Source organism: Hydrogenophaga sp. (assembly GCF_019264445.1).
In the GTDB taxonomy this organism is placed as follows: Bacteria; Pseudomonadota; Gammaproteobacteria; order Burkholderiales; family Burkholderiaceae_C; genus Hydrogenophaga.
Genome location: NZ_JAHVAB010000044.1, coordinates 1 through 56877 on the forward strand (window position 1 = coordinate 1; position 56877 = coordinate 56877).

51 protein-coding genes and 1 other RNA gene (1 of these 52 only partly in view) are annotated in these 56877 nt (G+C 65.1%); 16 read left to right on the forward strand and 36 right to left on the reverse strand.

The annotated features are described in order from the left end of the window. The 4 genes from KXJ60_RS07655 to kdpA form a co-directional block, all read right to left on the reverse strand. A partial coding sequence (locus KXJ60_RS07655; RefSeq protein WP_291125973.1) for a DUF4118 domain-containing protein occupies positions 1–1491 on the reverse strand: 1491 nt, incomplete at its 3' end. Between the two features lie 15 nt (positions 1492–1506). Continuing rightward, on the reverse strand, positions 1507–2130 hold the full coding sequence (kdpC, locus tag KXJ60_RS07660) for a potassium-transporting ATPase subunit KdpC (RefSeq protein ID WP_291125975.1): 624 nt from the start codon (positions 2128–2130) through the stop codon (positions 1507–1509). Positions 2131–2146: 16 nt separating this feature from the next. After that, on the reverse strand, positions 2147–4249 hold the full coding sequence (kdpB, locus tag KXJ60_RS07665) for a potassium-transporting ATPase subunit KdpB (protein ID WP_291125977.1): 2103 nt from the start codon (positions 4247–4249) through the stop codon (positions 2147–2149). A 9-nt stretch (positions 4250–4258) separates the two neighbouring features. Further along, the gene (kdpA, locus tag KXJ60_RS07670) at positions 4259–5980 is read right to left on the reverse strand and encodes a potassium-transporting ATPase subunit KdpA (protein WP_291125979.1); all 1722 of its coding nucleotides are present in this window, start codon (positions 5978–5980) and stop codon (positions 4259–4261) included. A 292-nt stretch (positions 5981–6272) separates the two neighbouring features. Here kdpA and KXJ60_RS07675 point away from each other — a divergent pair, with 292 nt between their 5' ends. Beyond that, complete coding sequence (locus KXJ60_RS07675; protein WP_291125982.1) at positions 6273–6677, forward strand: DUF3597 domain-containing protein; 405 nt, start codon at positions 6273–6275, stop codon at positions 6675–6677. A 12-nt stretch (positions 6678–6689) separates the two neighbouring features. Here the strand turns inward: KXJ60_RS07675 and KXJ60_RS07680 are convergent, their stop codons facing one another. The 4 genes from KXJ60_RS07680 to modA are packed head-to-tail and all read right to left on the reverse strand — an operon-like array spanning position 6690 to position 9474. After that, positions 6690–6878 (reverse strand): hypothetical protein, encoded by a 189-nt coding sequence (locus KXJ60_RS07680; protein WP_291125985.1) that lies wholly within the window; start codon positions 6876–6878, stop codon positions 6690–6692. Between the two features lie 44 nt (positions 6879–6922). Next, positions 6923–8026, reverse strand: coding sequence for a molybdenum ABC transporter ATP-binding protein (gene modC / locus KXJ60_RS07685; RefSeq protein ID WP_291125988.1), 1104 nt, complete (start codon positions 8024–8026; stop codon positions 6923–6925). Beyond that, the gene (gene modB / locus KXJ60_RS07690) at positions 8023–8706 is read right to left on the reverse strand and encodes a molybdate ABC transporter permease subunit (RefSeq protein ID WP_291125991.1); all 684 of its coding nucleotides are present in this window, start codon (positions 8704–8706) and stop codon (positions 8023–8025) included. Before modB ends, modC begins: the two co-directional genes overlap by 4 nt. A 12-nt stretch (positions 8707–8718) precedes the next feature. Next, positions 8719–9474: a molybdate ABC transporter substrate-binding protein gene (modA, locus tag KXJ60_RS07695; RefSeq protein ID WP_291125993.1), complete on the reverse strand. Its 756-nt coding sequence runs from the start codon at positions 9472–9474 to the stop codon at positions 8719–8721. Positions 9475–9550: 76 nt separating this feature from the next. Between modA and KXJ60_RS07700 the strand changes: the two genes are divergently transcribed. Further along, on the forward strand, positions 9551–10324 hold the full coding sequence (locus KXJ60_RS07700) for a TOBE domain-containing protein (RefSeq protein WP_291125995.1): 774 nt from the start codon (positions 9551–9553) through the stop codon (positions 10322–10324). Positions 10325–10335: 11 nt separating this feature from the next. Here the strand turns inward: KXJ60_RS07700 and KXJ60_RS07705 are convergent, their stop codons facing one another. From KXJ60_RS07705 to KXJ60_RS07780, 16 genes are all read right to left on the reverse strand, one after another. Further along, the gene (locus KXJ60_RS07705; protein WP_291125997.1) at positions 10336–12081 is read right to left on the reverse strand and encodes a methyl-accepting chemotaxis protein; all 1746 of its coding nucleotides are present in this window, start codon (positions 12079–12081) and stop codon (positions 10336–10338) included. 239 nt (positions 12082–12320) lie between these two features. Continuing rightward, entirely contained in the window at positions 12321–13439 is a 1119-nt protein-coding gene (locus KXJ60_RS07710; protein WP_291126000.1) for a helix-turn-helix domain-containing protein, read from the reverse strand. 104 nt (positions 13440–13543) lie between these two features. Next, the gene (locus KXJ60_RS07715) at positions 13544–14185 is read right to left on the reverse strand and encodes a nucleotidyltransferase family protein (RefSeq protein WP_291126002.1); all 642 of its coding nucleotides are present in this window, start codon (positions 14183–14185) and stop codon (positions 13544–13546) included. Beyond that, complete coding sequence (locus KXJ60_RS07720) at positions 14182–15258, reverse strand: XdhC family protein (RefSeq protein ID WP_291126005.1); 1077 nt, start codon at positions 15256–15258, stop codon at positions 14182–14184. Before KXJ60_RS07720 ends, KXJ60_RS07715 begins: the two co-directional genes overlap by 4 nt. Positions 15259–15260: 2 nt before the next feature. After that, entirely contained in the window at positions 15261–15842 is a 582-nt protein-coding gene (locus KXJ60_RS07725) for a carbon monoxide dehydrogenase subunit G (protein WP_291126007.1), read from the reverse strand. 45 nt (positions 15843–15887) lie between these two features. Next, the gene (locus KXJ60_RS07730) at positions 15888–17063 is read right to left on the reverse strand and encodes a VWA domain-containing protein (RefSeq protein WP_291126009.1); all 1176 of its coding nucleotides are present in this window, start codon (positions 17061–17063) and stop codon (positions 15888–15890) included. A gap of 113 nt (positions 17064–17176) precedes the next feature. Next, complete coding sequence (locus KXJ60_RS07735; RefSeq protein ID WP_291126011.1) at positions 17177–18163, reverse strand: MoxR family ATPase; 987 nt, start codon at positions 18161–18163, stop codon at positions 17177–17179. Further along, complete coding sequence (locus KXJ60_RS07740; protein WP_291126012.1) at positions 18160–18951, reverse strand: xanthine dehydrogenase family protein subunit M; 792 nt, start codon at positions 18949–18951, stop codon at positions 18160–18162. Before KXJ60_RS07740 ends, KXJ60_RS07735 begins: the two co-directional genes overlap by 4 nt. A gap of 10 nt (positions 18952–18961) precedes the next feature. Next, entirely contained in the window at positions 18962–21343 is a 2382-nt protein-coding gene (locus KXJ60_RS07745; protein ID WP_291126014.1) for a xanthine dehydrogenase family protein molybdopterin-binding subunit, read from the reverse strand. A 135-nt stretch (positions 21344–21478) separates the two neighbouring features. Continuing rightward, positions 21479–21943: a (2Fe-2S)-binding protein gene (locus tag KXJ60_RS07750; protein WP_291126016.1), complete on the reverse strand. Its 465-nt coding sequence runs from the start codon at positions 21941–21943 to the stop codon at positions 21479–21481. 138 nt (positions 21944–22081) lie between these two features. After that, the gene (locus tag KXJ60_RS07755) at positions 22082–22576 is read right to left on the reverse strand and encodes a hypothetical protein (protein ID WP_291126018.1); all 495 of its coding nucleotides are present in this window, start codon (positions 22574–22576) and stop codon (positions 22082–22084) included. A gap of 68 nt (positions 22577–22644) precedes the next feature. Continuing rightward, on the reverse strand, positions 22645–23028 hold the full coding sequence (gene crcB, locus KXJ60_RS07760; protein WP_291126021.1) for a fluoride efflux transporter CrcB: 384 nt from the start codon (positions 23026–23028) through the stop codon (positions 22645–22647). Positions 23029–23053: 25 nt separating this feature from the next. Continuing rightward, positions 23054–24043 carry a recombination-associated protein RdgC gene (locus KXJ60_RS07765; RefSeq protein ID WP_291126023.1) on the reverse strand — a complete coding sequence of 330 codons (990 nt, stop codon included), beginning with the start codon at positions 24041–24043 and terminating at the stop codon, positions 23054–23056. A gap of 86 nt (positions 24044–24129) precedes the next feature. Then, the gene (locus tag KXJ60_RS07770; protein ID WP_291126025.1) at positions 24130–25425 is read right to left on the reverse strand and encodes a TRAP transporter large permease subunit; all 1296 of its coding nucleotides are present in this window, start codon (positions 25423–25425) and stop codon (positions 24130–24132) included. Then, complete coding sequence (locus tag KXJ60_RS07775; protein ID WP_291126026.1) at positions 25418–25921, reverse strand: TRAP transporter small permease; 504 nt, start codon at positions 25919–25921, stop codon at positions 25418–25420. Before KXJ60_RS07775 ends, KXJ60_RS07770 begins: the two co-directional genes overlap by 8 nt. After that, positions 25922–26887 (reverse strand): TRAP transporter substrate-binding protein, encoded by a 966-nt coding sequence (locus tag KXJ60_RS07780; protein WP_291126028.1) that lies wholly within the window; start codon positions 26885–26887, stop codon positions 25922–25924. It abuts the gene before it with no gap. A 94-nt stretch (positions 26888–26981) separates the two neighbouring features. Between KXJ60_RS07780 and KXJ60_RS07785 the strand changes: the two genes are divergently transcribed. The 6 genes from KXJ60_RS07785 to KXJ60_RS07810 all read left to right on the forward strand — a co-directional run bounded on the left by KXJ60_RS07785 (position 26982) and on the right by KXJ60_RS07810 (position 35479). After that, a complete protein-coding gene (locus tag KXJ60_RS07785) occupies positions 26982–27917 on the forward strand; it encodes a LysR family transcriptional regulator (RefSeq protein WP_291126030.1) in 936 nt (311 codons plus the stop codon). Between the two features lie 92 nt (positions 27918–28009). After that, a complete protein-coding gene (locus KXJ60_RS07790) occupies positions 28010–28858 on the forward strand; it encodes a putative hydro-lyase (RefSeq protein ID WP_291126032.1) in 849 nt (282 codons plus the stop codon). 13 nt (positions 28859–28871) lie between these two features. Further along, a complete protein-coding gene (locus tag KXJ60_RS07795) occupies positions 28872–29837 on the forward strand; it encodes a TRAP transporter substrate-binding protein (protein ID WP_291126034.1) in 966 nt (321 codons plus the stop codon). A 74-nt stretch (positions 29838–29911) separates the two neighbouring features. Next, on the forward strand, positions 29912–30421 hold the full coding sequence (locus KXJ60_RS07800; RefSeq protein WP_291126036.1) for a TRAP transporter small permease: 510 nt from the start codon (positions 29912–29914) through the stop codon (positions 30419–30421). Between the two features lie 27 nt (positions 30422–30448). Next, positions 30449–31747 carry a TRAP transporter large permease subunit gene (locus KXJ60_RS07805; protein WP_291126038.1) on the forward strand — a complete coding sequence of 433 codons (1299 nt, stop codon included), beginning with the start codon at positions 30449–30451 and terminating at the stop codon, positions 31745–31747. Between the two features lie 138 nt (positions 31748–31885). Next, positions 31886–35479, forward strand: a complete 3594-nt coding sequence (locus tag KXJ60_RS07810) for a hydantoinase B/oxoprolinase family protein (protein ID WP_291126040.1) — start codon at positions 31886–31888, stop codon at positions 35477–35479. Between the two features lie 15 nt (positions 35480–35494). On the opposite strand, the gene lapB is transcribed toward KXJ60_RS07810, so the two are convergent. From lapB to gyrA, 9 genes are all read right to left on the reverse strand, one after another. Next, entirely contained in the window at positions 35495–36640 is a 1146-nt protein-coding gene (lapB, locus tag KXJ60_RS07815) for a lipopolysaccharide assembly protein LapB (RefSeq protein WP_291126042.1), read from the reverse strand. Beyond that, entirely contained in the window at positions 36630–36941 is a 312-nt protein-coding gene (locus KXJ60_RS07820) for a lipopolysaccharide assembly protein LapA domain-containing protein (RefSeq protein ID WP_291126044.1), read from the reverse strand. The genes lapB and KXJ60_RS07820 overlap by 11 nt, the downstream gene beginning before the upstream one ends. Before the next feature lie 47 nt (positions 36942–36988). Beyond that, complete coding sequence (locus tag KXJ60_RS07825; RefSeq protein ID WP_291126046.1) at positions 36989–37309, reverse strand: integration host factor subunit beta; 321 nt, start codon at positions 37307–37309, stop codon at positions 36989–36991. Between the two features lie 86 nt (positions 37310–37395). After that, complete coding sequence (gene rpsA / locus KXJ60_RS07830; RefSeq protein WP_291126048.1) at positions 37396–39081, reverse strand: 30S ribosomal protein S1; 1686 nt, start codon at positions 39079–39081, stop codon at positions 37396–37398. A gap of 184 nt (positions 39082–39265) precedes the next feature. Beyond that, a complete protein-coding gene (locus tag KXJ60_RS07835; protein WP_291126050.1) occupies positions 39266–41317 on the reverse strand; it encodes a bifunctional 3-phosphoshikimate 1-carboxyvinyltransferase/cytidylate kinase in 2052 nt (683 codons plus the stop codon). A 35-nt stretch (positions 41318–41352) separates the two neighbouring features. Next, positions 41353–42231 (reverse strand): prephenate dehydrogenase/arogenate dehydrogenase family protein, encoded by an 879-nt coding sequence (locus KXJ60_RS07840; protein ID WP_291126154.1) that lies wholly within the window; start codon positions 42229–42231, stop codon positions 41353–41355. Next, the gene (pheA, locus tag KXJ60_RS07845) at positions 42231–43328 is read right to left on the reverse strand and encodes a prephenate dehydratase (RefSeq protein ID WP_291126052.1); all 1098 of its coding nucleotides are present in this window, start codon (positions 43326–43328) and stop codon (positions 42231–42233) included. Before pheA ends, KXJ60_RS07840 begins: the two co-directional genes overlap by 1 nt. Positions 43329–43332: 4 nt before the next feature. After that, on the reverse strand, positions 43333–44439 hold the full coding sequence (serC, locus tag KXJ60_RS07850) for a 3-phosphoserine/phosphohydroxythreonine transaminase (RefSeq protein ID WP_291126054.1): 1107 nt from the start codon (positions 44437–44439) through the stop codon (positions 43333–43335). Further along, complete coding sequence (gyrA, locus tag KXJ60_RS07855; RefSeq protein ID WP_291126056.1) at positions 44439–47078, reverse strand: DNA gyrase subunit A; 2640 nt, start codon at positions 47076–47078, stop codon at positions 44439–44441. The genes serC and gyrA overlap by 1 nt, the downstream gene beginning before the upstream one ends. Positions 47079–47338: 260 nt before the next feature. On the opposite strand from gyrA, the gene ompA reads away from it, so the two are divergent. From ompA to ssrA, 4 genes are all read left to right on the forward strand, one after another. After that, on the forward strand, positions 47339–47992 hold the full coding sequence (ompA, locus tag KXJ60_RS07860) for an outer membrane protein OmpA (protein ID WP_291126058.1): 654 nt from the start codon (positions 47339–47341) through the stop codon (positions 47990–47992). A gap of 69 nt (positions 47993–48061) precedes the next feature. Continuing rightward, positions 48062–48769 carry a bifunctional 2-polyprenyl-6-hydroxyphenol methylase/3-demethylubiquinol 3-O-methyltransferase UbiG gene (gene ubiG, locus KXJ60_RS07865; RefSeq protein ID WP_291126060.1) on the forward strand — a complete coding sequence of 236 codons (708 nt, stop codon included), beginning with the start codon at positions 48062–48064 and terminating at the stop codon, positions 48767–48769. Then, positions 48766–49443 carry an HAD-IA family hydrolase gene (locus KXJ60_RS07870; RefSeq protein ID WP_291126061.1) on the forward strand — a complete coding sequence of 226 codons (678 nt, stop codon included), beginning with the start codon at positions 48766–48768 and terminating at the stop codon, positions 49441–49443. Before ubiG ends, KXJ60_RS07870 begins: the two co-directional genes overlap by 4 nt. A gap of 12 nt (positions 49444–49455) precedes the next feature. Continuing rightward, positions 49456–49832: a transfer-messenger RNA gene (ssrA, locus tag KXJ60_RS07875) on the forward strand. Between the two features lie 474 nt (positions 49833–50306). On the opposite strand, the gene KXJ60_RS07880 is transcribed toward ssrA, so the two are convergent. After that, positions 50307–50873 (reverse strand): DUF2062 domain-containing protein, encoded by a 567-nt coding sequence (locus KXJ60_RS07880; RefSeq protein WP_291126062.1) that lies wholly within the window; start codon positions 50871–50873, stop codon positions 50307–50309. A 90-nt stretch (positions 50874–50963) separates the two neighbouring features. On the opposite strand from KXJ60_RS07880, the gene KXJ60_RS07885 reads away from it, so the two are divergent. Beyond that, positions 50964–51707 carry a 16S rRNA pseudouridine(516) synthase gene (locus KXJ60_RS07885; RefSeq protein WP_291126156.1) on the forward strand — a complete coding sequence of 248 codons (744 nt, stop codon included), beginning with the start codon at positions 50964–50966 and terminating at the stop codon, positions 51705–51707. An 8-nt stretch (positions 51708–51715) separates the two neighbouring features. Here KXJ60_RS07885 and KXJ60_RS07890 read toward each other — a convergent pair whose 3' ends face one another. Together KXJ60_RS07890 and KXJ60_RS07895 are read right to left on the reverse strand one after the other, a co-directional pair. After that, the gene (locus tag KXJ60_RS07890; RefSeq protein WP_291126064.1) at positions 51716–52444 is read right to left on the reverse strand and encodes a hypothetical protein; all 729 of its coding nucleotides are present in this window, start codon (positions 52442–52444) and stop codon (positions 51716–51718) included. 207 nt (positions 52445–52651) lie between these two features. After that, entirely contained in the window at positions 52652–53464 is an 813-nt protein-coding gene (locus tag KXJ60_RS07895) for an alpha/beta hydrolase (RefSeq protein WP_291126066.1), read from the reverse strand. Between the two features lie 84 nt (positions 53465–53548). Between KXJ60_RS07895 and KXJ60_RS07900 the strand changes: the two genes are divergently transcribed. The 3 genes from KXJ60_RS07900 to glnA form a co-directional block, all read left to right on the forward strand. Continuing rightward, positions 53549–54463, forward strand: coding sequence for an EI24 domain-containing protein (locus KXJ60_RS07900; RefSeq protein ID WP_291126068.1), 915 nt, complete (start codon positions 53549–53551; stop codon positions 54461–54463). After that, on the forward strand, positions 54460–55275 hold the full coding sequence (locus KXJ60_RS07905) for a molybdopterin-binding protein (protein WP_291126070.1): 816 nt from the start codon (positions 54460–54462) through the stop codon (positions 55273–55275). The genes KXJ60_RS07900 and KXJ60_RS07905 overlap by 4 nt, the downstream gene beginning before the upstream one ends. Before the next feature lie 266 nt (positions 55276–55541). Then, positions 55542–56877, forward strand: partial view of a type I glutamate--ammonia ligase gene (gene glnA, locus KXJ60_RS07910; RefSeq protein ID WP_291126072.1) — the 5' portion only. It continues 80 nt past the right edge of the window; only the first 1336 of its 1416 coding nucleotides appear in the window; the start codon lies at positions 55542–55544; the stop codon falls past the right edge of the window.

Here is a 56877-nt window from a genome sequence, read left to right on the forward strand (position 1 = left end):
GGTGAGCTGGCCGACCACCAGCGCCACGACCAGCATGACGCCGAAGGTGATGAGGTACTCCACATCGCTCACGGCAAAGTTGAAGCGGGGCGAGACAAAGAAAAAGTCGAACAGCGCCACGCCGAGAAACGCGGCCAGCACCGCCGGCCCGCGCCCCAGCACCAGGGCCACACCCACCACCGTGAGCAGGAACAGCATGACGATGTTGCTGAGCTCGATGACGTTGACCAGCGGCGTGGCCAGCAGGGCCGTGAGGCCGCACGCGGCCACCGCCCAGGCGTAGCCGCTCCAGCGCGTCTCGGCGCCTGGCGACTGCGCGTAGTCGCCATCGGGGGGCGCAGCAGGGGTGAGCGGCTGTCCCACCTGCACCAGGTCCAGGTCGTGGGCGCGCTGGGCAATGCGCTCGGCCAGGCTGCGCGGCCAGGGCCAGCGGCGGGTGCGCCGCCCCAGCACCAGGCGCGAGAGGTTGTGTTCGCGCGCGTGGCGCACGAGCGCTGCGGCGGCGTCGGGGGCGGACAGCGTGGCGGTGGTGGCGCCCAGCGATTCGGCCAGCCGCAGGGCGCGCTGGGCGGCCTCGCCCATGGGGCGGCCCGGCATCTCCACATGCACGGCATGCCAGGGCACATCGAGCTGCGTGGCCATGCGCGCGGTGCTGCGCACCACCTTTTCGGCCGTGGCGCTCGTGCCCACAGCGGCCAGCAGCGCTTCGCGGTTGGGCCACACGGGTTTGTCGGCACCGCCGCGCCGGTAGGCGCGCATCTCGTCGTCCACGCGGTCGGCGGTGCGGCGAAGGGCCAGCTCGCGCAGCGCGAGCAGGTTGCCTTTGCGAAAGAAGTTGGCCGCGGCGCGCTCGGCGCGCTGGTCGTCGCCTTGTGGCAGGTACACCTTGCCCGCCTTCAGGCGTTGCAACAGCTCGTCGGGCGGCAGGTCGACCACGACCACCTCGTCGGCATCGTCAAAGAAACGGTCGGGCACGGTTTCCCACACGCGGATGCCCGTGATGCCGCTGACGATGTCGTTCAGGCTCTCCAGGTGCTGCACGTTCATGGTGGACCACACGTCCACACCGGCGGCCAGCAGCTCTTCGGCGTCCTGCCAGCGCTTGGGGTGGCGCGAGCCCGCCAGGTTGCTGTGGGCCAGCTCGTCGAGCAGCACCAGCGCGTGCCCGTGCTGCTGGCCAAAGGCGAGTGCCGCATCGAGATCGAAGGCCTGCAGCTGGTGGCCCTTGTAGGGCACCGCCTTCAGGGGCAGGCGGGGCAGGCCGCGCGCGAGCGCCTCGGTGTCAGGTCGGCCGTGGGTTTCCACCACCCCGATGGTGACCGGCGTGCCCTGAGCCAGGGCCGCATGGGCCGCCGAGAGCATGGCGTAGGTCTTGCCCACGCCGGCCGAGGCGCCAAAGAAGATCTTCAGGCTGCCACGGCGCGCCTGGGCGGCCTCCTGCTGCAGCTGCGCGAGCAGGGCGTCGGGGTCGGGGCGTTCGGGTTCTGACATGCGGCGCCTGCATTGTCACCCGCCCTGCGCGGGCGTGGGTGGCGTGGCGTCGAGCGCGAGGTTGAGCGCCAGCACGTTCACACGCGGCTCGCCCAGAAAGCCCAGCCACACGCCTTCGCTGTGCTGTGCCACCAGCGCGCTCACGGCGTCTGCCGGCAGGCCGCGCGCGCGGGCCACGCGGGCCACCTGGTATTGCGCGGCGGCCAGGCTGATGTGCGGGTCCAGGCCGCTGGCGGACGCCGTGACGAGGTCCACCGGCACCGGCGCCGTGTTGCCGGGGTCTGCTGCGCGCAGCGCCGCGATGCGCGCCTGCACCGCCTCGGCCAGCGCCGGGCTGGTGGGCCCGAGGTTGGAGCCGCCCGATGCCGCTGCGTTGTAGGGCGTCGGGCTGGTGGCCGACGGGCGGCCCCAGAAGTGGCCGGGCTGTGTGAACGCCTGCCCGATCAGCGCAGAGCCAACGACCTGGCCGTTGCGTTCGATCAAGCTGCCGTTGGCCTGCCGGGGAAACGCCACCTGGGCCGCGCCCGTGACGAGCCACGGATAGAGCAGGCCCGTGACGACACTGAGCAGCACAAACAGCACGAGGGCCGGGCGCAGCACCGGGAAGGTGCCCGACGGGGAAGAGGGGGTCTTGTTCATGGGAACTCCTTGAAGGTCAGGCCAGGCCAGCGGCCGAGATCAGCACGTCGATCAACTTGATGCCGATGAAAGGCGCCACGATGCCGCCCAGGCCGTAGAGGGCCAGGTTGCGGCGCAGCAGCACGGCGGCACCCACCGCGCGGTAGCGCACGCCCTTGAGCGCCAGCGGAATGAGGAAGACGATGATCAGCGCGTTGAAGATCACCGCCGAGAGGATGGCGGAGTCGGGGCTGGCCAGCCGCATCACGTTGAGCGCGCCGAGCTGCGGGTAGGTGCTCACAAAGGCCGCGGGCAGCACCGCGAAGTACTTCGCGATGTCGTTGGCAATGCTGAAGGTGGTGAGCGCGCCGCGCGTCATCAGCATCTGCTTGCCGGTCTCCACGATCTCGATCAGCTTGGTCGGGTTGCTGTCGAGGTCGACCATGTTGCCGGCCTCCTTGGCCGCCTGTGTGCCGGTGTTCATGGCCACGGCCACGTCGGCCTGTGCGAGCGCGGGGGCGTCGTTGGTGCCGTCACCGGTCATGGCCACCAGCTGGCCGCGCGCCTGGTGGTCGCGGATGAGCTGCAGCTTGGCCTCGGGCGTGGCTTCGGCCAGGAAGTCGTCCACGCCAGCCTCAGCCGCAATGGCGGCGGCCGTCAGGCGGTTGTCGCCGGTCACCATCACGGTCTTGATGCCCATGCGGCGCAGCTCGGCAAAGCGTTCCTTCATGCCGCCCTTGACCACGTCCTTGAGCTCCACCACGCCGAGCACGCGGTCGCGGTCGCTCACCACCAGCGGTGTGCTGCCGCGGCGGGAGACCTCTTCCACGCTCGCCTGCACGGCGGCGGGAAATGTACCGCCGAGCGCGTCGACATGGCGGCGGATGGCATCGGCCGCGCCCTTGCGCAGCGTGCGGCCCTGTGGCAGGTCGACACCGCTCATGCGCGTCTGCGCCGTGAAGTGCACGAACTGCACGCCGCCGGGCGCACCGTCCGCCGCACCCGCCGCTGTGCCCAGCGCGGCCAGGTCGCGCTCGCGCAGCTGGAACTTCTGCTTGGCCAGCACCACGATGCTGCGGCCCTCGGGCGTTTCGTCGGCCAGCGAGGCGAGCTGCGCGGCATCGGCCAGCTCGGCCGCCTTCACGCCGGGCGCGGGCAGAAACGCACTGGCCTGGCGGTTGCCCAGCGTGATGGTGCCGGTCTTGTCGAGCAGCAACACGTCCACGTCGCCCGCGGCCTCCACCGCGCGGCCTGATGTGGCGATCACGTTGGCCTGCATGAGCCGGCTCATGCCGGCCACGCCAATGGCGCTGAGCAGGCCGGCAATGGTGGTGGGAATAAGGCACACCAGCAGGGCCACCAGCACCACCAGGCTCACCGGCTCGCCCGCGCCGCTGGCCTGCACGCTGAACACCGAGAACGGCAGCAAGGTGACCACCACCCCGAGGAACACGATGGTGAGCGCCACCAGCAGGATGGTGAGCGCGATCTCGTTGGGCGTGCGCTGGCGCCGGGCGTTTTCCACCATGGCGATCATGCGGTCCACGAAGGTTTCGCCCGGGTTCACCACGACGCGCACCACGACCCAGTCGGAAAGCACGCGCGTGCCACCCGTGACGGCGCTGAAGTCACCGCCCGACTCGCGGATGACCGGGGCCGACTCACCGGTGATGGCGCTCTCGTCCACCGAGGCCACGCCGTCGATCACCTCGCCGTCGGCGGGCACGGTGTCGCCGGCCTCGACCAGCACCACATCGCCCTTGCGCAGCGCATCGGCCTCCAGCGGCAACCACTTCATGGCCGTGCGCGGCACCGCGCGTTCGTAGGTGCCATCGAGCTTCTTGGCCCAGGTCTGGCGCTTGAGGCCGCGCAGCGAAGCGGCCTGCGCCTTGCTGCGGCCTTCGGCCAGGGCCTCGGCGAAGTTGGCAAACAGCACGGTGAACCACAGCCACAGGGCCACGGCAACGGTGAAGGCATCGGGCCGCTGCCAGGCGAGCACGGTGGTGAAGGCGCTGCCCAGGTAGACGACACACATCACCGGGTTGCGCCATTGCATGCGCGGGTCGAGCTTGCGCAGCGTGTCGACCAGGGCAGGGCGCACCAGCGCCGGGTCAAAGAGGTTCAGGGTTGTGCGGGTCATGGTGGTCTTTCAGCGTGCCCACAGCATCAGGTGCTCGGCCACCGGGCCCAGCGCCAGCGCAGGCACATAGTTCAACAGGCCCACGAGCAGCACCGTGCCGATCAGCAGGGCGACGAACAGGGGGCCGTGGGTGGGCAGGGTGCCGTCGGTGGGCGCGGCGCGCTGCTTGGCCGCCAGCGAGCCGGCCATGGCCAGCACCGGCACGATCACGCCAAAGCGCCCGAACACCATGGCCAGGCCCAGCAGCACGTTGTAGAAAGGCGTGTTGGCCGACAGCCCGGCGAAGGCGCTGCCGTTGTTGTTGGCGGCCGAGGTGAGCGCGTACAGCACCTCGCTGAAGCCGTGCGCGCCGGGGTCCTGAATGCCCAGGCGGCCCGCCTCGGCCATCACCGCCACGGCCGTGCCCGAGAGCACCAGCAGCGGCGTGACGAGGATGGCGATGGCCACCATCTTCATTTCGTGCGCCTCGATCTTCTTGCCCAGGTAGGCCGGTGTGCGACCGATCATCAGGCCCGCAATGAACACGGCCATCATGGCGAACACCAGCATGCCGTAGAGGCCGGTGCCCACGCCGCCAAACACCACCTCCCCGAGCTGCATCAGAACGAGGGGCACCATGCCGCCCAGCGGGGTGAAGCTGTCGTGCATGGCGTTCACCGCACCGCAGCTGGCGGCGGTGGTGATCACGGCAAACAGGCTCGACGCGTCGATGCCGAAGCGCACTTCCTTGCCTTCCATGTTGCCGCCGGCCTGCAGCGCGCTGACCGTCTGGTCGGCACCGAGGGCGGCCAGTGCCGGGTTGCCCTGTTGCTCGAAGGTGGTGGCCGCCACCACGGCGGCGACAAACAGCACCCCCATGGCCGCGAGCACGGCCCAGCCCTGGCGTCGGTCGCCCACCATGCGGCCAAACACGTGGCACAGCGCGGCGGGAATGAGGAAGATCGCCAGCATCTGCACGAAGTTGGCCAGCGCGGTGGGGTTCTCGAAGGGGTGCGCGGAATTGGCGTTGAAAAAGCCGCCGCCGTTGGTGCCCAGCATCTTGATGGCCAGCTGCGAGGCCACCGGCCCCATGGCCAGGGTTTGCGTGGCCACGCCATCTGCGGCAGCTTCCAGCGTGTGCACGGTGGCGTAGGGCGCGACGTTCTGGATCACGCCCTGACCTGCGAAGAAGAGCGCGAGCACCAGCGACAGGGGCAGCAGCACCCACAGCGTCACACGGGTGAGGTCGACCCACACGTTGCCGATCGACTGCGCCGAATGCCGCGAGAAGCCGCGCACCAGCGCGATCACCACCACGATGCCGGTGGCGGCCGACAGAAAGTTCTGCACCGTGAGCCCCAGCATCTGCACCAGGTAGCCCATGGTGGATTCGCCGCCATAGCCCTGCCAGTTGGTGTTGGTCATGAAGCTGATGGCGGTGTTGAAGGCCGAGTCGGGCGTGACCGCTGCGAAGCCCTGGGGGTTCAGCGGCAGTGCGTGCTGCAGCCGCTGCAGCGCATACACCGCCAGCACGCCCAGGGCGTTGAACACCAGCAAGCCCAGCAGGTAGCGCAGCCAGCCGGACTCCTGCGCAGGGTCCACGCCCGCCAGGCGCCACAGCGGTGCCTCCAGCCGCTGCCCGAGGCCGAATCGGCCGGCCATCACCGCCTCGATGGCGCGCGCCAGTGGCCACGCGAGCGCCAGCAGCAGCGCCAGAAACGCCGCCAGCTGCAGCCAGGCGCCGCCGCTCACGAGCGCCTCCCGACGGTGGGTTGCAGGCGCTGGCACCAGCAGGCCAGGCCCCAGATGGCCAGGCCGCACGCAGCGGCCAGACCGAGGTAGATGAAGTCCATGGGGTTCTCCGTTCAAGACAGTGAACCGATGCTAGGAACGGCGGTGTCAAGACGTGCGCAAGACCCGGGGGGCGGGCATCAAGAAAGCATCAAGGCGGCCGGGCGGCCCGTCATGTTTATGGCCTATGCTTGTGCGGCGCGGCCCACTGCACACGCCGGTGGGCCTTCTTCAACGAAACCAGGAGAGAACCATGGGATTTTTCAGCAACATCCTCGAAAAGCTCGGCATGTCATCGGCCGCAGCCGCACCGGTGATCACCCCGCCCGCCGTGCCCACCGCCGCTGCCCCAGCAGCGCCTGCGCCAGCTGCCGCGCCTGCCGTGGCCTCCATCACCATGGTGGACGTGATGGCCCTCATGGAGAAGAAAGCCGCGGCCAACCCGCAGAAGCTCAACTGGAAAACGTCCATCGTCGACCTGCTCAAGCTGCTCGAGCTCGACAGCAGCCTGGCCGCACGCAAGGAACTCGCCAAGGAGCTCTACTGCCCCGACGAGCTGATGGCCGACTCGGCCCAGATGAACATGTGGCTGCACAAGAACGTGCTGGCCCACATTGCGGCCAACGGGGGCAACGTGCCCAAGGAACTGTTCAGCTGAATCGGTGTTGACTCAACCGGCCAGGTTCCTGAACAGGTACCTGGCCAGCGCGGCCCAGAAGTCGCCGCCGGCGTGCTGTTGCCACAGCAGCGAGATGTCGGCAAAGGCCTTGTGAAAGACCATCGACAGCAGCCCCACCAGACCGAGGATGCCCACCACCTGCAGGGCGGTCTTGAAGCGGGCGTCGGGGTCTTGGGGCATGGGGGGGATTGTGGGGGCGCTTACCGCAAAGTCGGGCATGGTGTTTACCGCACCATGGCCACGCCCTTGATCTGCGCGAACACCGGCACGCCCGGCGCCAGCGCCAGCCGGCGCGCCGAGAGCTGGCTGATGCGCGAGAGCAGGCGCACGCGCTGCTCGCCGTCTCCCAGCTGCAGCCCCACCAGCACCTGACCGGGTGTGTCGTCTGCGATGTCGACCACGGTGGCCGGCAGGATGTTGAGCACGCTCGTTTGCTCCGGCATCTGCAGCGACAGGCTCACATCGCGCGCCTGAATGCGGATGCGCACCGGCGCTTGTGCAGGCAGGGGTTGTGTGCGCGCCTGCGGCAGCAGCAGGCGCCCACCGTTGAACTCCAGCACGCTCAGGCTGTCGGCGGGTGAGAAGCCGACAGCCCGCGCGTCGATCAGCGACGCGGCGGCGTCTCCATGGGCCAGTGGCAGGTCCAGCCGCGTCATGAGCTCCACCACCGGGCCTTGGGCTTGCACGCGGCCAGTGTTCAGCAGCACCAGGTGCTCGCCCAGGCGCGCCATCTCGTCGGGCGAGTGCGTCACATAGACCACGGGGATGTCCAGCCGTTCGTGCAGCTGTTCGAGCCAGGGCAGGATCTCGGCCTTGCGCGTGGTGTCGAGCGAAGCGAGCGGCTCGTCCATGAGCAGCACGCGCGGGCTGGTGGCCAGCGCTCGCGCAATGGCCACGCGCTGGCGTTCGCCGCCCGAGAGCTCGTGGGGCATGCGCTGCAGCAGGTGCTCGATGCCCAGCAACGCCAGCCCGTGGTCCCAGCCGTGGCGGCGTTCGGCGGGCGGTGTGCGCTGGAAGCCGAACATCAGGTTGCCCTTCACGCTCAGGTGATCGAACAGGCTGGCCTCCTGGAACACGTAGCCCAGCGCCCGGCGGTGCACCGGGCGCATCACGCGCTGCGCGCTGTCTTGCCACACCTCGTCGCCCACGCGCACCACACCGCTGGCCTGGGGCTCCAGCCCGGCGAGCACCCGCAGGCAGGTGGTCTTGCCCGAGCCCGACGGGCCAAACAACACGCTCACGCCGCGCGCAGGCAGGTGCAGGTCCACGTCGAGCAGGAAGCCTGGGCGCTGCAGGCGCGCGCTGAGTTGAATGCCCGTGTGTGTCATGCGGCGCTGGCGCGTTGGCGGCGGTTGTAGAGCTGCAGCGTGAGCAGCACGACGAAGGAGAAGCCCAGCATGACCGCTGCCAGGCGGTGGGCATCGGCGTATTCGAGCGCCTCCACATGGTCGTAAATCTGTACCGAGATCACACGCGTGACGCCCGGGATGTTGCCGCCCACCATGAGCACCACGCCAAACTCGCCCACGGTGTGCGCAAAGCTCATGATCACGCCCGTGACCAGACCCGGCTTGCACAACGGCAGCACCACCCGAAGAAAGGTGTCCAGCGGCGAGGCGCGCAGGCTGGCTGCGGCTTCCAGCGGGCGCGAGCCCAGGGCCTGCATCGCGTTCTGCACCGGCTGCACCATGAACGGCAGCGAATAGAACACCGAGGCGATCACCAGCCCGGGAAAGCTGAAGGTGAGCACGCCCAGGCCCAGCGCCTCGGTCCATTGGCCCACCGGGCCGTTGGGCCCCATGAGCACGAGCAGATAGAAGCCGAGCACCGATGGCGGCAGCACCAGCGGCATGGACACCAGCGCACCCACGGGGCGCGTCCAGGGCGAGGGGCTGCGCGCCAGCCACCAGGCCAGCGGCACACCCACCACCAGCAGGATCAGCGTGGTGAGCGTGGCGACTTGCAGCGTGAGGCCAATGGCCTGCAGGTCCGACGGGGTGAGCGGCATCGGCGCAGTGTGTCAGATGTCGTAGCCGTAGGAGCGGATCAGATCCTTGATGTTCGGGCTCTGCAGCAGCTTCATGAGCGCCAGGGCCGCTTCGTTGCGGGCGGCGCGTTTGAGGAGCACGGCGTCTTGCTGGATCGGGGCGTACAGGTTCTGCGGCACCACCCACATCGAGCCGCCTTTGAGCCTGCCGCCTTCGAGCACTTGCGACATCGCCACGAAGGCGATCTCGGCGTTGCCGGTGTAGGCAAAGTTGTAGGTCTGGCCAATGCTTTCGCCCTGCACCAGCTTGGGCGTGAGCGCAGCGCTGAGCCCCAGCTTGTCCATCACCTCCACCGAGGCGGCGCCGTAGGGCGCGGTCTTGGGGTTGGCTATGGCGAGCTTGCGAAAGCCATCGGTCTTGAGCACCGCGCCCTGGGCGTCCACCCTGGTCGTGTCAGCCGACCACAGCACCAGCTTGCCGGTGGCATAGGTGAAGCGGCTGCCGGGTTGCGCCAGGCCGTCGGTTTCCAGCTGGGCCGGGGTGCGGGTGTCGGCCGAGAGCAGCACGTCAAACGGTGCGCCGTTCTTGATCTGCGCGTACAGCCGTCCCGTGGCACCCACCGTGATCTGCAGCGTGTGGCCGGTGGTCTTCTCCAGCACCGCCGCCACCGCCTTGATGGGTTCGGCAAAGTTGGCGGCCACGGCCACCTGGGCCTCAGCCGCGTGCAGCGTGCCGGCCACGGCGGCCAGGGCCAGCAAGGGCCAACGCATCAGAGAACGTGCGAACATCGGGGCGCTCCTTTTCATGTGGTTTCGCTATTCCTGTTTGGAATAGCGGTGAGTATAGACGGCGCACCTTCACACCATGGCTACGCGACAACATCCCCCTTCACAAGCCACCGGTCTGCCCCGGGCCCTGGCCGACGCCAGCGCCGACAAGCGCCTGGACGTGCTGCGCCACGTGGCCGCCGGCTGTTCGATTTCGCAGGCGGCGCGGCAGGTCGGCATCAGCTACAAGGCCGCGTGGCAGGCCCTCGATACCTTGAGCAACCTCAGCGGTGAGCCACTGGTGGAGCGCATCGTGGGTGGCGTGGGCGGCGGTGGCGCGCGCATCACCGCCGAAGGGTTGCGGCTGCTCGCGCTCGCGGCCGAACTGGCGCGCGCCCGCCAGCAGGTGCTGGCGCGCTTTGCGGGAGGCGCCATCGGCGACGGTGGCCTGGGCCTCCGCACCAGCATGCGCAACCAGTTGCGCTGCCGGGTGCTGCGCTGCGCACCGCTGGCGCCGGGCGATCCGATGGTGGCGGTGACGCTGGCCACGCCGGGCGGTGTGGAGCTGGTGTCCAGCATCACGCAGGAGAGTGCAGACCTGCTGGGTCTGGCACCGGGCCTCGCCGTGCTGGTGTTGTGCAAGGCCACGGCGGTGACGGTGGCGCTCGCAGGTTCTGGCGCTCCTGCGGGCCGTCTGTGGGGACGCATCGAGCGCCTGTCACCCGGTGCCGGGCAGGACGAGGTGGTGCTGGCGCTGGACGGTGGCGGCCACTGGGTGGGCTTTGCGCCGCACCCGTTTCACGGCGCGGTGGGAGACGCCGCCGTGGCGTCGGTGCTGCCGGCGGCGCTCGTGATCGGGCTGGCGGGCTGAGCGCCGCTTGCTCAGAAAGATTCCCAGTCGCCCGCTGCCTCGGCGCTGGCGCTGGCGTTGGCGGGTTCGCGGCGCGCGGCGGGCTGCGGCGTCGCGGGCAGGGCGGGGCGGCTCGCAGGCTTCTTCATCACCGGGGGCGGCAACGACTTTTTCGGCGTGACCACCGGTGTGTGTGCGCGCACCACCGGCGTCACGGCGCTGAAGCCCATCGGGTTGCCAGAGAGACGGAACACGGCCACCGCCTGTACGAGGTCGGTGGCCTGACCGCGCAGGCTGCTCGCGGCGGCGGCCATTTCTTCCACCAGCGCGGCGTTCTGCTGCGTGGCCTGGTCCATCTGGGTGACGGCTTCGCCGATCTGCGCCACGCCGTCGCTCTGCTCTTTGCTGGCCGAGCTGATCTCGCCCATGATGTCGGTGACGCGACGCACGCTGTCCACCACCTCGTTCATGGTGGCGCCGGCCTTGTCAACCAGCGCGGTGCCGCTTTCCACGCGCTCCACGCTGTCGTTGATGAGTTGCTTGATTTCCTTGGCCGCGGCGGCGCTGCGCTGCGCGAGGTTGCGCACCTCACCGGCCACCACAGCAAAGCCACGGCCCTGCTCGCCCGCGCGCGCGGCTTCCACGGCGGCATTGAGCGCGAGGATGTTGGTCTGGAAGGCGATGCCGTCGATCACGCTGATGATGTCGGCGATCTTCTTCGAGCTGTCGTTGATGTCCTTCATGGTGTCGACCACCTGGCTCACCACCTGGCCGCCTTCCATGGCCACGCGCGACGCGCTTTGCGCCAGCTGGTTGGCCTGAATGGCGTTGTCGGCGTTCTGGCGCACGGTGGAGCTCAGCTCTTCCATGGAGGCGGCGGTTTCTTCAAGCGCGCTGGCCTGTTGTTCGGTGCGCGAGCTCAGGTCCTGGTTGCCCTGCGCAATCTGTTCGCTCGCGGTTGACACCGATTCCGATCCATTGCGCACGCGGCCCACCACCTGCACCAGACCGGTCTGCATGTCGGCCAGGGCCTGCATCAGCACGCCGGTTTCGTCCTTCGACTTCACCTCCACCACCCGCGTGAGGTCGCCCGCGGCCACGGCGCGGGCCAGGTCGACGGCGCTGTTGATCGGGCCGGTGATGCTGCGAATGATCCAGGTGGCCACCACGGCGGCGATGGCAGCGGCCAGCAGCACGACCGCGACGATGGTGAAGATCAGGTTTTGCACCGTGTCCTGGGCCGCCTGGCTGGCGGCCTGTGCGCCTTCGGTCTGGAAGACCACAGCGTCGTCGATCACCTTGAAATAGGCCAGCTGCGCCGGCCGCACGGTGTCGAAGAGGTAGGCAATGGCGGGCTCACGCTCGCCCGCGGCGATCATGGCCATGAACTTGTCCACCGATTCGCGGAACGGCTTGCGCAGTTCGGCCAGCTTTTCCTGGAGCTCACGGCCTTTGGGCGAAACGAGCAGCGGGGTGAGCTTGGTGTTCAGCTCGTTGACCTTGCTGCGCGACGCGGCCACCGCCTGCTTTTCTTCCGCGATCTTCGCGGGGTCGGTGAACAGGGCGATGTTGCGGATCGCGCGGGCCTGGAAGTTGGCTTCGTCGCGGATCATCTCCATGTCGGCAATGATCGTCATGCGCCGGCTGGTGATGTCGACGAGGTCCTTTTCGACCGCCACCGTGCGCAGCACGCTGATGCCGCCGATGGCCAGCAGCATCGCCACCAGCAGTGTGAAGGCGCCCACCAGGCGTGTGGAAATCTTGAGGTTTTTGAACATGAGATTCCTGTAGAGGGCTATGAAGGAGGTCGCGCGTGCGAAGAATGCCGCGTGCGGCTGGACCTTGTGAGTCACTTCCTGAGGAAGCAGAGCGTGTGATCCTGCCGACCCCACGGTAAAAATGTACGGAGTTCGGCCGGGTGTGAAGGCCGAATAAGCGCTGGATTGCGCCTGCTTCTGGGGGATTTGGCCAGTGCGCGGGCCCGGGCGCCGGCGGAGGCGGCGGGTGGCCGCCGCTGTCAGTTGCGATCGCGGTGCGCGCCGAGCTTGCGGTACACGGTCGCGCGGCTGATACCGAGCGCGCGGGCGGCTTCTTTCACGTTGCCGCGCGCATCGTCCACCGCCTTGCGGATCATGGCGGTCTCCACGTCTTTCAGGGGCAGGCCGTGGCTGGCGCTGTGCACCGGGCCGCGCTCGCCGCCCTGGTTGAGCTGCGCCAGCACACTGAGCCGCAGGCCCGACCACAGCGGCACCTCCAGCGGGCCGCGCTGCAGGCGCGCGGCATCGAAGAGGCTTTCCACCGGCACCGCAAACACCTCGCCGCAGTGCCCCGGCGCCATGCCGGCCACGATGCCGAGCATGTCGGCGGCGGGGCGGTTCAGGGCGGTGATCTGCCCGTCGGCGTCCACGCACACGAGGCCGTCGCTGGCGTCGCCCGGCACGCGGCCGGGCCAGCTCAGGCACAGCAGCAGGCGGTGAGGCTGGCCCAGGGTGAGCGCGTTCTCGATGCTGCGCGCCGATTGCGTGACCAGGTGCTTGAGCGCGGGTTGTTCGATGACATTCACCCCCGTGAGGTCGAGCATGCCCACGCACTGTCCGTGCGGCCCCCAGATGGGCGCGCCGGCGCAGCTGTAGATGCTGGTGTCGTCAAAGAAATGTTCGCCCCGGTGCAGCCACACGGGCTGCAGGTCGGTCAGGGTGGTGCCGATGGCGGTGGTGCCCACGGCGCGTTCGGAGAGGTCGACCCCGATGCGCGCGATGCTGGCCGCGTGCGGGTCGTGCCGGTCGACCGGGCCATTGACGTCGATCACCAGGCCGCGCGCGTCGGTGAGGATGGCGAAGTAGCGGGTGTGCGCCATGGCGCGCGAGAGCGACTGGATCACCGGCGCAGCCGCCCGCAGCAGGGGCTGGTTGGCCTCCAGGGCGTGGTGCGCGGCGCTGGACGAGACGGCGTCAAACGCGATGTGCTGGCGGGGCTCCAGGCCCAGGTCCAGGCAGCGCCGCCAGGAGCGCTCGACCCAGGGCGCGAGCATGGGCTGGCCGGTGGGCGCACGAGATTCGAGCACCGCCTGGCGCGCCTGCTCGATCAGCGCAAGCCGCTGCTGCTGGGGAACCGTGGGATGGGACTGTGGGGTCACGATCGTCAGGGGGTGGGCTGGGCAGGAACCGGACGGGGCGTCGGCGGGCCCGGCTGCCATTAAAGCAGCGTTTGCGTGGCGGCGCACCCCCTGGCGGGGCGGGGTTAACCCGGCCAGCGCCAGCTCCAGCGGGTCTCGCGCACCAGCGCGTCGAGGTCGGCTGGCGTGTCGAGGTCGCGCGTGTAGTGCGGGTTGTCCGTCGTCCACAAGCGCACCGCCTCGGGGTGTGCCGCGCGCCACTGGCGCAGGCTCGGCTGCAGGGGCGTGCCGATGAGCGCGGCGTGCACCTGCGCATCAAAAATCACGGGGTGGCCGGGTTGGCCGTGCACCATGGGCACCTGCACACGAATGCCTTGGCCCCGCGCCTTGAAGGCGTCCAGTGCGGTCTGCACGTCGGGGCCGTCGATGAGCGGCTGGTCGGCCAGCAGCACCACCACCTGCTGCACGTCTTTGGACAGGGCGCGCAGCCCGGCGCGCAGCGAGGACGCGGTGTCGTCGTCCGGGCGGGGGTTGATCACGCATAAGGGTGCAATCGCGCTGGGCAGCTGCGACACGTGGGCCTGGATGTCTTCGGCGTGGTGGCCCAGCACCAGCACGAGGTCGTGCCGGGCCTTGCCGCGCAGGGGCTGCAGGTGGGATAGCAGCCGCTGCAGCAGGCTCTGGCCTTCGAGCTCCAGCAGGCACTTGGCCACGCCACCCATGCGCCGGCCCGCGCCTGCTGCAAGGATGACGAAGCCGGTTTTCATGGTGCGACGAAACAGACAGGCGCCGACGGCTCGGCAGCCGACAGCGTGTTCTTGGCGGTCGCCACTTCCATGTCGCGCGGCAGCGGCACACCGTTCTTCACGGCCAGCACCTCGGCCATCACGCTCACGGCGATCTCGGCGGGCGTCTTGCTGCCGATGTAGATGCCGATGGGCCCGCGCAGCCGCGCCAGGCTCTCGGGCGTCTGCCCGAAGTGCTCGATCATGCGGGCGTGGCGCGCCTCGTTGTTGCGGCGCGAGCCGATGGCGCCGACGTAGAACGCGTCGGTGTCCAGCGCTTCCAGCAGGGCCAGGTCGTCGAGCTTGGGGTCGTGGGTGAGCGCGATCACGCAGCTGCGCCGGTCCACCCGGAAGTCGCGCACCACGTCGTCGGGCATCTCGGTGACGAGGGTCACGCCGGGCACGGCCCAGGCGCTGCGGTATTCCTCGCGCGGGTCGCACACCGTGACGGCGAAACCGTTGAACAGCGCCATGGTGGCCAGGTACTCGGTGAGCTGGCCGGCGCCGATCAGCAGCATGCGGTATTCGGGGCCGAAGGTGTTGCTGAGCCACTGCCCGTCGTCGGCCAGGGCGGTGGGGGCGGCGGCGGCGCGCAGCTCCACCCGGCCAGTGGCCAGCTCGGTGCGGCGCTCCACCAGGTGGCCGCTGGAAAGCGTGCCCACCAGCTCGGCCAGCGAGGTGGCGTCGGGGTTGAATTCGAGCACCAGTTCCAGCGTGCCGCCGCAGGGCAGGCCGAAGCGGTGCGCTTCGTCGGCGCTCACGCCGTACTTCACGCGCTCGGGTGGGCCGGTGGGGATTTCGTGCGTGATGCCCGCCGGGGCACTGCTGCCTTGCACCGCGCCGTGGGCGCGGCTGTAGCGGTAGATGAGGTCGTCTTCGATGCAGCCACCCGACACCGAGCCGACCACGGCACCGTTTTCGCACAGCGCCATGACCGAGCCCACCGGGCGGGGCGACGAGCCCCAGGTGCGCACCACGGTGGCGAGCAACGCACGCCGGCCTTGCGCGCGCCAGCCTTGCAGCGTGCGCAGGACGGTCACATCCAGGTTTTCCACGTTTATCCCTTCGAGCCCAGGTACATCGCCACCGCCACCACGGCGGCAATGGCGGCCCACGCCCAGGTGGGCATGCCGCCACCGGCCTTGGGCATGGGCTGGTGTGCGGCCGAGTCTGTCACAACGGGTGCCGCGTTCGGGAAGCGCTGTTGCAGCGCTTCGTCGAAGCGGCGGAAGAAGTCTTCGGCGAGCGACTTGGCCGCGCCGTCGATCAGGCGCTGGCCGAGCTGCGCGATCTTGCCGCCCACGGTGGAGTGCACCGTGTAGCTGAGCTCGCAGCCGGTGCCGGCCGGCGTGAGCTTCACGGCCGCCTCGCCCTTGCCAAAGCCGGCCACGCCGCCCTGGGCATCAAAGCCGAGCTTGTAGGACTCGGGCGGCACGATGTCGGAGAGGGTGACGCGGCCGTTGAAGCGCGCGGCCACCGGGCCGATCTTGATGGCGGTGGTCACCGCGTAGACGTTGGGCTCGGTGAGCTCGAATTTTTCACAGCCCGGGATGCAGGACTTGAGCATCTCCGGGTCGTTGAGGGCCTCCCAGGCCTGTTGTTGTGTCACGGCCAGCGGCCGGCTTCCTTGCATGTCCACGTGGGTTCTCCTGTCGGGTCGAAATGGTGAATGAAATCGGGAAGATCAGCCGCGTTGCAGCAGCGATGCCATGGAGCGCGCGAGGTCTTCCAGGCGGCTGAGGTTGTGCACGGCGAGCATGCCGTGGGCGTGGCGGTGCAGGACGCTGGCGCCGGTGGCGAGCGGGGCGTAGCCATCAAAGCGCAGCAGCGGATTGAGCCAGAGCAGCTTGCGGCTGTGGCGGCCCAGCCAGGCGAGTTCGGCGTCCAGCTCTTCGGGGGTGCCGGTGTCCAGGCCGTCGGTGATGAGCAGCACCACGGTGCGCCGGCCCACGAGGCAGCGGCGGTGCTGGGTGCGCAGCTGCGCCAGCGAGGCGCCCAGGCGCGTACCGCCCGCGAAGTCGGCGATGGCGCCGTTGGCCAGCTCCAGCATGGTGTCGGTGTCGCGGTGGCGGAAGGCAATGCGCAGGTCGGTGAGCTCGGTGCCAAACGCAAAGGCCGTGCGGGGCGTGCCTTGCGTGGCCTGGTGCAGAAAGGCCAGCAGAAGGCGCGCGTAGCGCTCCATGGAGCCCGAAATGTCGACCAGGATCAGCAGCGGCAGGGGCTGCGGCCGGCGGGTCATCATGGGGATCTGCAGCAGCTCGCCTTCATGCCGGCGCGCCTGCTGCAGGGCGCGTGACCAGTTGGGCCGGTGCCCGCGCGTGCCGGCGCGTTCACGGCGCGAGCGCACGGGCGGCAAGGGCAGGGGAATCTCGCGCACCAGCTGCTCCACCAGACGGAACTCGCTGGCCGAGAGGCCGGCAAAGTCGGCGTGGCGCAGGCGCTGCTGGTCGCTGGCCGTCATGGCCGCGTCAAATTTCAGTTCGGTTTCGCCCTGGTTGGGCGTACGCGCCTTCAGGCCCGCCACGCTCAGCGCTTCCTGCACGCGCGCCTTGCGACGCACCGGGTGCGCCTTGGCGGCTTTGGGGAGCATTTGCGAGAGCAGTTGCTGCGCGAGTTCGGGGTTGCGAAAGAACGCGTCGAACATCTCGCCAAACACACCGATGTCCTGCTGGCGGCTGACCATGACCGCTTCGAGCGCGGCGCGCAGGTCTTCGCGCTGTTCCAAGCCCACGGCCTGCGCGGCGGTGATGGCGAGCACCACGCGGCTGCTGTCCACCGGCACGCCGGCGCGGCGCAGCGCGCGGCCAAAGGCGGTGATGTGGTCAGGCAATTTGCCGCTGCGCGCGTCGCCAAGGATCATGGGATGACCAAAGATTCCGTTCGCCCTGAGCTTGTCGAAGGGTTCTGGAAGTGGGGTTTCGGAGGGGCTTCGACAGGCTCAGCCCGAACGGGGTCTGACTCGGCACGAACAGGTCATTCCTGAGGCTCCAAAAGCTTGTCCAGCATCGGCAGCAGCGCTGCCACGTCTTCGCGCTGCTTGAACAGGATGCCGGCCGTGTCCTGGATGACCTCGGGGTCGAGGGTGAGGGTGTCCAGCGCCACGAGCGCCTTGGCCCATTCCACGCTTTCGGCAATGCCGGGGCTGCGCTGGAAAGCGTTGGCAAAGGGCTGGTTGCGCAGGCGCGAAACGAAGCGCGTGACCTGTTCGGTGAGCACGGCGCTGGCCTGCGGCACCTGGCTCCTCACGATGGCCAGCTCGCGCTCGCGCTCGGGGTAGTCCAGCCATTGGTAGAGGCAGCGCCGTTTCACTGCGTCGTTGAGGTCGCGCGTGCGGTTGCTGGTGAGGATGGTCAGGGGCGCGGCCACCGCGCGAATGGTGCCCAGCTCGGGAATGCTCACCTGGTATTCGCCGAGGTATTCCAGCAGGAAGGCCTCGAAGGGTTCGTCCGCGCGGTCCACTTCGTCAATGAGCAGCACGGCGCCGGGTTCGGGTGTCTGCAGCGCCTGCAGGAGCGGGCGGCGAATCAGGTAGCGCTCCTGGTACACCTCGCGCTCGATCTCGTCGGGCGTGGAAGTGTGCCCGCCACCGCCGGGCCGCCCCAAGGCGGCGGAGGCCCCCTCGGGGGGCAGTGAGGACACGCCAGTGCCGAACGTGGGGGCCATTTGAGCTGCGCGCATGTGCAGCAGCTGCGCGGTGTGGTTCCACTCGTACAGCGCTTCGCGCTGTTCCATGCCGTCGTAGCACTGCAGGCGCAGCAGCGGCCGGCCCAGCACCCGCGCCAGCGCTTTGGCCAGCTCGGTCTTGCCCACCCCTGGTTCGCCTTCGAGCAGCAGCGGGCGCTGCAGCCGCATGGCCAGGAACACGGCGGTGGCCAGCCGCCGCGGAGCGTGGTAACCCACGCCCTCCAGGGCGTGGGTGAGGCCGTCGATGGTGCTGGTGTCGGCCGGCACCCGGCTCATCCGTTCGCCTGGCGCACGGCGGCCTGCGTCTGCACCTTGATGAGGTGCGCACGGTAGGCGGCGCTGGCGTGCAGGTCGCTGCTGATGTCGCTCGCGTCAATGGCTACGTCCTTCACCGCGTCAGGCGTGAAGCTCTTGCCCAGCGCGGCTTCGAGCCCCGCATGGCGGAACACGCCGTTGCCGGTGCCCGTGACGGCCACGCGCACACCCCCTGCGGTCTGGGCCACGAACACGCCCACCAGCGCAAAGCGCGAGGCCGGCTGGCGGAACTTGGCATACGCCGCCTTGGTGGGAATGGGGAAGCGGATCGCGGTGATCAGCTCGCCCGGCTCGAGTGCCGTGGTGTACAGGCCTTGAAAGAAGTCGTCGGCCGCGATCTGGCGCCGGTCGGTCACCACGGTCGCGCCCAGGCCCAGCACGGCGCTGGGGTAGCAGGCCGCCGGGTCGTTGTTGGCGACCGAGCCCCCCATCGTGCCGCGTGCGCGCACCTGGCGGTCTCCAATGCCATTGGCCAGATCGGCCAGGCCGGGGATGAGCTTGCGCACGTCGGCGTGGTTGGCCACGTCCTGGTGGCAGGTCATGGCGCCGACGACGAGTGTCTGCCCGTCGACCTTGACGCCGCGCAGTTCGGCCACGCCGCCGAGGTCCACGAGGTTTTCGGGCCGCATGAGGCGTTGCTTCATCGAGGCGATGAGGGTCTGGCCGCCCGCCAGCGCTTGCGCGCCGGCCGAGGCCAGGGTCTTGGCGTCTGCCAGGGTCTTGGGCTGTTCGAGGGTGAATGCGTACATGGTGTGCTCCTTACTTCTGGGCTGCGCGGATGGCTTCCCAGACGCGGCTGGGGCTCGCGGGCATGTCGAGTTCTTTCACGCCCAGGGGCGCGAGTGCGTCGAGCACGGCGTTGATCACCGCGGGCGGTGAGCCGATGGCGCCGGCTTCACCGCAGCCCTTGGTGCCCAGCGGGTTGGTGGTGCAGGGAGTCACGACATGGCCCAGGCGGAAGTCGGGCACATCGTCGGCGCGCGGCATCGCGTAGTCCATGAACGAGCCGGTGACTAGCTGGCCGGTCTCGCGGTCGTACACGCAGTTTTCCAGTAGCGCCTGGCCAATGCCTTGCACCAGGCCGCCGTGCACCTGACCCTCGACGATCATCGGGTTGATGATGGTGCCGAAGTCGTCCACCGCGGTGAAGCGGTCGATGCGCACCACACCGGTGTTGGGGTCGATCTCGACCTCGCAGATGTGCGTGCCGGCCGGGAAGGTGAAGTTGGTCGGGTCGTAGAACGCGGTTTCGTTCAGGCCCGGCTCCAGCTTGTCCAGCGGGTAGTTGTGCGGCACGTAGGCGGTGAGCGCGACCTGCCCGAAGGTGACCTTCTTGTCGGTGCCCTTCACGGTGAATTCGCCGTTGGCGAAGTCCACGTCGGCATCGCCGGTCTCCATCAGGTGGGCCGCGATCTTCTTGGCCTTGGCTTCGATCTTGTCGAGCGCACGCATGATGGCCGCGCCGCCGACCGAGATGGAGCGCGAGCCGTACGTGCCCATGCCGAAGGGCACGCGACCGGTGTCGCCGTGCACGATGTCCACCTGCGACGGGTCCAGCCCCAGGCGAGACGCCACGACCTGCGCGAAGGTGGTTTCGTGGCCCTGGCCATGGCTGTGCGAGCCGGTGAACACCGTCACGCTGCCCGTGGGGTGCACGCGCACCTCACCGCATTCAAACAGGCCCGCGCGTGCACCGAGCGCACCCGCGATGTTCGACGGCGCCAGACCGCAGGCCTCGATGTAGCTGCTGTAGCCCACACCGCGCACCAGCCCTTTGGCCTTGGATTCGGCCTTGCGTGCCTCCAGCCCGGCGATGTCGTGCAGCTCGTTGGCTTTTTGCAGGCACTGCGGGAAATCGCCCGTGTCGTACTGCAAAGCCACCGGGGTCTGGTACGGGAACTCGGTGATGAAGTTGCGGCGACGGATCTCGTCCTGCGTCAGGCCCATGTCCCACGCCGCGCGGCTCACGATGCGCTCGAGCAGGTAGGTGGCTTCGGGCCGGCCGGCGCCCCGGTAGGCGTCCACCGGCGCGGTGTTGGTGAACCAGGCGTCCACCTCCACGTACACCTGCGGCGTCTTGTACTGGCCCGCCAGCAGCGTGGCGTACAGGATGGTCGGCACGGCGGTGGAGAAGGTGGAGAGGTAGGCACCCAGGTTGGCGTCGGTGTGCACCTTGAAGGCCAGGAACTTGCCGTCCTTGTCCATCGCCAGCTCGGCGTGCGTCACGTGATCGCGGCCGTGTGCGTCGCACAGGAAGGCCTCGGAGCGGTCGCAGTTCCACTTGATGGCGCAGTTGAGCTTCTTGGACGCCCAGGTCAGGCACACGTCTTCAGCGTAGAGGTAGATCTTGGCGCCGAAGCCACCGCCCACATCTGGCGCAATCACACGCACCTTGTGCTCGGGCAGGCCCATCACGAACGCCGTCATGAGCAGGCGCTCGACGTGCGGGTTCTGGTTGGAGACGTACAGCGTGTAGTCGTCGCCCGCGCGGTTGTACGACGCGATGGCCGCCCGCGGCTCCATCGGGTTGGGCGCCAGGCGGTTGTTGGTCAGGTCGATCTTGGTGACGTGGGCGGCGTTGGCAAACGCGGCGTCCACCTGGCCCTTGTCGCCAATCGCCCACTTGTAGCAGTGGTTGTCGGCAGCGGCCTCGTGCAGCGAGGGTGCGCCGGATTTCATGGCGTCCAGCACATTCACCACGGCCGACAGCGGCTCGTAGTCCACGTCGACCAGTTCGGCCGCGTTCTTGGCGTTCTCCAGCGTGTCGGCGATCACCATGGCCACGTGGTCGCCCACGTAGCGCACCTTGCCCAGCGCGAGGATGGGGTGCGGTGGCTCCTTCATGGGCTGGCCATTGACGTCGGTGATCAGCCAGCCGCAGGGCAGGCCACCGATCTTGTCGGCCGCCACATCGTTGCCGTCAAAGATGCCGATGACGCCTGGCGACTTGAGCGCCGCCGCCTTGTCGACCTTGCGGATGTGGGCGTGGGCGTGCGGCGAGCGCACAAACACCGCGTGGTGCATGTTGGGCAGCACGATGTCGTCGGTGTACTGGCCCGCGCCCGTGAGGAAACGGTAGTCTTCCTTGCGCAGCAGCGATTCACCGATGTGCGGAAGCTTGGAAAAGTCGGATGCACCCATGTCATTTGCTCCAGTGAGCGCCGAACCGTGTACGGCGCAGAAAAGGTTCGAATCCAGAGGCGCCGCGGAACTGGCTCTGCCAGGCCGCAGGCACCGCCCCCTTGAGGGGGTCGCGCGAAGCGCGGCGGGGGTGGGTCACTTCATGGCGGCAGCGCCTTGCTGCACGGCCTTGACGATGTTCTGGTAACCGGTGCAACGGCACAGGTTGCCTTCGAGCAGCTCGCGAATTTCCGTGCTGCTGGCGCCCGGGTTCGACTTGCACAGGCTCACCGAGCTCATCACCATGCCGGGCGTGCAGAAGCCGCACTGCAGGCCGTGGCATTCCTTGAAGGCCGCCTGCATCGGGTGCAGGGTGCCATCGGCCTGGGCGAGGCCTTCAATGGTGGTGACTTCCGTGCCTGCGGCCTGGGCCAGCAGCATGTTGCACGACTTCACCGCGCGGCCGTCGAGCATGACGGTGCAGGCGCCGCACTGGGCGGTGTCGCAACCCACGTGGGTGCCGGTGAGCTTGAGGTGTTCGCGGATGGCCTGGACCAGCAGCGTGTGGGGTGGCGCGTCGATGGTCACCGGTTTGCCGTTGACCTTGAGTTGAACCTGCATGGCTTGTCTCCTTGTTGTGATGGGGCACAACAAGTTGAGCACGCAGGCCGCGCGCCGATTTGCGGGTTAACCCTGAAATCGCCCGCCCGGCCCCAATCATTCTCAAATTGAGACGTGGCGCGGGCGCCGCCGGCGCGTTCAGAGCGGCTGGCTGGCCGAGCGCGGGATGTCGGGCCGGTAGCGCAAGCTCACCAGCGTGCCGTCGAGCACCTGCAGGTGCAGGCTGGTGCGGCGGTAAGACCACTTGCGGTCAATGCCCACCGTGAGCGGGTCCTGCCGGCTCTTGGTGCTGATCTCCAGCCCATAGCGCGAGCGCAGGGAGGCGGTGACGCGCTGGGCAATGGCCTGCGCCTCCTGGGGCGAGCCGGCTTGCGCCTGCAGCACGACGCTCTGCAACTGGTTGTTCTCGAAGCCGAACGCCACCTCGAATGGGGTGCCCACCAGCTCCTCGGCTGCAATGACCAGCAGCACGCGGCCATCGGTGGGGCTGCTGCGGTCGGTCGGCCGTGCCTCCGGCACCAGCGCGCTCACCTCGGCCGGCGTGGACCCGGCGGGCACCCCACGCCAAAGGGCCTGCGCCGAAGCGCTCAGCGAACACAACAACAGGGTGGCGCAGACAAGGAACGGTTTCATGTGAGGCGTTGGACGCAGAACGGGCCGCGGAGTTCGCGCAGCGGCAGGCAGGCTGCCCGCGGCGTGCGCTAGGTGGGCGTGAACCAGATGGCCGCCGTGCGCATGCCCAGCCATGTGAGCAAGAGCGAGCCGAACAGGTGCAGGCCGGCGGTGCCCATGGCCAGCGCCACGCGGCCGTGCTGCAGCATGGACATGACTTCCACCGAAAACGTGGAGAAGGTGGTGAGCGCCCCCAGGAAGCCGGTGATGATCGCCAGCCGCCAGGCCGGATCCAGCTGCGTCTGGCTCTGGAAGAACACGACCGCCAGGCCGATCACATAGGCGCCGATCCAGTTGGCCGCCAGCGTGCCCCAGGGCAGCACGGCGGCGCCATGGTTGAGCCACAGGCTCAGGCGCCAGCGGGCCAGCGCACCGAGCACGGCCCCGAGCGAGATGGCGATGGCGCTGTGCATGGCCTTGCGGTTGCGTCAGCTGCGCTCAGAACGGCGGGCCGTCGTCGTCCGCACCGGCGGTCACCGGCTCGCGCTGTGCCGGGGCGGGTGCGGGGTCGGCATCGGCCGCCGCGCCAAAGGCCATTTCGCCGCCCAGGGCCTCGATCAGCTCGGGAATGAGCTTCTGCAGTTCGCCGGTGGACAGCGCCACGTCCGCATCGAAGCCGTTCTCGCCTTCGTCAGGCCGGCCGTCGAACACGCCTTCGAGGAAGCTGATTTTCTTGACCTGCAGCGATTCGGTGAGCACGAAGCCGATGCGGCCTTCCCAGCTCATGGCCAGGCGCGTGGGCAGCTTGCCTTCGGTGATGTGCTTGCGCACCTCGTCGGTGGCCAGGTTGTGGCGGGTGAACTTCACGACCGACTTTTCTTCGTCGCCCGACTTGAGCTCGCACTCGCGCTCCACCGCGAAGCCGCCCGGCCATTCGTCGGGTGTGGTGGCCGAGAGCCATTGCGTCATGGCGGTTTGCGGCGTCACCGCCGTCTGCAGCAGCGTGATGGCCAGGCCGTCAAAGGCCCGCACGAGCGCGGTCACCACCTCGTCGAGCTTGCCCTGGCTGCTGGCGTCGGTGATGAGCCAGCCATTCTCCAGATCCATCCAGACCCAGACGTTCATCTGACGCGCGAACGCCTGCGGCAGCAGGGCCAGCAGCGCGTCTTCGCGCAGCGCCTTGGTTTCCTTCTTGCCGGGTTTGCGGCCGGTGGTGGCCTCGATGTGGTCGGCTTCTTCCTGGGCCTTCTTTCGCACCACCGAGCCTGGAACGCCCTTGGTTTCGATTTGCAGCTTGAGGATGCGCTGGCCAGCCACCGACTCCACCAGCGGGCCATGCGCCTCACCGCGGGGCTCGACCCAGCCGACCGACTTGTCCTGCGTGGCACCGCAGGGCACAAAACGGGCCGCGTCCAGCGCGGCCTCCATGTCTTCCAGCGTCGCGGCCCAGCCGGGCGCGATGCGGTAGATCGTCACATTCTTGAACACGGGAATCCTCGTTGAGCTGCAAAAAAACAGGCCCGTCACAGCGGCTGTGACGGGCCTAGCATCTTAGGTGATCGGGCCTGGGCGCTTCACATGCGGGAAGGCAGCCAGTTCACGATCTGCGGGAACCACCAGAGCAGCAGCACGGCCAGCACCATCAGGAAGAAATAGGGCATGCAGACCCGGGCAATCCAGGTGATCTCGCGCTTGGTCATGCCTTGCAGCACGAACAGGTTGAAACCCACAGGTGGCGTGATCTGCGCCATTTCCACCACGATGACGATGAAGATGCCGAACCAGATCAGGTCGATGCCCGCGGCCGTGACCGTGGGCAGGATCACGCCCATGGTGAGCACGATCATCGAAATGCCATCGAGGAAGCAGCCGAGCACGATGTAGAACAGCGCCAGCGCCAGCAGCAGCACGCCGGGCGACAGGTTCAGGCTGGTGACGAACTCGGCCAGGTGCCGCGGCAGACCGATGTAGCCCATGGCCAGCGTGAGGAAGGCTGCGCCCGCCAGGATGAGCGCGATCATGCAATAGAGGCGCGTGGCCCCCAGCAGCGAGTCGCGAAAGGTCGCCCAGTTGAGCGAGCCCTGCGCGGCCGACAGGATGAGCGCCCCCACCACGCCCACCGCCGCCGCTTCCGTGGCGGTGGCAATGCCGGTGTAAATGGTGCCGATCACACCCCCAATGAGCATGACCACGGGGATCAGGTGGCGCGACTCATTGAGCTTCTGCAGGAAGCTCAAGCTGGCATCGCTGCGCGGCACCTTGTCCGGGTTGAGCAGCGCCCACACCATGAGGTGGCCACTGAACAGGGCCGCCAGCATCAGGCCAGGCAGCACGCCCGCCACGAACAGCTTGGCAATCGACACCTCTGCCGCCACGCCGTAGACGATCATGATGATCGATGGCGGGATCAGCAAACCCAGTGTGCTGGCGCCGCCCAGCGAGCCCACGATCTTCTCGGGCGGGTAGCCGCGCCGTGTCAGCTCGGGGATGGTCATCTTGCCGATGGTGGCGCAGGTGGCCGCCGAAGAGCCCGAGACCGCCGCAAAGATGGTGCTGCCCAGGATGTTGGTGTGGAGCAGGCGGCCGGGCAGGGCGTTCACCCACGGCGCCAGTCCCTTGAACATGCTTTCGGACAGCTTCGTGCGGAAGAGAATTTCACCCATCCACACAAACAGCGGCAGCGCCGTGAGCGTCCAGCTGCTCGCCGATCCCCAGATGGTGATGGCCATCGCGTCACCCGCCGGGCGCGAAGAGAACAGCTCCATGCCGATCCAGGCCACGCCTGCCAGCGTGAGCCCGATCCAGACGCCACTGCCCAGCAGCACGAACAGCGAGACGATCAGCAGCGTGGTGATGACGACTTCATTCATGCCGCGTCTCCACACTGGCGTGCGACCGCTTGCGCTGGAATTCCAGCACCCACTCGTCCAGGAAGGCGATCAGCAAGACGCTGGTGCCCAGGCCCATCAGGATTTGCGGAATCCAGAGCGCCGTGCCGTCGGCAGACGTGGAGATGTCATGAAACTCGTGCGACTGCCAGGCCAGGCGCCACGCGTAGACGGCGAGCAAACCGGCCAGCAGCACCGCCACAGACAACGACCACAACTCCATGCCGCGCCGTGCGCCACCGGTGAGCTTGTCGATGATCAGGGTGACACGGATATGCTCCCCTGACTTGAGCGTGTGCGCCAGTGCCAGGAACCCGGCACCGGCCATCGCATAGCCCGCATACGCGTCGGTGCCCGGGATGTAGAACTGGAACATGCGACCCAGCATGGACAGCAGCACCATGACCAGCACGCCGATCATGAAGAGCGCCGCCAGCCAGATCGAGCCGGTGTAGAGGGCGTTGAGCAGTTTCCTCATTTACTTGCGGTACGCATCGAGCATGGCCTGGCCTTCCGGACCGGCCTTCTCCAGCCACTCCTTCACCATGGTGTCGCCCACCTTCTGCATGTCGGCCTTGAGCGCGGCGGACGGCGCTTCCACCGCCATGCCGTTGGTCTTGAGAATGGCCAGCGTGTCGGTGTTGACCTTTTGCGAAGCGGCCCAGCCGCGCGCTTCAGCCTCGGCACCCGCTTTGAGCAACGCATCCTGCGTGGGCTTGTCCAGCGCATCGAAGGCCTTCTTGTTCACGATCACGGCGTTCTTGGGCAGCCAGGCCTGCACGTCGTAGTAGTACTTCAGGTGCTCATACAGCTTGCTGTCGACGCCCGTTGCGCCCGATGTCATGTTGGATTCGACAACGCCGGTGGCGAGCGCCTGCGAAAGCTCGGCGGCCTGCACGGTCACCGGCTGCGCGCCAACGAGTTCTGCGATGCGCGAAGTGGCCGGGCTGTAGGCGCGCCATTTGCTGCCCTTGAGGTCGGCGGCGCTCGTCACAGGCTTCTTGCTGTAGATGCCCTGGGGTGGCCAGGCCACGGCGTACAGCAGCGTCATGCCTTGCTCGGCCAGCTTCTTCTGCAGGATGGGTTTCTGTGCGTTGTACAGCTTCATCGAGTCTGCGTAGCTGGTGGCGAGAAAGGGCAGGCCGTCGGCACCGAACATCTGCCACTCGTTCTGGTAGGCCGCGAGCAGGATCTCGCCAATCTGCGCCTGACCGCCTTGCACGGCGCGCTTGATCTCTGGCGCCTTGAAGAGCGAAGCACCCGGGTGCACCGTGATCTTCAGCTTGCCGGCCGTGGCCTTGTCCACGTCGGCGGCGAACGTCGCCAGGTTGACGGAATGGAAATTGGTCGCTGGGTACGCCGCAGGCAAATCCCACTTCGTTTGCGCCTGTGCGGCGGAACTCAAGACCAGGGCGGCTGCAATCAGTCCAAAGGTGTGCTTCATGGAATCTCCGGGACAATGGTGGAATGAAGAGGCTACGCAGCATAAATGCAAGTACCAGGCCAGGTGCCAGAGTGTTTTCCCCGGGGTCACTGCCATGAACCTTCGTTTTGTCGAAGCCTTCTACTGGGTCGCTTCACTCAAAAGCGTCACGCGTGCGGCCGACAAACTGTTCCTCACCCAGTCCGCCATGTCCAGTCGCATCGCGGCCCTGGAGGAAGAACTGGGCGTGCTGCTGCTTGACAGGCGGGACAAGCAGTTCCGCCTGACCATCGCCGGCGCGCGGTTCTTCACCTATGCACAGCGCCTTCTCGAATTGCAGCGCGAGGTGAAGGCCGAGATGGGTTCCGGTGCGGCATTGGCGGTCTCGCTGCGCATCGGCGCCATCGAGTCCGTGCTGCACTCATGGCTCATTCCCTGGATCGAAAAGCTGCGCGCAGATCACCCTTCCCTGGCGCTGGAACTCACTGTGGAAACCACACCGATCCTGGTGGAGCAAGTGCAGCGCGGCACACAAGACATCGTGTTTGCCGCTTTGCCGGCTGCCGCCGACGGTGTGCGCAGCCGCAGCCTGCCACCCATGGACATGGTGTTCATCGGCAACGATCGCCTGCATCGCAAGCGCCGGTACGCGCTGGAAGAACTCGGTGCTCTGGAGCTCCTCACCTTTCAAAAGGGCTCGCATCCGCACGTGGCGTTGCTGGATCTCTTTCGCAGCGAGGGTCTGGAGCCTGGCCGCGTGCACGCGATTTCCTCCATCTCCGCGATGGTGCAACTGGTTCAAGGTGGCTTTGGCGTGGCCACCCTGCCGCTCAAAGCGGTGCAGCGCATGCAGAACTACCCGCTTCTTCGCACGCTGACCTGCGCCAGCAAACTGCAGCCCTTGCCGATACACGCCAGCTACCGCACCGATCCGACCAACGATGCGGTCGAGACCGTGCTGAAGTCGGCGCTGGCCTTTGTGGATGCGAATGCTGGCTCCATGAAAAACACGGGGCGTGCACCAACACGGCGCGCAACGCCCCGTTCTTGATCATCGAGAAAATCGATGACGTAAGCGAAAAATTTTGAATTTGAAATCCTGCTGACCGGACTCCAGAATCCGTCCCACGTCGTCACGGCGACATGGTCAACGAACAAGGAGACGGGGTGAGAGCAGCTTCAGAGCAGGCATGGCAAGTGTTCGGACAGCAGGGCGCGCTCAGCGCTTCGCACGTTCGATCACGCATCCGCGAGGGCCAATGGACATCGCACACCAGCGGCCTTGCTGACCAACACGTTCAGGGCAACGTCGTCATCCTGCCCCAGGCGCAGGCGATGGATTTCCTTCTGTACTGCCAGCGAAATCCCAAGCCCTGCCCGTTGCTGGCTGTGTCCGAGCCAGGGAAGCCCCTTCTTTCCACGCTCGGCACGGACATCGACATCCGGTCCGACCTGCCTCGCTATCGCGTCTGGCGCGATGGCAAGTTGACCGATGAGCCCACCGACATCACGCACCTCTGGCGCGATGACCTGGTGACCTTTGTCATTGGTTGCTCGTTCTCGTTTGAGCAGGCGCTCATTGCCGCCGGCATGTCGCTGCGCCACGTGGACGAAGGCCGCAACGTCGCCATGTACCGCACCGACATCGCGACGGCGGCAGCAGGCCCTTTTCATGGGCCGATGGTGGTGTCCATGCGCCCGCTGAAGGCCGCCGACGTCGTTCGTGCGGTCCAGATCACCTCCCGTTTTCCAGACGTCCATGGCGCACCGGTGCACATCGGTGATCCCTCCCTGATCGGCATTCACGACCTCTCGCGTCCCGACTTCGGTGATGGGGTGGTGGTGATGCCCGATGAACTGCCGGTGTTCTGGGCCTGCGGCGTCACGCCGCAGGCCGCCATCCAGCAGGCCCGCCCCGCGTTCTGCATCACGCATGCCCCAGGCGCGATGCTGATCACCGACTTACTCAACCACCAGCTAGCCAGTTTCTGAACAGGAGTTTCCGATGAAAAAGATGTTGTTCTGCCTCTCCGCGCTCACCTTCGCCGCTCTGGCCTCTGCACAGACCAAATGGGACCTGCCCACCGGCTACTCGGCCAACAGCTTCCAGACGCAGAACGTGCAGCAGTTCGCCAACGAAGTTGAGCAGCTCACGGGCGGCAAGCTCAAGATCACGCTGCACCCGGGTGGCTCGCTCTACAAGGCCAACGAGATCAAGCGCGCGGTGCAGACCGGGCAAGTGCCCGCGGCGGAGTTCATTCTGTCGGGCTCGGCGAACGAGAACCCCCTGTTCGGTGTGGACTCCATCCCCTTCCTCGCCACCAGCTATCCGGCGGCACGGCGACTGTACGAGGCCGCCAGGCCCGCGCAGGACAAGCTGCTGGCATCGCAAGGCATGAAGGTGCTGTTTTCGGTGCCCTGGCCGGGTCAGTCGCTGTACTCCATCAAGCCGGTGAACAGCCCGGCCGACCTCGCCGGCACGAAGATGCGCGCCTACAACCCGGCCACGACCCGCATCGCCCAGTTGCTCAAGGCGCAGCCCGTGACCATTCAGCTGGCGGAACTGCCGCAGGCATTGGCCACCGGTGGTGTGCAGAACTTCCTGACCTCCAGCGCCAGCGGCGTGGAGAGCAAGCTGCATGAGCAGGTGAAGTATTTCTACCCGGTGAGCGCCTGGTTGCCCCGCAATGCGACGGTGGTGAACCAGAAGGCCTTTGATGCGCTGGACAAGGCCACGCAAGACGCCGTGATCAAGGCCGCCGCCGCTGCCGAGCAGCGGGGCTGGGTCACGAGCGAGCGCCTGGACGGTGAGTTCATCAAGGAGCTGGGTACCAAGGGCATGACCATCGGGGCACCTTCGGAGGCCCTCAGGAAAGAGTTGTCCGCGATCGGCGACGCCATGACCGCAGACTGGATCAAGGCAGCGGGGCCGGAGGGTCAGGCGGTGATCGAAGCCTACCGCGGCCGCTGACAGGCCCGCCGCAGCGGGCCAGACCTGCGCCCGCTGCGTTCATTCCCATGTTTTTTCCGAACCAGGAGGGTGCGGTGGCACAACTCGTCTTTCGCTTTTATCAGGCGCTCATGTTCCTGTCCTGCGTGTCCATGGTGGCCGCCTTCCTGGCCGTGCTCCTGGGCGTGGTGGCCCGCGAGGTGCATTGGGATGTGGTGGGCCTCGATGCCTATGCGGGCTACGCCATCGCTTGCGCGCTGTTCCTCGCCTTGCCCGCCACGCTCAGGAAGGGCGAGCACATCCGGGTCACGCTGTTGCTGGACCGTCTGCCGGCAGGTGTGCGCGGCGCGCTGGAGTGGGCTTGCCTGGGGCTGGGCTTTGCCATGGCGCTGACTCTGGCGTGGTACGCGACGCGCCTGGTCTGGGTGTCCTGGATCACGCACGACATCTCCCCCGGTGCCGACGCCTCTCCCTTGTGGATTCCGCAACTGGGCATGGCGCTGGGCTGTCTCGGCTTTGCCCTGTCGTTCGCCCATGCGCTGTGGCTGCGCTGGCAAGGCGAGCACTTCATCGCGGTGGGTGCGGAAGCCGCGCGCACCGAGTAAACGTCCTTCACCATCGAAAGAACTCCCATGGATATTCTGATTGCTGGCGCCTTGATGGTGTTTCTGCTCGTGCTGCTCGGCGCTGGCTTGTGGATTGGCCTCGCGCTGCTGGCGGTGGCGCTGGTGGGCATGGAGCTCTTTACCTCCCGACCCGTGGGCGACAGCATGATGCTGACGATCTGGGGGGCGAGTTCGAGCTGGACGTTGACCGCGTTGCCGCTGTTTCTGTGGATGGGCGAAATCCTCTTCAGGAGCAAGCTCTCGGACGACATGTTCAAAGGCTTGGCCCCATGGCTGGATCGCCTGCCAGGCCGTCTGCTGCACACGAACGTGGTGGGTTGCACGATCTTTGCGGCGATCTCCGGTTCATCGGCCGCGACCTGCGCGACCATTGGCAAGATCACCTTGCCCGAGCTCAAGAAGCGCGGTTATCCCGACGGCATCGCCGTGGGTACGCTGGCCGGCGCGGGCACCCTGGGCCTGTTGATCCCGCCCTCGATCATCATGATCGTCTACGGTGTGGCCGCCAACGTGTCGATTGCCAAGCTCTTCCTGGCCGGCGTGATCCCGGGCCTCATGCTGGCCGCATTTTTCATGGGTTACATCATGGTGTGGGCGCTGTTCAACAAGGACAAGGTGCCTGCGGCCGACGCCGCCACGACGTTCAGACAAAAGCTCCATGCCTCGCGGCACCTGATCCCGGTGGTGTCGTTGATCGGTCTGGTGCTTGGCGGCATTTACAGCGGCATCGCGACCGCGACCGAGGCGGCTGCGCTGGGCGTGGGTGGTGCGCTGATCCTGGCCAGGATCGAAGGCTCGTTGAACTGGGAGCGCTTCAAGGAGGGGCTGGTGGCCGCCTGCCGCGTGTACTGCATGATCGGCCTGATCCTGGCGGGGGCCGCGTTCCTGACACTCGCGATGGGTTTCATCGGTCTGCCCCGGCACCTGGCGGAGTTCATCGGCGGACTGCATCTCTCCCCGTTCAACCTGATGCTGCTGCTGGTGGTGTTCTTCATCGTTCTGGGTTGTTTCCTGGATGGCATTTCCATGGTGGTCCTGACGATTGCCGTCTTGTTGCCCACGGTGGAGGCGGCGGGTTTCGACTTGATCTGGTTCGGCATCTTCATCGTGCTGGTGGTCGAGATGGCCCAGATCACACCCCCCGTCGGATTCAATCTGTTTGTGATTCAAGGTCTCACCCGCCGCGAGGTGACCTGGATCGCCCGCACCGCGCTGCCCTTGTTTGTGCTGATGCTGGTGGCGGTGTTGCTGACCTACTTTGTGCCAGACGTGGTGCTCTGGTTGCCCACCCGGATGCAAGGTTGACAGCATGATCACGTCGGCGGCCACGGGCGCTGGCAAGCGCCATGGCCATCACTTTTCCCGAGAATGGGTGCAGACCGTTGGCATTGAGGCCAACGCGATACTTGTCCCGTATTCCTTCACACGCTAAGGTCAACAACCATGCAAGACAACCAAACCCCCTTGGCCAATCGCTGGCAATTCTGGATAGACCGTGGGGGCACCTTTACCGACATCGTCGCCAAGAAGCCCGATGGCTCGCTCACGACGCACAAGCTGCTGTCGGAAAACCCGGAGCAGTACCGCGACGCGGCGGTGGCAGGCATCCGGCACTTGCTGGGTTTGAAGGCTGGCGAGCCCGTCACCCCCGCGCTGGTGGAATGCGTGAAGATGGGCACCACGGTGGCCACGAATGCGCTGCTGGAGCGAAAAGGCGAGCCGACACTGCTCATCACCACGCGTGGTTTTCGCGATGCACTGCGCATCGCCTACCAAAACCGCCCGCGCCTGTTTGACCGGCGCATTGCACTGCCCGAGCTCCTGTACACCGAAGTGGTCGAAGCCGATGAGCGCCTGAGCGCGGTCGGTGAGGTGTTGCAGCCGCTGGACGAGGCGCGGCTGCGCAGGGACCTCCAGGCTGCGTTTGATCGCGGCATACGCAGTGCGGCTGTCGTTTTCATGCACGGTTACCGCTTCACTGCGCACGAGCAGGCCGCCAGTCGCATTGCCCGCGAGGTGGGTTTTTCGCAGGTCAGCACCTCGCACGAAACCAGCCCGATGATGAAGTTCGTGAGCCGCGGCGACACGACCGTGGTCGATGCCTACCTGTCACCCATCTTGCGGCGATATGTGGAGCAGGTGGCGGGTGAAATGCCCGGCGTCAAACTGTTTTTCATGCAGTCGTCCGGCGGTTTGACGGACGCGCGCGCGTTCCAGGGCAAGGACGCCATCCTCTCCGGCCCGGCGGGCGGCATCGTGGGCATGGCGCGCACCGCCGGCCTCGCAGGGCATGAGCGCGTGATCGGTTTCGACATGGGTGGAACGTCCACCGACGTGTCTCACTACGCGGGTGAGTTTGAGCGTGAGTTTGAAACCCAGGTGGCGGGTGTGCGCATGCGTGCGCCGATGATGAGCATCCACACGGTGGCGGCGGGCGGCGGCTCCATTCTGTCGTTTGATGGCTCACGCTTTCGTGTGGGCCCGCAGAGCGCTGGCGCCAATCCAGGCCCGACCAGCTACAGGCGTGGCGGCCCTCTTGCCGTCACCGACGCGAACGTGATGACCGGCAAGATTCAACCCCGTCATTTCCCCAAGGTGTTTGGCCCGCAGGCCGACGAGGCCTTGAGCCTCGATGCCGTGCAAGCCAGCTTCGCCGAGCTGGCGGATCGCACGGGCCGTTTGCCGGAAGAGGTGGCAGAGGGTTTCATCAACATCGCGGTCCAGCAGATGGCCAACGCCATCAAGAAGATCTCTGTGGCGCGGGGATACGACGTCACGCGGTACACCCTGCAGTGTTTCGGTGGCGCGGGCGGCCAGCATGCGTGTCTGGTGGCCGATGCGCTCGGCATGACCCGCGTGTTTGTGCATCCCCTGGCGGGGGTTCTCAGCGCGTATGGCATGGGCCTGGCTGACCAGAACGTGATCAGGGAGCAGGCCATCGAGCTGCCGTTGCTCGCCACGTCCTTGCCCCTCATCGCTGAAAAGCTGGACGCTTTGGGTCATGCGGCTCAGGCGGAGTTGCAACGCCAGCAGGTGAACGCGGGCGAGGCCACCGTGCACCACCGCGTCCATGTGCGGTACGAGGGCAGCGACGCGGCTCTGGTGGTTCCGTTTGGCGATCTTTCCACCATCAAGGCGGGCTTTGAGTCTGCGTACCGCCAGCGGTTTGCCTTTCTGATGGAGGGCAAGGGCCTCGTGGTGGAGGCGGTCTCCGTGGAAGCGGTGGTGCCTGGTGATGCCCCTCATGAGCCCCGCTTCCCGCTGAATGCGGCCCGTGAAGTCCCGCGCCGTGAAACCGTCCGCATGTACTCCGGTGGTGAGTGGCTGGATGCCGCCCTCGTGGTTCGAGAGGACTTGCGCCCGGGCGATGTGATTCCCGGCCCGGCGATCATTGCCGAGAAGAACGCGACCACGGTGGTGGAGCCCGGCTGGGAGGCGGTGCTCACGGCGCTTGATCACCTGGTGCTCGACCGTCGCGTGCCGCGCAGCGTCACCTACGCCGTCGGGACCAACGTGGACCCTGTGTTGCTGGAGGTGTTCAACAACCTGTTCATGAACATCGCAGAGCAGATGGGTTTGCAGCTGCAGAACACCGCTTACTCGGTCAACATCAAGGAACGTCTTGATTTTTCCTGCGCCCTGTTCGATGCCGAAGGCAACCTGATCGCCAATGCGCCGCACATGCCGGTGCACCTGGGTTCCATGGGCGAGAGCATCAAGACGGTCATCCGTGAGAACGCGGGGACGATGCAGCCGGGCGACGTGTATGCCCTCAACGACCCCTATCACGGCGGTACCCATCTGCCCGATGTGACCGTGATCACCCCCGTGTACCTCGGCAACCAGCCAACGTTCTACGTGGGCTCGAGGGGTCACCACGCCGATATTGGCGGAACAACGCCCGGTTCCATGCCGCCGTTTTCGACGCGCATTGCGGAGGAGGGCGTTCAGATCAACAACATCAAGCTGGTTGATCGCGGCATCTTGCGGGAAGCCGAGATGGTGGCGCTGTTGCAGAGTGGCGAATACCCTTCGCGCAATCCGCAACAGAACATGGCAGACCTCAAGGCGCAGATTGCCGCCAACGAAAAAGGCGTGCAAGAGCTGCGAAAGATGGTGGACCAGTTCGGCCTCGATGTGGTCGAAGCCTACATGCGCCACGTGCAGGACAACGCCGAGGAGTCGGTGAGGCGTGTGATCACGCGCCTCAAGGACGGTCACTACACGCTCCCGTTGGACAACGGTGCCCAGATCCAGGTGACGGTGCGTGTCAACGCAGAGCAGCGCAGCGCCGAGATCGATTTCACGGGCACGTCACCCCAGCAGATCAACAACTTCAACGCGCCCACCGCCGTGTGCATGGCGGCCGTTCTGTACGTGTTCCGCACCCTCGTGGACGACGACATTCCGCTGAATGCGGGCTGCCTGAAACCGCTGAAAGTGGTGATTCCCGCGGGCTCCATGCTCAACCCGAACGCTCCCGCCTCTGTGGTGGCGGGCAATGTGGAGACGTCGAGTTGCATCACCAATGCGCTGTACGGTGCACTTGGGGTGATGGCTGCGAGCCAGTGCACGATGAACAACTTCACGTTCGGAAACGAAGCCCATCAGTACTACGAGACTATTTCAGGCGGCAGTGGCGCCGGCAACGGGTTTGATGGAACCAGTGTGGTCCAGACCCACATGACCAACTCGCGACTGACGGACCCGGAGATTCTGGAGTTCCGATTCCCGGTTCGCCTGGAGAGCTACGAGATTCGGGAAGGCTCGGGTGGAAAAGGGCGCTGGCAGGGCGGGCACGGTGGTGTGAGGCGCGTGCGTTTCCTGGAGGACATGACAGCCAGCATTCTCTCCAATGGCCGTGTCCACGGCGCTTTCGGTATGGCCGGTGGTCAGCCTGGTCAGGTCGGGATCAACCGTGTGGTCCGTGCGGACGGAACGCGCGAGGACCTCGGGCACATTGGCCAGGCCGAGATGAAGCCGGGCGATGTCTTCGAAATCCACACACCTGGTGGTGGTGGGTACGGGGCGCCGTGAGCGCCCTCTAATTCCTCACAGCTCTTCCACGCGCCGCGCGGGGAAGCTGTCCCAGGTTTGGCAGCCTGGGCATTGCCAGAAGTGCACGCGCGCTTCGAACCCGCAGGCCGCACACCGATAGCGACGCAGCGGTGTGCTGGCTTGCTCCAGCGTTTGCCCAATCCTGGTCTGGGCCTCGGGATCTGACAGCGTTTCCCCGTCCAGCCACTGGGTGGCGATCACCAGCGACAGCTCTTTCTTCAGATGTGCGAGGTAGCAATCGCGAGCAGCCTCCGGGTTTTCGCTCAGGGCGGCCAGCGCTTCGGTGGTGTCGATAGAGGGTGCGCGCTGTCGACTCGCTTGCAGAAGCGCTCTGGCGTCTTCTTGTCGGCCGGTCTGTGCCGCGAGCGCCACCAACGCACTGGCCGCGAGCGGCAGGCTTTGCGGCGCGTGTTCGCTCAGGCGCTTCAGCGCTTCGTATGCGCCCGCCGTATCGCCGGTTTGTGCTTTGAGCGCAGACAACGCCATCCATCCGCGTGCGAGTTGTGGCGCTCGCTGCACCGCCCGTTCGAGCAGACCCAGCGCTTGCGCACTGTTGCCGCTGCGCTGTGCAAGTTCGGATTCTTCGCAGAGGTAGTGCGCCAGCCTCGTGGAAAAGCTCCCCTGATCGGCGTCTTCGAGGCGTTGCGCGATGTCCTTGGCCTGCGGCCAGTCGCGCGAGCGCTCGTAGATTCCCAGCAGCGCAAGCAGCGCTTCACCCTCAAACGCGGTGCCCTTCAACTTGTGCAGGGCGGACTCGGCGCGGTCGAGCAAGCCGGCCTTGAGGAAATCCAGTGCAAGCGCGTGTTGTGCACGATCACGGTCCTTGCGATCCATGTCGGCACGTGAGAGCAGGTGTTCGTGAACGCGAACCGCGCGGTCGTAGTCACCGCGGCGCCGAAACAGATTGCCCAGGGCGAAGTGAAGCTCCGCTGTGTCCGGATCGCCCTGTACCGCCTCGATGAACGCGTCGATGGCCTGGTCTTGCTGTTCGTTGAGCAGGTGGTTCAAGCCGCGGAAGTAGGCGCGCGGCGCCTGATGGCTCTCCATGCGCCACTGGCGCAGGTCAAACCGTGAAGCGCCCCAGCCGAGTGCAAAAGCCAGCGGAAGGCCCCACAGCAGCCATGTGAAGTCAAAGTCCATGTCGCGGGTCGATCGGATCTGGAGGAAGGAGGGTGGTGTCGCCCTCAAATGCGGTGCTGTGCAGGGCGGAGGAGGACGTTGCTGTCCTGCGCGAGCGCCGCGCCCTGAGCCACAGAGGCAGCATGACGGCGACGCCCAGGAAAACACCCACTACCAGGGCCACCAGGATCACCAACACCAGAGGTGCCTGCCAGCTGGCGCCGAAGAACAGATGGAGCGTGACGCTGTCTTGGTTGTTCAGTGCAAATGCGAACAGCACAAAAAAAATGGCTGCATTGAGCAGCCACATCAGGTATTTCACATCGTCCCCTTTTGTGGTGGGGCGATTGTAGCGAGCGAGCCCGAAGCTCAGGCTCCCTTTTGCTTCTCGAAACCGAGAATCTCCGCGGTCTTTTTGTCGACCTCTTCGCGAAGCGCCTTGCCTGGCTTGAAGTGCGGCACCCGTTTCTCCGGGATCATCACGCTCTCGCCGGAGCGAGGGTTGCGGCCAATGCGCGGCGAACGCCGGTTCACGGAAAAACTGCCAAACCCACGGATCTCGATGCGATGGCCTTTCACCAGCGCATCGCCCATGGCGTCCAGGATCGCCTTGACGGCGAACTCGGCGTCGCGATGGGTCAACTGGCTGAAACGGCTGGCCAGGGCTTCAACAAGGTCGCTGCGGGTCATGTGATCGTGTGGGGGTGGGCATCAACGCCAGCGAAGACGCTGTCCGGATGGACAAGCGCTTCGCCTTGCGTCGAACCAGTTCGACTTCAGTTCTGGTTGTTGTCCAGCTTGGCGCGCAGCAGTGCGCCCAGGCTCGTGGTGCCAGCGTTCTCGCGGGAAGACTGCTGGCTCAGGCTGGCCATCGCTTCTTGCTGGTCGGCAGCGTCCTTCGCCTTGATGGACAGCTGGATGTTGCGGGTCTTGCGATCCACGTTGACCACCACAGCGTTGACTTCGTCGCCTTCCTTGAGCACGTTGCGCGCATCTTCCACGCGGTCACGGCTGATTTCGCTGGCGCGCAGGTAACCCAGCACGTCTTCGCCCAGATCGATTTCAGCGCCCTTGGCGTCCACGGTCTTGACCTTGCCGGTCACGATCGAGCCCTTGTCGTTGACCGACACGAAGGTGGTGAACGGGTCGCCATCGAGTTGCTTGATGCCCAGAGAAATGCGCTCGCGCTCGACATCGATCGCCAGCACGATGGCTTCGACTTCCTGGCCCTTCTTGTAGTTGCGCACGGCGGCTTCGCCGGCTTCGTTCCAAGACAGGTCCGACAGGTGAACCAGGCCGTCGATACCAGCGGCCAGACCCACGAACACGCCAAAGTCGGTGATCGACTTGATCGGGCCCTTGACGCGGTCGCCGCGCTTGGTCTGCTCTGCAAACTCGTGCCATGGGTTGGCGCGGCACTGCTTCATGCCCAGAGAAATGCGGCGCTTGTCTTCGTCGATGTCGAGCACCATGACTTCGACTTCGTCACCCAGCGACACCAGCTTGGAGGGTGCCACGTTCTTGTTGGTCCAGTCCATTTCGGACACGTGCACCAGGCCTTCGATGCCTGGCTCGAGTTCCACGAACGCGCCGTAGTCGGCGATGTTGGTGATCTTGCCGAACATGCGGGTGCCTTGCGGGTAGCGGCGCGAAACGCCCATCCATGGGTCATCACCCATTTGCTTCAGGCCCAGCGAGACGCGGTGCTTCTCGGTGTCGAACTTGAGGATCTTGGCGGTGATTTCCTGACCGGCCGTGACCACTTCGCTCGGGTGACGCACGCGGCGCCATGCCATGTCGGTGATGTGCAGCAGGCCGTCGATGCCGCCGAGGTCCACGAACGCACCGTATTCGGTGATGTTCTTGACCACGCCGTGCACGATGGCGCCTTCCTTCAGGGTGTCCATCAGCTTGGCGCGCTCTTCGCCCATGGAGGCTTCCACCACGGCACGGCGGCTCAGCACCACGTTGTTGCGCTTGCGGTCCAGCTTGATGACCTTGAATTCCAGGGTCTTGTTTTCGTACGGGGTCAGGTCCTTGGTCGGACGGCTGTCGACCAGCGAACCCGGCAGGAACGCGCTGATGCCGTTGACCATGACCTTGAGGCCGCCCTTGACCTTGCTGGAGGTCGTACCGGTGACGAACTCGCCGGACTCGAGCGCTTTCTCCAGCGACATCCACGAAGCCAGACGCTTGGCCTTGTCGCGCGACAACAGGGTGTCGCCGAAGCCGTTTTCGACGGAGTCGATGGCCACCGACACGAAGTCGCCGACCTGCACTTCGAGTTCGCCCTGGTCGTTCTTGAATTCGGCGAGCGGCACGTAGGCTTCGGACTTGAGGCCAGCGTTGACCACCACGTGGTTGTGTTCGATGCGAACCACCTCGGCGGTGATGACTTCGCCCGAGCGCATTTCGGCGCGTTTCAGGGACTCTTCAAACAGGGCGGCAAAAGATTCAGACATTGAATTTCCTAAACCACTCAGCGTCGACGCAAGACATCCGGCTGGGCCGGCTGGCGCAGAAAACGACGTATGGGTGGTGTTGACATTGCGGTGCGTGACACCGCGGGGTTAAGTGAAAAGAACCATCAAGCATGCGGGCTGGGAGCGCCCGGCGGTGCCGTCTGGGCCATCAAGGATGGCGTGTTCAGTTGCCCGAAAACGCCGTTTTGCTGTGCCACCAGTCCAACACCTGCTGCACCGATTGATCGATGTCCATGCCGGAGTTGTCCAGTTGCATAGCGTCTTCGGCGGGCTTGAGTGGTGCGTGTGTGCGGGATGTGTCCCTCAGATCGCGCGCCTTCAAGTCCCCCAGAAGGTCTGCGATGTTAGCAGCAAATCCCTTTGAAATCAATTGCTTATGTCGTCGAAGGGCCCGCTGCTCTGTGCTGGCCGTGAGAAACACCTTCATCTGCGCGTCGGGGAAGATGACGGTGCCCATGTCTCGCCCGTCCGCGACAAGGCCCGGGAGTCGCCGGAAGGCGTGTTGCAGGTCCAGCAGGGCAGCCCGCACTGCCGGCACGGCAGACACCCGCGAGGCGGCCATGCCTGCGGCTTCAGTGCGCAGGTCGTCGGTCACGTCCTGGCCTTCGAACAGCGTTCGCAAACCATCAAAGCGCACCTGCAGGCTCGCGGCCAGCTCTCCCAGCCGCATCTGCTGCTGTGGGTCTTTGAGATCGGCTTCGCCGGTCGACAAACCTGCCCGTTCGGCGGCCAGTCCGACCAGTCGGTACAACACGCCGGAATCCAGGAGGTGGTAGCCCAGTCTTGCGGCGACCTCTGCAGACAGCGTGCCCTTGCCCGACGCGGTGGGCCCGTCGACGCAGATCACGGGAATGTGCTCAACCGGTGTGACGCAGCACTCGAAGAGCGTTTCGAAGTAGTCGGGAAAGGTTTTGGCGACGCACTTGGGGTCTTCAATCCGAACCGGCAACCGGGCTGGATTGAAGGCGGCCAGCGAAAAGCACATGGCGACGCGGTGGTCGTCGTAGGTGTGGATCGATGCAGCTCGCCACGCATGAGGACTTGCAGGCGGCGTGATGCGGATGTAGTCCGCCCCTTCTTCTACCGACGCGCCGAGCTTGCGGCATTCGGTGGCCATGGCGGCAATGCGATCGGTTTCCTTCACGCGCCAGCTGCCAATGTTGCGCAAGGTGGTGGTGCCTTCGGCGTAGAGCGCCATGACCGCCAGCGTCATGGCGGCGTCCGGGATGTGGTTGCAATCCAGGTCGATGGCCTTCAGGGGCCAGTCGCCGCGTTCAATGTGCAGGCTGTTGGCTTCGCCGGTGATGCGTGCGCCCATCAGACGCGCTGCGTCCACGAACAGAATGTCGCCCTGGATGGACGAGAGGCCCACACCTTCGATGGTGATGCCTCGGGAGCCCGGCGCGGCAGCAGCGATGGCGCCCAGGCCAATGAAGTAGCTGGCCGATGAGGCGTCGCCTTCCACTGCGATACGACCTGGCGATTGGTAGCGACTGCCGGCCGGGATGGTGAAGCGTTGCCATCCGTCTCGCTGTACGGCCACACCGAAACGCGCCAGCAGATTGACCGTGATTTCAATGTACGGGCGCGAGATCAACTCGCCCGCGACCTCAATGACCACATCCTGCTTGTGTGCCACGAGTGGCAGCGCGAGCAGCAGGGCGGTGAGGAACTGGCTGGAGACATCGCCCCGCACGCGAATGGGTCGGTCCAGCTGCAGGGGTGAGGTCTGACCGTTGCCGAGTTTGAGCGGGGGGAACCCTTCGTTGTTGAGGTAGACCACCGGACAGCCGAGCTGGCGCAACGCATCCACCAGATCACCGATGGGGCGCTCGTGCATGCGCGCGATGCCGCTGAGTTCAAAGGCGCCGCCATGCTGCGCTGCCAGCAGCGCCAGTGATGCGGTGAGCGGGCGCATCGCAGTGCCCGCGTTGCCCAGAAACAAATGGGCCTGCGCCACGGGAAGTTGGCCTCCCAGGCCCTGGATGCGGACCGCACCGTCGGGCTGGGTTTCGATCCGGCAGCCCAGCTCTTGCAGGGCCTTGAGCATCACACGCGTGTCGTCCGAGTCGAGCAGGTCTGCGATATCGGTATGCCCATCGCTCAATGCGGCGAGGAGCAGAACGCGATTGGAAATGCTCTTGGAGCCGGGCAGACGCACCGTACCGCCAGCGTTGGTCAGCGGTGGAATGTCGAGGAAGGAGGTGGGAAACATGCGCGGAAGTTGGAAAGCGCTGCCACGGGCAGCGCTCAGGTGCGGGGCTTGACGGCCGTCATGCGCCAGCGCGCGCGCGCGCTGCTGGCTTGTTCGATCAAGGTTTCGAGTGCATCCGGGTTGCCGGCATTGATGGCTGTTTCCAGCGCATGAAGCGCGCGCTGAAAGTGGCGCGACTGCGCCAGCAACTCTTCGCGGTTGGACATCAGGATGTCTCGCCAGACCGCGGGATCGCTGGCTGCGATGCGGGTGAAGTCGCGAAAGCCGGGGCCTGCCAGTGACAGGAAGTCCTGCCCCTGTGACTGGCTTTCGATGGCGTTCATCAGCGCAAACGACACCATATGCGGCAGGTGGCTCACAGCCGCGTAGGCGGCGTCGTGCGCTTCCGGGGACATGTGCTTGACGTGGCAACCCAGCGCGGTCCAGAGCTGATTCGCCTTCTCGAGCTGGGCCGTCAGTGTTCGCTCGATGGGCGTGAGGATGACCTGGCGACCGTGGTAGAGCTCGGCGTCTGCGTGCTCGACGCCGGCCACTTCCTTGCCTGCAATCGGGTGAGCCGGAACGAACACGCCGACCTGGTCCTTGAGCACGCGTCGCGCGGCGTCGATCACTTCCCGTTTGGTCGACCCGACGTCCATGATCAGCACATTGCTGCGCACCAGGTGCCGAATGGCCTTGAACGTCGCTTCAGTGGCCGAGACGGGCACCGCCAGAAGCACGAGGTCAGCGCCAGACACCGCCAGCAGCGCCGATGGCGCTTCCACATCGATCACGCCGAGTTGTCGGGCGCGTTCGGTGGTGGAGGGCGATTTGCTGTATCCCACCACGCGCTTGACCAGACCGGCCCGCTTGAGAGCGAGCGCGAACGAGCCGCCCATCATGCCGCAGCCGATCAGTCCCAATTGTTCAAACATCATTCGTTCACCGGGTAAGCACCCAGAACCTTGTAGAACGCACAAAGGCCCTGCAGTTCTCTGAGCGCAGCGGCCACGTGCGGCTGCGAGGGATGGCCAGCGATATCGATGTAGAAGTAGTACTCCCATTGCCCGGACTTGGCCGGGCGGGACTCAAACCGAGTCATGGATACGCCGTTGTTCTTGAGGGGCACGAGAAGGTCATGCACAGCGCCAGGACGGTTGGGCACCGACACCACGAGGCTGGTGCAGTCGCGCCCGGAAGCGGGTGGCATGGCGAGGGTCTGTGGTAGCGCAATCACGGCGAACCGGGTGCGGTTGTAGGCCTCGTCCTGAATGGCGTGCGACACGATGTTCAGTCCGAACTGGGCCGCTGCGCGCTCGCTGGCCAAGCCGGCCCACGAAGGGTTCTCTGCCGCCAGTCGCGCGCCCTCGGCATTGCTGGAGACGGCACGCCGTTCGGCATCGGGCAAGTGCTGCGAGAGCCAGTGCTGGCACTGGGCAAGTGCCTGTGGGTGCGCCATCACCACTTCGATGCCATCGAGATGGTTGAGCTGGCGCAGCAGGTTGTGCCGCACCAGCAGGCTGACTTCGCCCACCACGTGTACCGGCGAGCGCAGGAACAGATCGAGCGAACGCGCAACCACCCCTTCTGTGGAGTTCTCCATGCCGACCACGCCAAACTGCGCCGTGCCCGCTGCGGTGGCATGGAACACCTCGTCGAAGTTGGCACAGTAGATCAGGTTGGCGGCACTGCCGAAGAACTCGATCGCCGCCTGCTCGCAGAACGTGCCTTGCGGCCCCAGAACGGCCACCCGTTGCGGCGCCTCGAGGGCAAGGCAGGCCGACATGATTTCCCGCCAGATGGCGCCCACATGCTGATTGAGCAGTGGCCCCTGGTTGGCTTTCTGAATCTTCTCGATGACCTGTGCCACTCGGTCGGGCCGGAAGAAGGGGGATCCTTCTGCCCGCTTGATGTCGCCGACCTCTTCGGCCACGCGAGCGCGCTGGTTGAGCAGTGCCAGCAATTGCTGATCGAGCGCATCAATCTGGATGCGCAGAGCACCCAGGGCTTCAGACTGTGAGGGGGCTGTCATGGCTTCAGGCCTGTGTTTTTTCAAAGTGGCGCATGTAATCCACCAGCGCCTGGACACCCTCGATGGGCATGGCGTTGTAGATGCTCGCGCGCATGCCACCCACCGATTTGTGCCCTTTGAGTTGCAGCAGACCCGCCGACTTGGCGCCCGACAGGAAGGCGTCATTGCGCGACTCGTCGCGCAGGAAGAAGGGCACGTTCATGCGCGACCGGCAGTTAACTGATACGTCGTTGTGGTACAGCGCAGACTGATCGATGTAGCTGTACAGCAGGCTCGCCTTGGCAATGTTGCGCGCCTCCATGGCGGCCACACCCTGCAGCTTGCCCTCGGTCTGGCGCTTGAGCCATTGGAAGGTCAACCCCGCCATGTAGATGGCGAAAGTGGGTGGCGTGTTGTACATCGAGTGGTTGTCTGCGACCGTCTTGTAGTCGAACGCCGTGGGGCATATCTGCATGGCATGGCCGAGCAAATCCTCGCGCACCACAACGAGCGTGAGTCCGGCAGGGCCGAGGTTCTTCTGAGCGCCGCCGAATGCGGCACCCACTCTCGACCAGTCCACGGGGCGCGAAGCCACATGCGAAGAAAAGTCGATCACCAAGGGCACATCGCATCCGAGTGCCCGAAGGTCGGGCAGTTCCTGCATCTCGATACCGTTGATGGTTTCGTTGGTGCAGACGTGGACGTAGCGTGCGTCCTGGCCGAGTTGCCAGGTAGAAGGGGCTGGCAGCGATGTGTGGTGATCCGGCTCGTTGCTGGCGGCCACACGCGCCGTGCAGTAGCGGCGCGCTTCCTTGAATGACTTCTGACTCCAGCTGCCCGTGACCACGAAATCCACCGCTTCGCCGCGCGAGAGATTCAGCGGCACGATCGCGTTCTCGGCCAGCCCGCCACCCTGCATGAACAGGACGCGAAAATGCGCCGGGATGGCAAGCAGTTCGCGCAGGTCCGCTTCGGCCGTCTTCAGAATGGTGCCGAATTCCTGGCCGCGGTGGCTCATTTCCATCACGCTCATGCCGCTGCCGCGCCAGTCCAGCATTTCTGCCGCAGCCTGTTGCAGCACTTCTGCAGGCATGGCGGCAGGGCCCGCCGAAAAGTTGTACGGGCGCGCCATCACGCCTCTGTGCCCGTGTCGTCCGCCTCGCTCGAGTCACCCAGCTCGGGGACGTTCGCGTCGTTTTCAACAATGCGTTGAAGGCCTGAGAGCTCCGCGCCTTCATCGAGCGCGATGAGCGTGACGCCCTGCGTGGCGCGCCCCATTTCGCGAATTTCGGAGACGCGCGTGCGCACCAGAACGCCCTTGTCGGTGATGAGCATGATCTCATCGTCCGTATGCACCAGGGTGGCAGCCACCACCTTGCCATTGCGTTCGCTTTGCTGAATCGCGATCATCCCTTTGGTACCGCGACCGTGGCGCGTGTACTCGGTGATGGGTGTGCGCTTTCCGTAGCCGTTGATGGTGGCTGTGAGGACACTCTGCGCCTCGTCTTCAGCGACCAGCATGGCGATGACACTTTGTGTGTCTTCAATCATCATGCCGCGGACACCTCGTGCGTTGCGCCCCATGGGGCGCACGTCGTTCTCATCAAAGCGCACCGCTTTGCCGCCGTCGCTGAACAACATCACATCGTGCTGCCCGTCGGTGAGTGCTGCGCCGATCAGGAAGTCGCCCTCATCAAGATCCACCGCAATGATGCCGGCCTTGCGTGGGTTGCTGAACTCGTCGAGGGCCGTCTTTTTGACTGTGCCCATCGAGGTGGCCATGAACACATAGCGGTCGGATGGGAAGGTCCGCATCTCGCCGGTCAATGGGAGAACGACGTTGATCTTTTCGCCTTCCTGCAGCGGAAACATGTTGACGATGGGACGCCCGCGCGAGCCACGCGAGCCTGCAGGAACCTCCCACACTTTGAGCCAATACAGCCGGCCGCGGTTGGAGAAACAAAGAATGTAGTCGTGCGTGTTCGCAATGAAGAGCTGATCGATCCAGTCATCTTCCTTGGTGGCCGTCGCCTGCTTGCCGCGGCCTCCACGTTTCTGCGCGCGGTACTCGGACAGGGGCTGGCTCTTGATGTAGCCGCTGTGGCTGAGCGTGACCACCATGTCGGTGGGCGTGATGAGGTCTTCCGTTGCCAAATCCTGGGCGTTGTGCTCGATCTCACTGCGGCGCGCGCCCAGTTTGGTCTGGCCGAACTCCTGTTTCACAACGGTCAGCTCATCCCCGATGATGGTCGACACGCGTTCCGGCTTGGACAGGATGTCCAGCAGATCGTCGATCTCGCCCATCACTTCACGGTACTCGGCCACGATCTTGTCTTGCTCCAGCCCCGTGAGACGCTGCAAGCGCATTTGCAGGATTTCCTGCGCTTGCGTTTCAGACAGGCGGTAGAGGCCGTCCGTGCCCATGCCAAACGCCTTCTCCAGACCCTCCGGCCGGTAGTCGTCCGCGTTGATCACACCGCCATCTGCGCGCGTGCGGGTCAACATCTCACGCACCAGTTGGCTGTCCCAAGGCCGGGCCATCAGCTCTGCCTTCGCGACGGGTGGCGTCGGAGACTCGCGGATGATGCGGATGAAGTCGTCAATATTGGCCAACGCCACAGCGAGGCCTTCGAGCACATGGCCACGTTCGCGCGCCTTGCGCAGGTTGAACACGGTTCGCCGCGTGACCACTTCGCGGCGGTGCTCCAGAAAGACCTGGATCAGGTCTTTCAGGTTGCACAAGCGGGGCTGTCCATCCACCAGCGCCACCATGTTGATGCCAAACGTATCCTGCAGTTGCGTTTGCTTGTACAGGTTGTTGAGCACCACTTCAGGCACTTCGCCGCGCTTGAGCTCGATCACCAGACGCATTCCCGACTTGTCGGATTCGTCCTGAATGTGGCTGATCCCCTCGATTTTCTTCTCGTGCACGAGCTCGGCAATGCGCTCCTGCAGGGTCTTCTTGTTCACCTGGTAGGGCAGCTCATCCACGATGATGGCTTGGCGCTGTCCTCGATCAATATCTTCAAAGTGGCACTTGGCGCGCATGACCACGCGACCGCGGCCTGTGCGATAGCCGTCTTTCACCCCGTTGATGCCGTAAATGATCCCCGCCGTCGGGAAATCGGGCGCGGGGATGATCTCCATCAGCTCATCGATCGAAGCCCCGGGGCTTTTGAGCAGGTGCAGGCAAGCGTCAACCACCTCGTTCAGGTTGTGCGGCGGAATGTTGGTGGCCATGCCCACCGCGATGCCCGCAGAGCCGTTCACGAGCAAATTGGGAAGTCGAGATGGCAAGACCAGAGGCTCCTTTTCAGAACCGTCGTAGTTGGGGCCGAAATTGACAGTCTCCTTGTCAATATCCGCCAACATTTCGTGCGCAATCTTCGACAGCCGGATTTCCGTGTAACGCATCGCAGCCGCGTTATCTCCGTCCACAGAGCCAAAGTTGCCCTGGCCATCGACCAGCATGTGCCTCAGTGAGAAGTCCTGTGCCATGCGGACGATGGTGTCGTACACCGCACTGTCGCCATGAGGGTGATACTTACCGATGACGTCGCCCACGATACGCGCCGACTTTTTGTAAGGGCGGTTCCAGTCGTTGTTGAGCTCGTGCATCGCAAACAACACCCGCCGATGGACCGGCTTGAGGCCGTCCCGTGCGTCTGGCAGAGCTCTCCCCACAATCACGCTCATTGCGTAGTCGAGGTAGCTTCTGCGCATCTCCTCTTCTAGACTGATAGGCAAGGTCTCTTTGGCAAACTGTGTCATGAGCGAGGAGTGAGGTGCGTGTGTTGGCCTGTTGGCAGCCCAAGATTTTACGCGGCATGCTCCCTGCGTCAGTCCGCGCTTGTTTGTTGTGCTTCTGCAACGAATGCTTCGAGGCGCTGTGCAGCATGGTCGCGCTACCGCGGCCTGACCGTCGGTCAATACGAGCTTGTGGCACAATAAATTCCAGCGTTTTTAGTGGTGGTCACTTGAAGCGTCGTTTTTGTCACGCAGTCTGTCTGCGGCTTATATAGAGGAAAACCATGAAAAAACTTAACAAAGTGGCAATGCTTTTGGCAACCGCCGCCATGGCAACGGCCGCTGGCGCCCAAACCATCGACAACTGGCGCAATGGCACCAGCGAGCTGGTCTGGAAAAACGGCACGAATGAACTCTGCTGGCGCGATGCCAACTGGACGCCTGCCACCGCTGCTCAAGGCTGCGACGGCGCGATTGTTCCGGCTGCTGCTCCTGCACCGGCTCCCGCACCAGCTCCGGCACCAGCACCCGCTGCTGCGCCTGCACCGGCTCCTGCACCAGCCCCCGCACCCGCTCCAGTGGCGTCCAAAGTGACCTACGCCGCTGACGCTTTCTTTGATTTCGACAAGGCTGTGCTGAAGCCCGAAGGCAAAGCCAAGCTGGACGATCTGGCTGGCAAGGTGTCTGGTATCGCTCTGGAAGTCGTGATCGCTGTGGGTCACACCGACTCCACCGGCGCTGCTGGCTACAACCAAGCCCTGTCGAACCGCCGTGCTGAAGCTGTTAAGGCTTACCTGGTCAGCAAGGGCATCGAAAGCAACCGCATCTACACCGAAGGCAAGGGCCTGACCCAGCCGGTGGCAGACAACAAGACCAAAGAAGGCCGCGCCAAGAACCGCCGCGTGGAAGTCGAAGTGGTCGGCACCCGCAAGAACTGAACTGGTTCTGTGCTGAACTAAAAACCGCGCTTCGGCGCGGTTTTTTATTGTGCTGACGATAATCACGCCATGAACTCCAACGTCAATGCCGATCCCGCCGAACTCGCCAAATTTTCTGACCTGGCCCATCGCTGGTGGGATCCCGAAAGTGAATTTCGACCTTTGCATCAAATCAACCCACTCCGCTTGGAATGGATTGATCGATTGGCGGGATTGGCAGGCAAACGCGTGGTCGATATTGGGTGTGGCGGCGGAATTTTGTCGGACTCGATGGCGCGCAAGGGCGCGAAGGTAACCGGGATTGATCTCTCTGCCAAGGCGCTGCGTGTGGCGCAATTGCACGCACTTGAAGCGGGTACCTCCAATGTCAGCTATCAAGAGATCAGTGCCGAGGCCATGGCGCAGGAGCATCCCGGTGAGTTTGATGTTGTGACGTGCATGGAGATGTTGGAGCACGTCCCCGATCCTGGGTCGGTGGTGAGGGCGTGTTCGACGTTGGTCAAACCGGGGGGGTGGGTGTTTCTATCCACCCTGAATCGCAACCCCAAGGCTTTTTTGTTTGCGATCCTGGGGGCTGAGTATGTGTTGCAGTTGCTGCCGAAGGGCACGCACGAGTATGCGAAGTTCATACGGCCGAGCGAGTTGGCTGCGCATTGCAGATCCGCCGATCTCGCTGTCGAGCAGACGCGCGGCATGCAGTACAACCCTTTGACGAGGCGCTACTGGCTCGATGAAGACACCAGCGTGAACTACCTGTTCGCCACACGCCGGTCATGACCAAGCCGCGGTTCTCAGACGTTCGGGTCGTGTTGTTCGATCTGGACGGCACGTTGATCGACAGCGCGCCTGATCTGGGTGCTGCGGTCGACGGGATGCGTGTGCGTCGGGGGCTGCCAAGTCTCGCTCCAGCGTGCTACAGAGCGCATGCGGGCTCTGGCGCTCGCGGCATGCTGCGGGTCGCGTTCGGCATATCGCCGGATGACGGCGGCTACCCTGCTTTGAAAGAGGAATTTTTCGCGGCCTACGAGGACTCTCTTATTCAGCGTACACAGGCTTTCGTTGGTGTGCAGGAGTTGCTGGGGGAGCTGGTGGCGCGTGGTTTGAGGTGGGGCGTGGTCACCAATAAATCACAACGCTTCGCGATCCCCATCGCTCGGGCCATGGGGCTTTTTTCGTCCGCCTCCGTCATGATTTGCGGGGACACGACTCCCCACGCCAAGCCTCACCCGGAGCCCTTGTTCGAAGCGGCTCGTCGCCTCGACGTTGCGTCCGCCCATTGCATCTACGTCGGTGACGACGAGCGTGACATCCTGGCCGGCAAGGCGGCTGGCATGCCGACCGTGGCGGCGCTGTACGGATACCTCGGTCACGGTGCCGACATCAGCACTTGGCACGCAGATGCTGAAATTTCTTCTCCCTCGGAGCTCTTGAAATTGCTTGAACTGGCATAAACTGCCTATCTTGGGGCTGCACTGGTTTCGACGTGGGTTCGGACGCGCAGCAGGGCATGTCGAGGTTCTGTCACCTCGTTAATCCGCAGAAAAAAACCAACTGCAAACGACGAACGTTTCGCACTCGCCGCTTAAACACCGGTGAGCCTCGCAACAGCAGGCCGATGGGCTGGGCAAGGGGGTCGCAAGACCTCCCGGCTGCGAGGATATTTACATCGGCTGGCTCAGCGTCGGGCACCTTGGCGCTGGGTGAGATTCAAGGATGCTGGCTTCCCGTTTAGCGTGCCACTGCGCGACTCGGGCGGCGAGACTCAAAACAGACGGCTACACATGTAGAACTGCTCGAAGAAGGCTTGCGGACGGGGGTTCGAATCCCCCCAGCTCCACCAATTTTCGCGTTGCTCGTCACGTACCTTGGCATCCTCAGATGTCGTCAGGTACTTGTGGGGCTCCGCGGCAGCCCTGGCCAAATGCGCCTGATGACGGCGCGCTGATGGCCGCAGAGATGTACTCCCGTGAAGAGTGTTTGTCAGCCTGCCGGTGTTCGGCAAACTGTGCCCGGGCGAGGTCTTTGCTCTCTGTCATGACGACTCCTTGGTTGAAGCTGCGAAATCCAGTCACTTAGGATGGGACAACCCATGCTGCTGACTGAAATTGACGGCGGACGCGGATGTTATCTGGCGCGTATGGGGTTCAAGCGTATGGAGCCCACTGTCCCATAGATCACTTTCAGTGAACCCCAACTCACATCACTTGTACAAGTTGATGCGCTACTCGAGTTGGGCTACGACTTGCTCTACGAAGCCGCTCTGCAGAGTGCGCCAACGACTGTTGGAGCGTGGCCTTTGCAGCCGTCGAGGCACTCATGCGCGTTTGCGCAGACGCCGCCGGCGTTCGTAGCGGGTCTTGATCACCCACACACCGCTCACCACGAAATACACGGCGAGCCCGCTGACCGACGCGACGATGGCCAACCCGGTGGCCATCGGCTTGCCGACACCTTTGAGGTGCTCCAGCCCGGCTGCCAGGCGCTCTCGCCAATCGCGTTCCTGCACGACGAGCGATGAAGCGCCATCCAGTTCAACCCTGGCTTGGCCGTCAGATAACTCGGGCTCTCCGAGCACCGCTTTGCCCAGTCTGTAGGCCCCGTAGTAGACCGGTCCAAATGTCACAGGGTTGGTCACCAGTGTGCTCGCCACCGCCATGGGCAGATTTGCTCTGAGCAGCACGGCAACCGCCGCCGATACCGGTATCTGGGCGACGGGCAGCAGCAACCCAAAGAACACACCCACGGCCACGCCCATCGCGATGCCTTTGCGACTGAAATGCCAGAGCCTTTGTTGGGTCAGCAGAGGGCCCATCCATCGCAGCCAGCGGTTGTTGCGAACGCTATCTGGCTTGGGCAGCCATGCTTTGATCCGTTGCTTCATTTTCAGCAGAGGTGATTCGGTTCGTTGCGCGATGCATTTTGTGCAAGAGAGCGTCGGACTCGCGCAACCGGCGACAATTCCCGAATCATGATGCAACTGCAGGACATTCTTTTCTCTCAAGGCTTTGGCACGCGCCGCGTTTGTATGGGCCTCGTACAGCAGGGCCTGGTGCTGGTGGGCGACGATCTCCAGCCTTGCACAGACCCGACGGCCATGTTCCAAGAGGAAGGGTTCATCTTTCAGGTGCAGGGTGAGCGCTGGCAATACCACCAGCTGGCTTATCTGCTGTTGCACAAGCCGCCGGGGTATGAGTGTTCACAAAAGCCGAGCACCTACCCCAGCGTATACACCTTGTTGCCTGCGCCACTGCGCCAGCGTGGTGGCGGTGCGGCGGCGGGTGTGCAGGCGGTGGGTCGCCTGGATCAAGACACCACCGGATTGCTTTTGTTGTCAGACGATGGAAAGTTCATCCATCGCATGACTTCGCCACGTCACCATGTGCCAAAGGTTTACGAAGCGGAGGTCAAACATCCACTGGACGCACGTCAGATTGCTCGTTTGCTGGAGGGCGTGGTGTTGGACGATGACCCCAAGCCAGTGCGTGCGCACGCTTGCGAAGCGGCGAGCGATCACCACTTGAGACTGACCCTGACCGAGGGCAAGTATCACCAGGTCAAGCGGATGGTGGCGGCCGTTGGGAATCGCGTGGAGTCCTTGCACCGTTCGACCATTGGCGGTCTTTCACTCGGTGCCGACCTCATGCCGGGCCAGTGGCGTTGGCTTACTGCGGATGAGGTGTCCGCTTTGTCGAAAAAGACCGCTTCGCCGGCCTGAGACGGGGTTTAAAGCAGGTCGCCTTTGCGGCTGTCCAGGGGCATGAGGAAGGAGTTTTCCTGCCACTGGGAGTTGAAGTCACTGCGGGGTTCACCCGTGGTGCTGTTGGGCCAGCTCGACAGCGGTCCGAAGTCGCTGCTGCGGTTGCTTCGCTGGCGTGTCAGCACCGTGCGCAGATTGGCCTGGGCCGCGATGATGGCGCGTTCTTCCATCTCGCGTTCGCGCATCGAATGGTTGAGCGACGATTCACCCAGGAATTCAGCCCGGATCTCGGCCACTGTGGGCAAGCTGTTGGAGCGCACAACCCAGTAGGGCAGGCCGCATTGGGTCAGCAGGGAGTGTTTGAGTGTGCGGGTGCTGCGCGGCAGTCCAGCACTGCCTGGAACGTCCAGGCAGCCGAGAACCCGTCCATCGGACCGACACACCGTGAAGGTGCAATACACCCCCCCAAGAAGCTTGTACCACTCCACGCCTTGTTCACGATCGCGGGGCAGGGTGAAGCGTGTCACCGGCAACTTGATCATGACGTGGTGGTCGTAGAACGCCCGTGCCAGCCAATGCCAGACGCGAGCTTCCTCGCTGTTGGCGAGCGCGCGGGTGCTCAGCGGCCAGTGTTTGGGAATGCGACGTCGCTCCCGGGCTTGCCTGTCCACCCACAGGCGATGCAGGAACGCGCCCAGCGCCAGCAGGACGGGCGCTAGCACGGCGAGCAGCCATGGGTTGTTCCAAGTATTCATTTTGGGTGGGTGAGACGTCGATTTGTATCAAAGTGTAGGCGCTTGTCTGCCGTTCACCGCAGGCGTTGGTCGGACTGCCTTGCTTTCGCGTGAATTCCTTGGGGTTTGTGGGCGGTTTTGCGTCGCCTGCGTTGCAGGCCAACACACTGAACGCGCTCCCGCGATTGTGCACAACGCCTTTTTGAGCGCCTAGCCACAAATGTGCAGTCAGGGCGCGAGACTCAGGAACTCCTTCACGGCGCGAGTGAGGGCGTCTGGCTGATCGCGGTGTGGGCTGTGACCGCATTCAGGCAATTCGACCCGCTGCGCGTGCCGAGCCGCCAGGCTGATCGCTTCGAGTTGCGCCATGGTCCCGTATTCGTCGCCCATGCCTTGCACCAGGAGCAGCGGCGCCGCAATGGACTCACATTCCGCGCGAACATCGAACTCCCTGAAGGGGGTGCTGAGCCAGACGTCGTTCCATTGCCAGAAAGCGTTGTCGACGTCGGCGTGGTAGCGAGACAGCCGCTGGCGAAGCTCGCCGGGGTGACGCTCATACAGCGCCCGGGCTCTATCGATGGCTTGAAGAGACACGTCTTCGACGAAGACGTGCGGCGCGATGGCGACACAGGCCGAAACGGGGTGCTTGCTGGCGTGCAGGAGCGCGATCGTGGCGCCGTCCGAATGGCCGATCAGCACCGGACGGGAGACGCCAAGCGCGTCGAGCAGGTGAGGCAGGACATGCCACGCCTCCTGGTGCATGTAGTCGGGCTCATGGCGCCCGATGTGCCATCGATCCTGCCAGCGCGATGGCCCTCGCACGTCGACCACCGGGTCAGACAGGCCGTAACCCCGGCGCGAGTACAGCCAGCCCGCACGCCCGGTCGATTGGCAGACTTCAACCGGCCAGTTCCTGCCCCGCTGCTCCCACATGGCCACACTCCCCAAGCCTTCGTGCAGAAACACCAGAGGTGCTCGGTCGGTGGGGCCTGGAATATGGGCCACTTCAAGTGCAATGCCATGGATGTCGATTCGATTCATGGTGCGATGCTAGCGCCGGTGTGCACGGCTCGCAGGCCCCGGGCCACCCCGTCTTTGCAATCGAATGGATGTATTCTTGCCGCCATGTCGTTGCTGTTCGATTCCTTCTGGCGGGCTGTTGCCTATTGCGTGCATCCCCGCGTGATCGCGCTGTCGTTCCTGCCACTGATCCTCATGGTCGTACTCTCGTTTGGCCTGGGGTACTTCTTCTGGGAAAACGCCGTGGCCTCGGTCGCGGCCTGGCTGGAAGCGTTTGATCTGGTGCAGGCCTTCCTGGGTTGGCTGGAGCGCCTGGGGTTGGGCTCGCTGCGCACGGTCTTCGCACCACTGCTGGTGCTCGTGATGGCAACGCCACTGATCGTCCTGCTGTGTCTGCTGCTGGTCGCTGTTTTCATGACGCCAGCGATGGTTGAACTGGTGAGCCAGCGCCGGTTCCCGGCACTGGAGCGCAAGCATGGTGGGTCGCTGTTTGCGAGCGTCCTGTGGTCGCTGGGCTCGACCCTGCTGGCGGTCATCGCGCTCGTGTTGTCCATGCCGCTGTGGCTGGTGCCGCCCCTCGTGTTGATACTGCCCCCCCTTATCTGGGGCTGGTTGACCTACCGCGTGTTTGCCTTTGATGCGTTGGCCGTCCATGCCAGCAGCGACGAGCGCAAGGCCATTCTTCGGCAGCACCGCGGCAGCCTGCTCGTCATTGGCGTCCTGAGCGGTTATCTCGGCGCTGCACCCAGTCTGCTGTGGGCTTCCGGAGCCATGTTCATTGCGCTGGCGCCTCTGCTGGTGCCCGTGGCCATCTGGGTGTACACGCTCGTGTTCGCCTTTGCCTCGCTCTGGTTCGCGCATTTCTGCCTCACGGTTTTGCAGCGTCAGCGCGCAACGACCCTAGACGTGGTCGACGCCGTTGCCAGCCGCCGGGAGCCAGCCGCGGCTGAGCCGACCTTGCTGGCTCCGCCCGAAGATTCGCCACCCTCCCTCCCTCAGACGCCGTCCGACCGCACATGACCCCAGAATTTGGCTTGATCATCGTTGGTGACGAAATACTGTCCGGCAAACGCAGTGACAAGCACCTTCCCAAGGTGATTGAGCTGCTGTCCCGTCGCGGTCTGGCGCTTTCGTGGGTGCGTCTGGTTGGAGACGATCGCACGCGCATCACGGACGCCTTGCGCGATGCCTTCGCCAGCCGTGATGCCGTGTTTTGCTGTGGTGGCATTGGTGCCACGCCGGACGACCACACCCGTCAATGCGCGGCGGCTGCACTCGGGGTGGAGCTGGCGTTGCATCCGCAGGCCAGGGAACTCATCGAATCGCGCATGCGCGATCTGGCTGCCGAGCGGAACGAGGTCTTTGATCCGGAGCGACCTGACAACGTGCACCGGTACAACATGGGCGTTTTCCCGGTGGGGGCCCGCATCGTTCACAACCCCTACAACAAGATCCCTGGCTTCAGCTGTGACGGCCCCGGGGGCGGTCAAGTCCACTTTGTGCCGGGCTTTCCGGTCATGGCCTGGCCGATGATCGAAGGCGTGCTGGACACCGTCTATGCGCAGCACCACCGGCAGGGAGCGTGGGAAGAGCGCTCCGTGATTGTGTTTGGCGCAATGGAGGCGGCGCTCACACCCCTGATGGAGCAGCTCGAGCTCGCCCATGCGGTGAAAGTGTTCAGCCTTCCCAGCGTCGATCATCCCGAGTTCGGACGCCATATTGAACTGGGTGTGAAAGGCGCGGTTTCGGTGGTGGCGCCTGCTTACGCTGCGTTGTTGGCGGGGCTCCACGCACACGGCGCCCAGCTTGGCCCTGAAATGGTGCGTTCCTAGATTGCACTGTTTTGGTGCGGTATCGATTCGCACCAAGCGCGTGCATTGCAGCGGCGTTTGCCCGCCATCGTGCGCTGTGGTGGGCAAATAGACCTGCAAGTGGGCGAGCCGCGACCCTTTGTGGCGCGCGGCCTGCGACATAATCGCCGCAGCCCCGTGAGCCAGGGGAGTCCTCGTGCCGACGTGTGAACCAATTTGTGGCACACATTCTGCTTATCAGCAGCGTCGTTTTTCAATTTCCACTCACCCAGCTACAGGAGTATTTGATGGCCAAGACCGTCGCAGATGTGATGCAACTGGTGAAAGACAACGAAGTGAAATTCGTTGACTTCCGCTTCACCGACACCCGGGGCAAAGAGCAGCACGTCACCGTGCCCGTGTCCCACTTCGACGAAGACAAGTTCACGTCGGGTCATGCGTTCGACGGCTCTTCCGTGGCTGGCTGGAAAGGCATTGAAGCCTCCGACATGCAGCTCATGCCTGATCCCAGCACGGCCAACATCGATCCATTCTTTGAAGAAACCACGCTGTTCCTGCAGTGCGACGTGATCGAGCCAGGCGACGGCAAGGCCTACGACCGCGATCCGCGCTCCATCGCCAAGCGCGCCGAGGCTTATCTGAAGGCATCCGGTCTGGGCGACACCGCCTACTTCGGACCAGAGCCCGAATTCTTCATCTTCGACGGCGTGCGCTGGAGCAACGAACCCGGTCGCGTGTTCAGCGAGATCGAAGAGTACGAAGCCCCCTGGAACAGCGGCTCCAAGCTCGAAGGCGGCAACCGCGGCCACCGCCCGACCGTCAAGGGCGGCTACTTCCCCGTGCCTCCGGTCGACAGCACGCAAGACATGCGCGCCGAGATGTCCCTGATCCTGGAAAGCCTGGGCATTCCTGTGGAAGTGTTCCACCACGAAGTGGCGGGCGCTGGCCAAAACGAGATCGGCACCAAGTTCTCGACCCTGGTCGAGCGCGCCGACTGGACGCAGGTGCTGAAGTACGTGGTCTGGAACGTGGCCAACGCCTACGGCAAGACCGCCACCTTCATGCCCAAGCCCTACGCAGGTGACAACGGCTCGGGCATGCACGTGCACCAGTCCATCTGGAAAGACGGCAAGAACCTGTTTGCCGGTGACGGCTATGCCGGCCTGAGCGATTTCGCCCTGTATTACATCGGCGGCATCATCAAGCACGCCCGTGCGCTCAACGCCATCACCAACCCCGGTACGAACTCGTACAAGCGTCTGGTGCCCGGCTTCGAAGCGCCTGTGAAGCTGGCGTACTCGGCCCGCAACCGTTCGGCCTCCATCCGCATCCCGTACGTGGCCAACCCCAAGGGTCGCCGCATCGAGGCACGTTTCCCCGATCCATCGGCCAACCCGTACCTGGCTTTCTCCGCCCTGATGATGGCGGGCCTGGACGGCGTGGAAAACAAGATTCATCCCGGCGAAGCCGCCACGAAGGATCTGTACCACCTGCCGCCCGAAGAGGACAAGCTGGTGCCGACCGTGTGCCACAGCCTCGACCAGGCGCTGGAGTACCTCGACAACGATCGCAGCTTCCTGACCAAGGGTGGTGTGTTCACCGACTCCATGCTCGATGCCTACA

Excerpts from the sequence above, each read along its gene's own strand:
- KXJ60_RS07745 (WP_291126014.1), bottom strand. The coding sequence starts at position 21,343 with ATGGGTGCATCCGACTTTTCCAAGCTTCCGCACATCGGTGAATCGCTG.
- KXJ60_RS07785 (WP_291126030.1), top strand. The coding sequence starts at position 26,982 with ATGAACCTTCGTTTTGTCGAAGCCTTCTACTGGGTCGCTTCACTCAAA.
- modC (WP_291125988.1), bottom strand. The coding sequence starts at position 8,026 with ATGACACACACGGGCATTCAACTCAGCGCGCGCCTGCAGCGCCCAGGC.
- crcB (WP_291126021.1), bottom strand. The coding sequence starts at position 23,028 with ATGCACAGCGCCATCGCCATCTCGCTCGGGGCCGTGCTCGGTGCGCTG.
- serC (WP_291126054.1), bottom strand. The coding sequence starts at position 44,439 with ATGGCGCGCCCGTACAACTTTTCGGCGGGCCCTGCCGCCATGCCTGCA.
- kdpC (WP_291125975.1), bottom strand. The coding sequence starts at position 2,130 with ATGAACAAGACCCCCTCTTCCCCGTCGGGCACCTTCCCGGTGCTGCGC.
- KXJ60_RS07835 (WP_291126050.1), bottom strand. The coding sequence starts at position 41,317 with ATGTTTCCCACCTCCTTCCTCGACATTCCACCGCTGACCAACGCTGGC.
- KXJ60_RS07715 (WP_291126002.1), bottom strand. The coding sequence starts at position 14,185 with ATGAAAACCGGCTTCGTCATCCTTGCAGCAGGCGCGGGCCGGCGCATG.
- KXJ60_RS07880 (WP_291126062.1), bottom strand. The coding sequence starts at position 50,873 with ATGAAGCAACGGATCAAAGCATGGCTGCCCAAGCCAGATAGCGTTCGC.
- KXJ60_RS07740 (WP_291126012.1), bottom strand. The coding sequence starts at position 18,951 with ATGTACGCATTCACCCTCGAACAGCCCAAGACCCTGGCAGACGCCAAG.
- KXJ60_RS07730 (WP_291126009.1), bottom strand. The coding sequence starts at position 17,063 with ATGATCCTTGGCGACGCGCGCAGCGGCAAATTGCCTGACCACATCACC.
- KXJ60_RS07750 (WP_291126016.1), bottom strand. The coding sequence starts at position 21,943 with ATGCAGGTTCAACTCAAGGTCAACGGCAAACCGGTGACCATCGACGCG.
- KXJ60_RS07780 (WP_291126028.1), bottom strand. The coding sequence starts at position 26,887 with ATGAAGCACACCTTTGGACTGATTGCAGCCGCCCTGGTCTTGAGTTCC.
- KXJ60_RS07805 (WP_291126038.1), top strand. The coding sequence starts at position 30,449 with ATGGATATTCTGATTGCTGGCGCCTTGATGGTGTTTCTGCTCGTGCTG.
- KXJ60_RS07825 (WP_291126046.1), bottom strand. The coding sequence starts at position 37,309 with ATGACCCGCAGCGACCTTGTTGAAGCCCTGGCCAGCCGTTTCAGCCAG.
- KXJ60_RS07770 (WP_291126025.1), bottom strand. The coding sequence starts at position 25,425 with ATGAATGAAGTCGTCATCACCACGCTGCTGATCGTCTCGCTGTTCGTG.
- KXJ60_RS07680 (WP_291125985.1), bottom strand. The coding sequence starts at position 6,878 with ATGCCCCAAGACCCCGACGCCCGCTTCAAGACCGCCCTGCAGGTGGTG.
- KXJ60_RS07810 (WP_291126040.1), top strand. The coding sequence starts at position 31,886 with ATGCAAGACAACCAAACCCCCTTGGCCAATCGCTGGCAATTCTGGATA.
- KXJ60_RS07790 (WP_291126032.1), top strand. The coding sequence starts at position 28,010 with ATGGTCAACGAACAAGGAGACGGGGTGAGAGCAGCTTCAGAGCAGGCA.
- modA (WP_291125993.1), bottom strand. The coding sequence starts at position 9,474 with ATGTTCGCACGTTCTCTGATGCGTTGGCCCTTGCTGGCCCTGGCCGCC.
- pheA (WP_291126052.1), bottom strand. The coding sequence starts at position 43,328 with ATGACAGCCCCCTCACAGTCTGAAGCCCTGGGTGCTCTGCGCATCCAG.
- lapB (WP_291126042.1), bottom strand. The coding sequence starts at position 36,640 with ATGGACTTTGACTTCACATGGCTGCTGTGGGGCCTTCCGCTGGCTTTT.
- KXJ60_RS07675 (WP_291125982.1), top strand. The coding sequence starts at position 6,273 with ATGGGATTTTTCAGCAACATCCTCGAAAAGCTCGGCATGTCATCGGCC.
- KXJ60_RS07735 (WP_291126011.1), bottom strand. The coding sequence starts at position 18,163 with ATGAGCCGGGTGCCGGCCGACACCAGCACCATCGACGGCCTCACCCAC.
- KXJ60_RS07885 (WP_291126156.1), top strand. The coding sequence starts at position 50,964 with ATGCAACTGCAGGACATTCTTTTCTCTCAAGGCTTTGGCACGCGCCGC.
- KXJ60_RS07705 (WP_291125997.1), bottom strand. The coding sequence starts at position 12,081 with ATGTTCAAAAACCTCAAGATTTCCACACGCCTGGTGGGCGCCTTCACA.
- ompA (WP_291126058.1), top strand. The coding sequence starts at position 47,339 with ATGAAAAAACTTAACAAAGTGGCAATGCTTTTGGCAACCGCCGCCATG.
- gyrA (WP_291126056.1), bottom strand. The coding sequence starts at position 47,078 with ATGACACAGTTTGCCAAAGAGACCTTGCCTATCAGTCTAGAAGAGGAG.
- KXJ60_RS07700 (WP_291125995.1), top strand. The coding sequence starts at position 9,551 with ATGGCTACGCGACAACATCCCCCTTCACAAGCCACCGGTCTGCCCCGG.
- KXJ60_RS07755 (WP_291126018.1), bottom strand. The coding sequence starts at position 22,576 with ATGAAACCGTTCCTTGTCTGCGCCACCCTGTTGTTGTGTTCGCTGAGC.
- KXJ60_RS07840 (WP_291126154.1), bottom strand. The coding sequence starts at position 42,231 with ATGTTTGAACAATTGGGACTGATCGGCTGCGGCATGATGGGCGGCTCG.
- ubiG (WP_291126060.1), top strand. The coding sequence starts at position 48,062 with ATGAACTCCAACGTCAATGCCGATCCCGCCGAACTCGCCAAATTTTCT.
- KXJ60_RS07870 (WP_291126061.1), top strand. The coding sequence starts at position 48,766 with ATGACCAAGCCGCGGTTCTCAGACGTTCGGGTCGTGTTGTTCGATCTG.
- rpsA (WP_291126048.1), bottom strand. The coding sequence starts at position 39,081 with ATGTCTGAATCTTTTGCCGCCCTGTTTGAAGAGTCCCTGAAACGCGCC.
- KXJ60_RS07890 (WP_291126064.1), bottom strand. The coding sequence starts at position 52,444 with ATGAATACTTGGAACAACCCATGGCTGCTCGCCGTGCTAGCGCCCGTC.
- KXJ60_RS07895 (WP_291126066.1), bottom strand. The coding sequence starts at position 53,464 with ATGAATCGAATCGACATCCATGGCATTGCACTTGAAGTGGCCCATATT.
- KXJ60_RS07795 (WP_291126034.1), top strand. The coding sequence starts at position 28,872 with ATGAAAAAGATGTTGTTCTGCCTCTCCGCGCTCACCTTCGCCGCTCTG.
- KXJ60_RS07900 (WP_291126068.1), top strand. The coding sequence starts at position 53,549 with ATGTCGTTGCTGTTCGATTCCTTCTGGCGGGCTGTTGCCTATTGCGTG.
- KXJ60_RS07905 (WP_291126070.1), top strand. The coding sequence starts at position 54,460 with ATGACCCCAGAATTTGGCTTGATCATCGTTGGTGACGAAATACTGTCC.
- KXJ60_RS07775 (WP_291126026.1), bottom strand. The coding sequence starts at position 25,921 with ATGAGGAAACTGCTCAACGCCCTCTACACCGGCTCGATCTGGCTGGCG.
- modB (WP_291125991.1), bottom strand. The coding sequence starts at position 8,706 with ATGCCGCTCACCCCGTCGGACCTGCAGGCCATTGGCCTCACGCTGCAA.
- kdpB (WP_291125977.1), bottom strand. The coding sequence starts at position 4,249 with ATGACCCGCACAACCCTGAACCTCTTTGACCCGGCGCTGGTGCGCCCT.